Annotated in this window: 46 protein-coding genes (2 of these 46 running past the window's edge); 22 read left to right on the forward strand and 24 right to left on the reverse strand. The window is 66.6% G+C overall.

All coding sequences use genetic code 11. The annotated features are described in order from the left end of the window. The 3 genes from phnE (K6142_RS13715) to K6142_RS13725 form a co-directional block, all read left to right on the forward strand. A protein-coding gene (gene phnE / locus K6142_RS13715) for a phosphonate ABC transporter, permease protein PhnE (protein WP_190244171.1) crosses the window boundary here: on the forward strand, positions 1-12 show its 3' end. The gene continues 777 nt to the left of window position 1, outside the view; only the last 12 of its 789 coding nucleotides appear in the window; the start codon falls outside the window, past its left edge; the stop codon is at positions 10-12. Then, the gene (phnE, locus tag K6142_RS13720; protein ID WP_012611744.1) at positions 9-803 is read left to right on the forward strand and encodes a phosphonate ABC transporter, permease protein PhnE; all 795 of its coding nucleotides are present in this window, start codon (positions 9-11) and stop codon (positions 801-803) included. The genes phnE (K6142_RS13715) and phnE (K6142_RS13720) overlap by 4 nt, the downstream gene beginning before the upstream one ends. Before the next feature lie 243 nt (positions 804-1,046). After that, on the forward strand, positions 1,047-1,571 hold the full coding sequence (locus K6142_RS13725; protein ID WP_190244172.1) for a type 1 glutamine amidotransferase domain-containing protein: 525 nt from the start codon (positions 1,047-1,049) through the stop codon (positions 1,569-1,571). 144 nt (positions 1,572-1,715) lie between these two features. Here the strand turns inward: K6142_RS13725 and K6142_RS13730 are convergent, their stop codons facing one another. Together K6142_RS13730 and K6142_RS13735 are read right to left on the reverse strand one after the other, a co-directional pair. Then, the gene (locus tag K6142_RS13730) at positions 1,716-2,876 is read right to left on the reverse strand and encodes a DUF362 domain-containing protein (protein ID WP_317846385.1); all 1,161 of its coding nucleotides are present in this window, start codon (positions 2,874-2,876) and stop codon (positions 1,716-1,718) included. Between the two features lie 530 nt (positions 2,877-3,406). Then, on the reverse strand, positions 3,407-4,558 hold the full coding sequence (locus K6142_RS13735) for an MFS transporter (RefSeq protein ID WP_190244174.1): 1,152 nt from the start codon (positions 4,556-4,558) through the stop codon (positions 3,407-3,409). Positions 4,559-4,802: 244 nt separating this feature from the next. Between K6142_RS13735 and K6142_RS13740 the strand changes: the two genes are divergently transcribed. Beyond that, positions 4,803-4,991: a hypothetical protein gene (locus K6142_RS13740; protein WP_012611740.1), complete on the forward strand. Its 189-nt coding sequence runs from the start codon at positions 4,803-4,805 to the stop codon at positions 4,989-4,991. Between the two features lie 301 nt (positions 4,992-5,292). Here the strand turns inward: K6142_RS13740 and K6142_RS13745 are convergent, their stop codons facing one another. Next, the gene (locus tag K6142_RS13745; protein ID WP_190244175.1) at positions 5,293-7,728 is read right to left on the reverse strand and encodes a Lon protease family protein; all 2,436 of its coding nucleotides are present in this window, start codon (positions 7,726-7,728) and stop codon (positions 5,293-5,295) included. Between the two features lie 394 nt (positions 7,729-8,122). On the opposite strand from K6142_RS13745, the gene K6142_RS13750 reads away from it, so the two are divergent. The 5 genes from K6142_RS13750 to K6142_RS13770 all read left to right on the forward strand — a co-directional run bounded on the left by K6142_RS13750 (position 8,123) and on the right by K6142_RS13770 (position 14,603). Continuing rightward, the gene (locus tag K6142_RS13750; RefSeq protein WP_190244176.1) at positions 8,123-9,241 is read left to right on the forward strand and encodes a TIGR04283 family arsenosugar biosynthesis glycosyltransferase; all 1,119 of its coding nucleotides are present in this window, start codon (positions 8,123-8,125) and stop codon (positions 9,239-9,241) included. Next, positions 9,238-10,002 (forward strand): TIGR04282 family arsenosugar biosynthesis glycosyltransferase, encoded by a 765-nt coding sequence (locus K6142_RS13755; RefSeq protein WP_190244177.1) that lies wholly within the window; start codon positions 9,238-9,240, stop codon positions 10,000-10,002. The genes K6142_RS13750 and K6142_RS13755 overlap by 4 nt, the downstream gene beginning before the upstream one ends. Further along, a complete protein-coding gene (locus K6142_RS13760; RefSeq protein WP_190244178.1) occupies positions 9,999-11,147 on the forward strand; it encodes a lipid A deacylase LpxR family protein in 1,149 nt (382 codons plus the stop codon). Before K6142_RS13755 ends, K6142_RS13760 begins: the two co-directional genes overlap by 4 nt. A gap of 477 nt (positions 11,148-11,624) precedes the next feature. Next, complete coding sequence (locus K6142_RS13765; protein ID WP_190244179.1) at positions 11,625-12,704, forward strand: helix-turn-helix domain-containing protein; 1,080 nt, start codon at positions 11,625-11,627, stop codon at positions 12,702-12,704. Positions 12,705-12,824: 120 nt separating this feature from the next. Continuing rightward, a complete protein-coding gene (locus K6142_RS13770; protein WP_190244180.1) occupies positions 12,825-14,603 on the forward strand; it encodes a methyl-accepting chemotaxis protein in 1,779 nt (592 codons plus the stop codon). A gap of 129 nt (positions 14,604-14,732) precedes the next feature. Here the strand turns inward: K6142_RS13770 and hemC are convergent, their stop codons facing one another. The 3 genes from hemC to K6142_RS13785 form a co-directional block, all read right to left on the reverse strand. Then, on the reverse strand, positions 14,733-15,686 hold the full coding sequence (gene hemC, locus K6142_RS13775) for a hydroxymethylbilane synthase (RefSeq protein WP_190244181.1): 954 nt from the start codon (positions 15,684-15,686) through the stop codon (positions 14,733-14,735). Positions 15,687-15,729: 43 nt separating this feature from the next. Further along, positions 15,730-15,966 (reverse strand): FmdB family zinc ribbon protein, encoded by a 237-nt coding sequence (locus K6142_RS13780; protein WP_190244182.1) that lies wholly within the window; start codon positions 15,964-15,966, stop codon positions 15,730-15,732. Positions 15,967-16,104: 138 nt separating this feature from the next. Continuing rightward, positions 16,105-16,731, reverse strand: a complete 627-nt coding sequence (locus K6142_RS13785) for a D-sedoheptulose 7-phosphate isomerase (protein ID WP_190244183.1) — start codon at positions 16,729-16,731, stop codon at positions 16,105-16,107. Between the two features lie 291 nt (positions 16,732-17,022). On the opposite strand from K6142_RS13785, the gene K6142_RS13790 reads away from it, so the two are divergent. From K6142_RS13790 to gatB, 4 genes are all read left to right on the forward strand, one after another. Then, positions 17,023-17,874: an NAD(+)/NADH kinase gene (locus K6142_RS13790; protein ID WP_012611730.1), complete on the forward strand. Its 852-nt coding sequence runs from the start codon at positions 17,023-17,025 to the stop codon at positions 17,872-17,874. Positions 17,875-18,024: 150 nt separating this feature from the next. Next, positions 18,025-19,770: an ARMT1-like domain-containing protein gene (locus K6142_RS13795; protein ID WP_190244184.1), complete on the forward strand. Its 1,746-nt coding sequence runs from the start codon at positions 18,025-18,027 to the stop codon at positions 19,768-19,770. A 20-nt stretch (positions 19,771-19,790) separates the two neighbouring features. Continuing rightward, a complete protein-coding gene (locus K6142_RS13800) occupies positions 19,791-20,459 on the forward strand; it encodes a DUF4254 domain-containing protein (protein WP_190244185.1) in 669 nt (222 codons plus the stop codon). Between the two features lie 250 nt (positions 20,460-20,709). Further along, positions 20,710-22,140, forward strand: coding sequence for an Asp-tRNA(Asn)/Glu-tRNA(Gln) amidotransferase subunit GatB (gatB, locus tag K6142_RS13805; protein WP_190244186.1), 1,431 nt, complete (start codon positions 20,710-20,712; stop codon positions 22,138-22,140). 270 nt (positions 22,141-22,410) lie between these two features. Here the strand turns inward: gatB and ybeY are convergent, their stop codons facing one another. From ybeY to K6142_RS13820, 3 genes are read right to left on the reverse strand one after another with little or no spacing between them, the layout of a single operon-like run. Beyond that, a complete protein-coding gene (gene ybeY, locus K6142_RS13810; RefSeq protein WP_190244187.1) occupies positions 22,411-22,926 on the reverse strand; it encodes an rRNA maturation RNase YbeY in 516 nt (171 codons plus the stop codon). 6 nt (positions 22,927-22,932) lie between these two features. After that, entirely contained in the window at positions 22,933-25,587 is a 2,655-nt protein-coding gene (locus tag K6142_RS13815) for an HD family phosphohydrolase (RefSeq protein WP_223290270.1), read from the reverse strand. Next, the gene (locus tag K6142_RS13820) at positions 25,556-26,551 is read right to left on the reverse strand and encodes a PhoH family protein (RefSeq protein ID WP_012611724.1); all 996 of its coding nucleotides are present in this window, start codon (positions 26,549-26,551) and stop codon (positions 25,556-25,558) included. The genes K6142_RS13815 and K6142_RS13820 overlap by 32 nt, the downstream gene beginning before the upstream one ends. 528 nt (positions 26,552-27,079) lie before the next feature. Here K6142_RS13820 and K6142_RS13825 point away from each other — a divergent pair. The 3 genes from K6142_RS13825 to K6142_RS13835 all read left to right on the forward strand — a co-directional run bounded on the left by K6142_RS13825 (position 27,080) and on the right by K6142_RS13835 (position 30,447). After that, the gene (locus K6142_RS13825) at positions 27,080-27,706 is read left to right on the forward strand and encodes a hypothetical protein (RefSeq protein WP_190244188.1); all 627 of its coding nucleotides are present in this window, start codon (positions 27,080-27,082) and stop codon (positions 27,704-27,706) included. A gap of 299 nt (positions 27,707-28,005) precedes the next feature. Further along, positions 28,006-29,142, forward strand: coding sequence for a glycosyltransferase (locus tag K6142_RS13830; protein ID WP_155860597.1), 1,137 nt, complete (start codon positions 28,006-28,008; stop codon positions 29,140-29,142). A gap of 279 nt (positions 29,143-29,421) precedes the next feature. Continuing rightward, positions 29,422-30,447, forward strand: a complete 1,026-nt coding sequence (locus K6142_RS13835) for a threonine aldolase family protein (RefSeq protein WP_190244189.1) — start codon at positions 29,422-29,424, stop codon at positions 30,445-30,447. A gap of 227 nt (positions 30,448-30,674) precedes the next feature. On the opposite strand, the gene K6142_RS13840 is transcribed toward K6142_RS13835, so the two are convergent. Both K6142_RS13840 and K6142_RS13845 read right to left on the reverse strand, forming a co-directional pair. Beyond that, positions 30,675-32,573: an autotransporter outer membrane beta-barrel domain-containing protein gene (locus K6142_RS13840; protein WP_190244190.1), complete on the reverse strand. Its 1,899-nt coding sequence runs from the start codon at positions 32,571-32,573 to the stop codon at positions 30,675-30,677. Positions 32,574-33,024: 451 nt separating this feature from the next. Continuing rightward, positions 33,025-34,158: a polysaccharide deacetylase family protein gene (locus K6142_RS13845; protein WP_190244191.1), complete on the reverse strand. Its 1,134-nt coding sequence runs from the start codon at positions 34,156-34,158 to the stop codon at positions 33,025-33,027. Positions 34,159-34,514: 356 nt separating this feature from the next. Here K6142_RS13845 and K6142_RS13850 point away from each other — a divergent pair, with 356 nt between their 5' ends. The 6 genes from K6142_RS13850 to K6142_RS13875 all read left to right on the forward strand — a co-directional run bounded on the left by K6142_RS13850 (position 34,515) and on the right by K6142_RS13875 (position 42,323). Continuing rightward, the gene (locus tag K6142_RS13850) at positions 34,515-35,471 is read left to right on the forward strand and encodes a DnaJ C-terminal domain-containing protein (protein ID WP_190244192.1); all 957 of its coding nucleotides are present in this window, start codon (positions 34,515-34,517) and stop codon (positions 35,469-35,471) included. Positions 35,472-35,537: 66 nt separating this feature from the next. Beyond that, on the forward strand, positions 35,538-35,888 hold the full coding sequence (locus K6142_RS13855) for a chaperone modulator CbpM (RefSeq protein WP_190244193.1): 351 nt from the start codon (positions 35,538-35,540) through the stop codon (positions 35,886-35,888). 197 nt (positions 35,889-36,085) lie between these two features. Further along, on the forward strand, positions 36,086-38,674 hold the full coding sequence (clpB, locus tag K6142_RS13860; protein ID WP_190244194.1) for an ATP-dependent chaperone ClpB: 2,589 nt from the start codon (positions 36,086-36,088) through the stop codon (positions 38,672-38,674). 510 nt (positions 38,675-39,184) lie between these two features. After that, positions 39,185-39,721: a peptidylprolyl isomerase gene (locus K6142_RS13865; protein WP_223290271.1), complete on the forward strand. Its 537-nt coding sequence runs from the start codon at positions 39,185-39,187 to the stop codon at positions 39,719-39,721. 263 nt (positions 39,722-39,984) lie between these two features. Continuing rightward, a complete protein-coding gene (locus K6142_RS13870; RefSeq protein WP_223290272.1) occupies positions 39,985-41,592 on the forward strand; it encodes an aspartate ammonia-lyase in 1,608 nt (535 codons plus the stop codon). Continuing rightward, a complete protein-coding gene (locus K6142_RS13875; protein ID WP_190244195.1) occupies positions 41,589-42,323 on the forward strand; it encodes a cyclase family protein in 735 nt (244 codons plus the stop codon). The genes K6142_RS13870 and K6142_RS13875 overlap by 4 nt, the downstream gene beginning before the upstream one ends. Positions 42,324-42,539: 216 nt before the next feature. Here the strand turns inward: K6142_RS13875 and K6142_RS13880 are convergent, their stop codons facing one another. The 13 genes from K6142_RS13880 to mnmG all read right to left on the reverse strand — a co-directional run. Then, positions 42,540-44,849 (reverse strand): methyl-accepting chemotaxis protein, encoded by a 2,310-nt coding sequence (locus K6142_RS13880; RefSeq protein WP_190244196.1) that lies wholly within the window; start codon positions 44,847-44,849, stop codon positions 42,540-42,542. A 491-nt stretch (positions 44,850-45,340) separates the two neighbouring features. Beyond that, positions 45,341-46,219, reverse strand: a complete 879-nt coding sequence (gene dapA / locus K6142_RS13885; protein WP_012611711.1) for a 4-hydroxy-tetrahydrodipicolinate synthase — start codon at positions 46,217-46,219, stop codon at positions 45,341-45,343. 132 nt (positions 46,220-46,351) lie between these two features. Beyond that, complete coding sequence (dapF, locus tag K6142_RS13890; protein WP_190244197.1) at positions 46,352-47,200, reverse strand: diaminopimelate epimerase; 849 nt, start codon at positions 47,198-47,200, stop codon at positions 46,352-46,354. Positions 47,201-47,252: 52 nt separating this feature from the next. Further along, a complete protein-coding gene (locus K6142_RS13895) occupies positions 47,253-47,987 on the reverse strand; it encodes a hypothetical protein (protein WP_223380903.1) in 735 nt (244 codons plus the stop codon). Between the two features lie 39 nt (positions 47,988-48,026). Then, positions 48,027-48,509, reverse strand: coding sequence for a hypothetical protein (locus K6142_RS13900; RefSeq protein WP_223380904.1), 483 nt, complete (start codon positions 48,507-48,509; stop codon positions 48,027-48,029). A gap of 156 nt (positions 48,510-48,665) precedes the next feature. Further along, positions 48,666-49,019, reverse strand: a complete 354-nt coding sequence (locus K6142_RS13905) for an HU family DNA-binding protein (RefSeq protein ID WP_223290412.1) — start codon at positions 49,017-49,019, stop codon at positions 48,666-48,668. 137 nt (positions 49,020-49,156) lie between these two features. Continuing rightward, complete coding sequence (locus tag K6142_RS13910; RefSeq protein ID WP_012611706.1) at positions 49,157-49,975, reverse strand: MinD/ParA family protein; 819 nt, start codon at positions 49,973-49,975, stop codon at positions 49,157-49,159. A gap of 24 nt (positions 49,976-49,999) precedes the next feature. Further along, positions 50,000-50,953 carry a GGDEF domain-containing protein gene (locus K6142_RS13915; protein WP_223290411.1) on the reverse strand — a complete coding sequence of 318 codons (954 nt, stop codon included), beginning with the start codon at positions 50,951-50,953 and terminating at the stop codon, positions 50,000-50,002. Further along, a protein-coding gene (gene prfB / locus K6142_RS13920) for a peptide chain release factor 2 (protein ID WP_190245453.1) occupies positions 50,934-52,065 on the reverse strand; the annotation gives its coding sequence in 2 pieces (ribosomal slippage) (positions 50,934-51,989 and positions 51,991-52,065; 1,131 coding nt in all). Before prfB ends, K6142_RS13915 begins: the two co-directional genes overlap by 20 nt. 43 nt (positions 52,066-52,108) lie before the next feature. Continuing rightward, positions 52,109-53,677, reverse strand: a complete 1,569-nt coding sequence (lnt, locus tag K6142_RS13925) for an apolipoprotein N-acyltransferase (protein ID WP_190245452.1) — start codon at positions 53,675-53,677, stop codon at positions 52,109-52,111. A gap of 248 nt (positions 53,678-53,925) precedes the next feature. After that, positions 53,926-54,747 (reverse strand): hemolysin family protein, encoded by an 822-nt coding sequence (locus K6142_RS13930; RefSeq protein WP_190245451.1) that lies wholly within the window; start codon positions 54,745-54,747, stop codon positions 53,926-53,928. Positions 54,748-54,953: 206 nt separating this feature from the next. Beyond that, positions 54,954-56,381: a hypothetical protein gene (locus K6142_RS13935; RefSeq protein ID WP_190245450.1), complete on the reverse strand. Its 1,428-nt coding sequence runs from the start codon at positions 56,379-56,381 to the stop codon at positions 54,954-54,956. Between the two features lie 399 nt (positions 56,382-56,780). Beyond that, a protein-coding gene (mnmG, locus tag K6142_RS13940) for a tRNA uridine-5-carboxymethylaminomethyl(34) synthesis enzyme MnmG (protein ID WP_190245455.1) crosses the window boundary here: on the reverse strand, positions 56,781-57,671 show its final stretch. 1,011 nt of this gene lie beyond the right edge of the window; 891 of the gene's 1,902 nt are visible here — the last part of the coding sequence; its start codon lies beyond the right edge, outside the window; the stop codon is at positions 56,781-56,783.

Here is a 57,671-nt window from a genome sequence, read left to right on the forward strand (position 1 = left end):
GTGTTCCAATGAGCGCCGACCGCATCTGGCAACGCTTCACCCCGGCGGAGCGCATGGCGCGCTTCGTGGTGTTTCTGGTGGCGGCCATCCTGCTGGCATGGTCGTTCCGCACGGTGGAGATCATTCCCGAATTCCTCATGGACGCCCCGGAACAGGTGGCCGACCTGTTCGCCCGCATGTGGCCGGTGGACTATGCCTACTACGAGCGCGGCGTGCACGCCGTGCTCATCGAAACGCTGCACATCGCCACGCTGGGCACCATCATGACCCTGGGCATCGCCATACCCGTGGGCATCATGGCGGCCAGCAACGTGTGCCGCGTGCCCGCGCTGAACTGGCTGGCCACGTTCATCCTGGTCTCGTCGCGTTCGGTCAACACGCTGGTCTGGGCGCTGCTGTTCGTGGCGGTGTTCGGTCCCGGCACGCTGGCGGGCACGGTGACCATCGCCGTGCGCTCCATCGGCTTCGTGGGCAAGCTGTTCGGCGAGGCGCTGGAAGAATCCGCCCCCGGCCCCATCGAGGCGCTGCGCGCCGCCGGTGCGCCGTGGATCAGCGTGTTCCTGAAGGGCTACTGGCCGCAGGTTTCCCCGGCGTTCTGGGGCATCGCCCTGTTCCGCTGGGACATCAACGTGCGCGAATCCTCGGTCATCGGGCTGGTGGGCGCGGGCGGCATCGGCATGGCTCTCGACGAGGCGCTCAACCTGTTCCATTGGGACCGCGTGGCGCTTATACTGGTATGCATCTTCGCGGTGGTGGTCATCGCGGAGGTGTTCGTCACCCATATTCGCAAGCGCATCATCTAGGGACTGTCACCAAATTGTCCTTTTGCCCGTTGGCTTCGTCAAACTTCGCTTGGCATGTCGGTCGAATACGATAAGAGTATACTCCCTCATGCCAAGCTCGTTTTCCTTGCCAACGAACAAAAAACCTAATTTGGAGACAGCACCTTAAGAGGCGTAGCGAGATGTTCACGGGGCGGCGAAAGCCGCCCCTTTTCGCTTGACGGTCGTATCGACGGCCCCGCCGGAGCGGGGCGGGAGGAACCCATGCAACGTCTGAAGGGAAAGCGCGTCCTCATGTTCGTGGACGACGTGTATGAAGACCTGGAGCTGTGGTACCCCAAGCTGCGCCTGATCGAAGAGGGCGCCGAGGTGGTGGTGGCCGGGCCGGAGAAGGGCCGCACCTACACGGGCAAGAACGGGTACCCCTGCAAGGCCGACGCGGCCATCGCCGACATGGAGGACATCAGCTTCGACCTGCTGGTCATCAGCGGCGGCTTTGCCCCGGACAAGCTGCGCCGCGACCCCAAGGTGCTGGAACTGACCCGCCGCATGCACGAGGCGGGCAAGGTGGTGGCCCACATCTGCCATGCCGGGTGGATTCCCATTTCGGCGGGCATCATGCGCGGCTTCCGCTGCACCTCCACCCCCGGCATCAAGGACGACCTCATCAACGCCGGGGCCATCTGGGAAGACGCCGAGGTGGTGGTGGACCGCAATCAGGTCAGCAGCCGCAAGCCCGACGACCTGCCCGCGTTCTGCAAGGCCATCATCGCGTTGGCGGCAGGGTAGTCCTGCCGGATGGCCCGACCCGGACCGTCCGGTAGGAAAAACGGCTCCGGCCATGCCGGTGTCGATGTGATGCAAAAGGGGGAGGGACCTGCTGGTCCCTCCCCTCTGTCTTTCGTGCAGGCAGCATGCTGCCCGTGCGCCGGGTTACTTGACGGTCACCAGTTCGTAGGTTCCGCTGCCAAGCCCCAGCGCCTCGGCATGTTCGATCTGGCTCCGCCAGTTGGTGCCGGGGTGGACAACATGGAAATGGTCGTGCCGTCCGGTGTGTCCTGCATGTCCGGCATGTCCGGCATGCCCGGCACAGCCGCAGGCGGATTCGCCCTTGCCTTCCGGCTGGTTGCCAATCCTGTCGCCCAGCACGGTACCGGGAATGACCGGGGCGGCATTGACGGCGTCGATGCAGGCCTTGTCCAGCGCCACGGGGTCGAAGCTGGCGAAGATGCCGATGTCCGGAATGATGGCGGCGTCGTTTTCGCCGTGGCAGTCACAGTTGGGCGAGACGTGGTTGACCACGCTGATGTGGAAGTTGGGGCGCCCGTCCAACACGGCCTTGGCGTATTCCACCATCCGGATGTTCACGTCGTCGCTGCTGCCTGACCACGGCGTGTCGATTGCGTCGAAGTTGCAGGTGGCGATGCACCGCCCGCAGCCCACGCACAGCTCGTGGTTGATGGACGCCTTCTTTTCTTCGTTGAAGGTGATGGCGTCCTGATTGCAGTACCTGGCGCAGGTGCGGCAGCCCACACACTTGTCGTGGGCAACGCGCGGCTTGCCGTTGTTGTGCATGATCATCTTGCCAGCCCGGCTGCCGCTGCCCATGCCGATGTTCTTGATGGCCCCGCCGAAGCCTGTCAGCTCGTGCCCCTTGAAGTGGTTCAGCGAGATGAAGACGTCGGCGTCCATGATGGCCCGGCCGATCTTGGCGGTTTTCAGGTGCACGCCGCCTTCGATGGGCACCTCCACCTCGTCCGCGCCTTTCAGGCCATCCGCGATGACCACGTGGCAGCCGGTGGAGAACGGGGTGAACCCGTTTTCGTAGGCGGCGTCCATGTGCAGCAGGGCGTTGTTGCGGCGGCCCACGTAGAGCGTGTTGGCATCGGTCAGAAAGGGCATGCCGCCCAGCTTCTTCACCCGGTCCGCGACGGTCTTGGCGAAATTGGGGCGCAGGAAGGCGAGGTTGCCCGGCTCGCCGAAATGGATCTTGATGGCCACGAAGGCGTTCTGGAAGTTGATGCGCTCCATGCCCGCCGCCAGCATGAGCTTGTCCAGTTTGTCGAGCAGGCTGGTGCCGATCCTGCACCGCATGTCGGTGAAATAGACCCTGGACGGCTCCGCGCCTGCGCCCGCCTGCTTCGTGCCCTTTGGCCCGGTACCCTTTTGCGGGGTTTCCTTCGTGCCTGCCTTGGCGGCTTTGCTCCCGCGCGCGGGACGCTCATTCTTTGCGGAAGCCGGGGATGCGTGCACTTTCCCGGATTTTGTCGTTTCGCTCATCGTCATGTGCCTCCGTGATTGGCAAGGTATGCCGCAACGGTCATCCGCTGCCGACGGGTCATGCTTGCCGCGCGAGTGTTTCCTGTCCGGCAGGCCCCGGACCTGCCGGGGCAATGGTCTTACACCCATGTTTCTTACCGCAGGCTGGCAGGCTGCGGAAGGCATGATTCCACCTTTCTTTTGCACATTCCTCTCATGCGCGCCTGCATGCGCGGGATGGACCGGCCTGCTGCGCGGCACGGCACACCTGCGGAAAGCAGCTGTCTGCGGCATGCACAAGGGCCTTGCGGATACTGTCCGCAAGGCCCTTGTGCATGTCGCGACTCTGGCTGGCCGGTTGCGGGCTAGTGCAGCCGCCACGCCGCCAGCGCGAGCATCAGGCAACTGACGGCGGCCCCGCCCGCGAACACGGCGGGCAGGTCACCACCGGCGTAGAGCAGGCCGAACAGCAGCGGGGCCAGGGTCTGGCCCAGGCGCAGCAGGGTGCCGTTGACGGCCATGATGGCGGCGCGCTGCTGGGTGGGGGCCAGCGAGGTCATCATGGTGGACAGGTTGGGCAGGTTCAGCCCCTGGGCCATGCCGAAGCACAGCACCGGCCCCAGCAGCCACCACAGACCGGGCATCAGCGGCAGAAGCAGCATGGCGGCGGCGTAGAAGACATGGCTGAGCATGATCAGCCGCCGGGCGGGAAAGCGTTCCGACAGGCGCCCCAGTTGCGAGGCGATCATGGCCGTGCCCAGCGAGGACACGGCAAAGATGGCGCCGATGCGCGAAGGCGCGGCGTGGAAGCGGGTGTCCGCCAGCACCGGAAAGAAGGTGACCATGGGGCCGTACAATTGCACGAAGGTAAGCAGGGAAAGCCCGAACAGCACCAGTGCGCGCGGCGACAGCGCAATGCGCAGGGTGGAGCGGAAATATTCACCCAGGGTCTGCGTGGCGCGCGAGGCGGGCAGGCGCAGGCGCGCCGCGGCCAGCATCAGCGGCAGCACGGCCAGGGGCAGCAGGAAGGGGACGTTCCAGCCAAGCTCCGCCAGCAGTCCGCCCACGGCGGGAAAGATGGCCGTGCCCAGGCTGAGCACGCCAGCGTTGTACCCCATGGCCCGTACCCGGTCGCTGTCTTCGTACAGGTCGCCGATGAGGGTGGTGTACAGGACGCCCAGCGGGGCCGCGCCAAACCCCTGCACGAAGCGGCAGGCCAGCAGGGTGGAAAGGTCACGCGCGAAGAAGCAGGCCGAGCCCCCGAGGGCGAACAGGGCCATGGCGGGCAGCAGCACGCGCTTGCGGCCCAGCCGGTCGGCCAGCACCCCCGCGATGGGGGCCAGCACGATGCCGGGCAGGGTGAAGGCGGTCAGCACCAGCCCCACAGAGGCCAGGGGTATGTCCAGTTCGCGCGCCATCAGCGGCAGGGCGGGCATGATGCTGGAAACGCCCATGATCACCGTAAGGGTGATGCCGAAGATGGTGTGCAGGTTTCTGTCGCGCAGCAGCGGATGCATGGGGCTTCCGTGGGAAGGTCGAATGTTCGGCGGGTTCTACGCCCCCCGGCATGGCAAGGTCAAGGTAAGGAAACGCGGCAAACGATGCGCGGTTGGGGTGCATCTTGCCGCCATTGTTGCATCGGTGGCGGTTACCGGGTAGGAAGTGAGGGGGAGTCGGCATGTTGCCCACCACGCTCTGGCGTGGGGCGTGTGCTGGCCAGCGGGGGGCCAACCGCGTCCAGCATACGCAAGGGAGAAGTTGATGCCGCCGGACGACCAGGAAGGCTTGAGAGTACGCTGCCCGTACTGTCACAAGGTTTTCATGATGCGCAAGAAGCTGCCCTCGTCGGAAGCGGCCCGCATTCGGGTGAAGTGCCCGAACTGCGGCGAGGACATTCTGCTGCCCGGCGAGGTGCTGGTACGGGCCTGCAAGGGCGGCGAGAAGAAGTAACCGGCGGGTGGGGGCCGAACCGGTCCCATCCGGTGACCAGCCGGGGCGTACCAGCGTCGCATGCGGTTTGGTCCCTTCAGGCTGCATGACGCGCCCCGAAGCGGCACCTGACGCACACTTGGCGCGTCCCCGAAGTGTCGCCCGACACGTCCCACCACACGCCCCATGCATGTCCCCCGGCACGCCCGGCCAGCCTGCACGTGGCCTGACATTTCCTTTCTAGCTGTCCCGGCAGCCCAGCACGAAGCCCCGGCATCTGGTGATGCCGGGGCTTCGTTCATGGTCGGTTACAGCGCGCGGCCTAGCGCTTGCGCTTCTGCTTGAAGGCATCCTTGGCAAGGCGTCCCAGTTCGGCCAGGCGGCGGTCCACCTTGTCGTACAGGGTGCCGGGGCTGAAGGTGGAATCGGCGCGCATGCGTCCGGCGGGCATGCCGGTAAGCAGTTCCATGGCCTCGGTGATGTGCGCCACCGGCCAGATGGAAAAACGCCCCTCGTTCACGGCGGCCACCACTTCCTGCTTCAGCATCAGGTGGGCGATGTTGTCCTTGGGCAGGATAACGCCCTGTTCGCCGGTCAGCCCGTGGCGGCTGCACACCTCGAAGAAGCCTTCCACCTTGCGGGTCACACCGCCCACGGCCATGATCTGGCCGGACTGGCTGACCGCGCCGGTGAAGGCCAGCGAAAGCCGGATGGGCACGTCCGCGATGGCCGAAAGCAGGGCCGCCAGTTCCGCGCCGGAGGCGGAATCGCCCTCGATGCCCGCATAGCTCTGCTCGAAGCACAGGCTGCCGGTCATCACCAGCGGCTTGGTGCGGGCAAACTGGCTGACAAGGTAGCTTTTCAGGATCATCATGGCCTTGGTGTGGATGGGCCCGCCAAGCTCGGCTTCCCGCTCAAGGTCGATGATGCCCCCGTGCCCCACGCCCACGGTGCAGGAAATCTGGTGCGGCAGGCCGAACTCGAAGTCGCCGTACCAGGTCACCGAAAGGCCGTTCACCCGGCCCACTTCGCTGCCGCTGGTGCGCACCTTGATCAGTTCGCGGTCGTATTCGTCCATGTAGTGCTGCTCGACCAGGTTGGCGCGGTAGGTGCGCGCCACCATGGCGTCGTGCAGGGTGGTGCGGTCCACCAGCGCGCTGCCCTTCATGGAGGCCAGGGCCGAAGCCTCGATCATCAGTTCGCGCAGCACCGGGAACTTCAGCGAAAGCTTGCGCTGGTCCTCTATGATGCGCGAGCCGTAGTCCACCAGCCCCGCCATGGCGTCGCGGTCGAAGGGCAGCAGCTTTGACTCGTCGATGATCCGCGCGATGCGAGCAAGATACACCTTCACCCCGTCGGCGTTGCGTTCGGTGGCCTCGGTCAGGTGCGCCTTGATCTTGAACAGCTTGGGGAAGCGGTCGTCGTTGACCAGCAGCGTCTCGTACATTTCCTCGGTGCCCACCAGCACCACCTTCAGGTTCAGGCGCAGCGGTTCCGGTTCTATGCCCTTGGTCTTGGTGGATTCCTGTCCGTCGCCCGCGTCCTCTATGCGGGCCAGGCCCGAACGCAGGGCGCGCAGCAAGCCTTCCCAGGCGCTGGGGTAGGACAGGATGTCCTCCATGTGCAGCACCAGGAAGCCGCCGTTGGCCTTTTGGAGCGAGCCCGCCTTGACCAGGGTGAAGTCCGTCACCAGCGCGCCCATTTCCGATTCGCGCTCGATGCACCCCAGCAGGTTGGACGGGGTGGGGTGGTCGTCCACCACGATGGGCGCGCCGTGGGTTTCGCTGTTGTCCACGAACACGTTGATGTCGTAGCGGAAGGACGTGTCTTCGGGCGGTGGCCCCAGGTCGGGCTGCTGCTGCGGCATGTGGGTGGGCATGTCGCGCTGCACGAAGCCTTCGATGTTGTCCAGGATGTCTTCGCGCATGTCTGCGAAGTAGCGCTTCAGTTCGTCGCACGGACAGGTCTTGGCGAACTTGTCGGCCAGCGGCGTCAGGAACTGGTCCAGCACCTCGCGCACCACTTCCTTTTCCAGGGTGCGCTCGTCCTCCACGAAGTCCTGTTCGGCGCGGGTCAGCTTGCGCATCAGGCCGGTCATGGCTTGCAGCAGGCGGTCGCCCTTCAGCTTCAGGCTCTTGCGCAGCGTGGCGTCGAGCTTTTCGTACTCGTCCTCGCTGAGGCGCTTGCCCTCCACGATGGGGTACAGGGTCAGGCTGCCGGAATCGTCCATGTCCAGGTTGAAGCCTTCGCCCCCGGCCACGGTGTCCATTTCCTTGAACAGCTTGCTGCGCTGGGTCTGGAACTTGTCCAGCAGAAGGGTGCGCTTGCGCACGAAGGCGTCGTGCTCGAAGCGGCTGGGCGCTTCCTTGCGGGCCTTGGACAGGGCCTGGGTGAGGGAGGTGCGCAGCTTGCGTCCCTGTCCGGCGGGCAGCGCGATGAGGCGCGGCCTGTCCGGGTCCTCGAAATTGTAGACGTGGATGAGGTCCGGCGGGGTGTCCATCTTGCGGGCGCGCGGCGCAAGGTATTCGCGCAGCATGTAGGTGCGGCCAAGATTGGCCTCGCCCGAAAGGTAGACATTGTAGCCGCCGTCACGGATGTGCAGGGCCAGTTCAAGCGCCTGCAACACGCGGGGCTGGGGGGTGCGGCGCATGCCGTTGCGCGGCGGGCGCGGAATGGCGTCGCTGGTCTCCCACCGGATGCGGGTGGGGTCGAGCGTGGCGCGAAGACGGGCGGCGGGCAGCGGGGAAACCTTGGTCATGATGCTCCTGCGCGGCGAACGGAGTGGAAGGGCCGGGCCAGCGGCCCGACGGGTTGCACGGCCCCGGCGGAAAAACCGGTGCCGAACCGGCGCGAGGGGCCGGGTTTCTTAGCCTAGCGTGTTGCCCCGCGCTTGTCACGTCCCGCAGGCCGGTACGACCGGGCAGATGATGACGGCGGGTGCGCGGGAACGAACGCCAGCTGCCCACCGGGTGGCCGTCACGGGGGGCGGCAGCATGCGTGAGCGGCATGCAGCGGCGATGCGGACCGGGGCAGGGCGTGGTGGCGGCAAGTCGCGGGGACGGTGACATGGGGATGTGCGGAGGCGTGCCTGCCTGCCGTCCGGAGCCGCGCGGGGTTTGTCAGCCGGGGCGGGAACGGCTATCATCCGCGCCATGAGCGCAGCCCAACCCACGCCGCAGCATGCCGGGGCCGAGCCGAACCGCGCAACGCCGCACCCGGCAGGGCACGGCGGGCCGGGGGATGGCGGGCCGGAGCAGGGGGGGCATGGCGCGGAGCGGAACGAGCCGGTGCCCGTGTTGCTGTCCGTGGTGGTGCCGGTGCTGCACGAGGGGCACCGCATCGCGGAGTTGGCCGGGCACGTGCGCGCGCTGGCGGAGGAACTGCCGCCGGGCGCCGTGGAACTGGTGGTGGCCGACGGCGCCCCGGAAGGAGACACGCTGGCGGCCCTGAAGCTGGCGCTTGGCGAAGACGCATGGCGGGCCGTGACCGGTTTGGGCGAAACCAGCCTGGGGGCAACCGGCTTGGCCCCGGTAGGCCCGCTCGCCACCGGTGGGAGCGCCGCCGAAGAATTTTCCGGCACGGGGTTGCCCGTGCGCGCCGTGGCCGCACCGCGTGGCCGCGCCCGGCAGATGAATGCCGGGGCCGCCGTGGCCCGTGGGGAGGTGCTGTTGTTCCTGCACGCGGATACGCGCCTGCCGGGCGGGGCCTTTCCTGCCGTATTGCGGGCGTTGGGTGTTGGGGAGAGTGCGGAATTTGCCGGAACTGCCGGAATTGCTGGAAGCGGGACAGCCGGAGAGGGCGCGGGACGGCATGCCGACGATGGCGTATCTCGCTCCGCCGTCGGCATTCCCGCCGCCGGGGCGTTCACCCTGGCCATCGACGCGCCGGGGGCGTGGTTCCGGGTGGTGGAAACGCTGGCCAACCTGCGCAACCGGCTCACCCGCACCCCGTATGGTGACCAGGCCCAGTTCTTTCGGGCCGGTTTGTTCCGGGCCATGGGCGGCTATACCGACATGCCGCTGATGGAAGACGTGGAGATCATGCGCCGCCTGCGCCGCCAGCATCGCCTGCATGGCCCACGTGGCCCATGTGGCACTGCCCAGCCGCTGGCCCTGCTGGACCTGCGGGCCGTCACCTCGGCCCGGCGCTGGCGCGACGAGGGGGCCGTGCGCTGCACCCTGCGCAATGTCTGTCTGCGGCTGCTGTACGCGCTGGGGGTTCCGGCGCAGATACTGGCGCGTTGGTACCGCGCCCGCAAAGGAGCATCATGAGCGACACCTGCGTACTCTTTTTCGTCAAGTATCCCGAACCGGGCGCGGTGAAGACGCGTCTTGCCTCCGTCATGGGCGCGGAAGCCGCCGCCGCCATGTACCGCCATTTCGTGCAGGACATGCTGGCCGAACTGGTTCAGGTAAAGGCCGACCTGCGCATCTGTTGCGACACGGGCACCGTGCCTCGCGGCAGGGATGGCGCGCCGGGGGCACAGGACGCTCTGGCTGCGTGCAAGGCGTGGCTGGGGCCCCAGCATGTCTACCAGCCCCAGCAGGGTGACGACCTGGGCGCGCGCATGCGCACGGCCCTTGCCGATGCCTACGCCGCCGGATACGAGCGCGTGGTGGTGCTGGGCAGCGACATTCCGGACTTCCCGCACGAACTGGCGCAAAAGGCCCTGGACGACCTGGATCTGCACGATGCCGTCATCGGCCCGGCCTTTGACGGCGGGTATTATCTGATAGGCTTCCGGCGCGACCGCTTTCTGCCCGGCGTGTTCGACGGCATGGAGTGGAGCGGCGCGTCGGTGTACGCCGCCACCATGGAGCGGCTTGAGGCCGCCCGGCTGGACGTGGTGCGCCTGCCGGAATGGAACGACGTGGATACCATGTGGGATCTCAACGTCTTGTACCGCACCAACCGCAACAGCTCGTTCCGCAGGTCGTCTTCCTACGCCGCCATGCGCGAGCACGATGCGCTGATCCGCCAGTACGACATGGAACTGCCCGTATGGTCACGGGAAACGGAATCCGGAAAATGAACCCCGCTTCACTTCTCAGGCGCTCGGCATTGTGCGGCGGCCTGTTGGCCCTGCTGTTGTGCGCCCCCCTGTGCGTTTCCACCTGCGCGTTGGCCGCCGAGGCTGCGCCGTTTCCCGACCCGACTCCCGCCGCGCCTGGCGAGGAGCCGGAAGCCGGCACCGCAGATGAGCCGGAAAAACCCCAAAAGGCCAAGGCGTTCAGCACGTTGGTCATCTACTTCGAGAACGACCTGTTCGGCGGCACGGACCAGTACTACACCAATGCGGTGCAGGCGCGGTTTGTCTCGCCCGACCTCAAGACCCTGTCCGACGACGAAATGCTGCCCGACGTGCTGGACGAACTCATAGAACGGTTGCCCTTCGCGGGTGACCCCGACGCCCAGTACAACGTCAGCGTGGCCTTCGGGCAGGCCATCTACACCCCGTCCGATACCCAGGTCAGGGAGTACATCCCCCACGACAGGCCCTATGCGGGCTTTCTGTACGGGGCCATAGGCCTGCACGCCAAAAAGGGCGACCGCATGGACACCCTGCAATTCACCGGCGGCATCGTGGGGCCATCGGCACGGGGAGAAACGGCCCAGAACGAAGTGCACGAACTGCGCGACATTCCCACGGCCAAGGGCTGGGCCAACCAGTTGCACGACGAGCCGGGCCTGATGCTGACCTGGCAGCGCAACTGGCGGCTGAATCCTTCGTCCATCGGGCGCGGATTCGGCTGGGACGTGCTGCCCCGCGTGGGCGTCACGGGGGGCAACGTGCTGACCCAGGCCAACATGGGGGGCGAGGTGCGTCTGGGCTGGAACCTGCCGGGGGACTTCGAGACCTCGCTGATCCGCCCCGGCGGCGGCATCGAGGCGCCCACCGACGATGCGGACCCCCGCGTGCGCGACAGCTGGGGCTGGTACCTGTTCGCCGGGGCCGACGGGCGGGCCGTGGGGCGCAACATCTTTCTGGACGGCAATACCTTCCGCGACAGCCACGACGTGGAAAAGAAGTACTTCGTGGCCGACCTGTCCGGGGGGCTGGCGGTGATCGTCGAGGGGGTGCGCATCACCTATACCCACGTCTACCGCACCGAGGAATTCGTTGGACAGGACCGTGGGCAGCACTTCGGTTCACTGACCGTCGGGGTTTCCTTCTAGGCACGGGCCGAGACGTTGAAAAGGCCACGGCGTGGCATGAAAAAGCAAGGATGGGGGCGTTCCGCAGGGAACGCCCCCATTTTTTGCGCCATCCCGTTGTTGCGCACGCGATAAAGACATGGGGTGGAATGTATTCAACATTGCATGCATATGGCACGCTGCAAAGAAGATTATCTACTGTTGTTTCATGTATTATGTATTTCAATATGTATGTTTTTACATTGAATTTGTGATTGAATATGTCGATGCTTATGCATTTTGCTAAAATATTTATTGCGAATTGTTGTAGTATGCATTGAATTTATTTTAATTGATGTTAAATGTGCAGATGGTCTGACGCTTTTTGAGGGTTGCGGCAACGCTCTGCATTTTTTTGGATGTGCGTTTCATGTTTTTTGAATGACCAAACGATAAAAAAACCTCCTCTCCACTCGTCATGTGGCAGGGTGTGTTGCGGGCTTCCGTTTTTGTCACACCATGATTTATAACAGTGATTGCCCGCCTTGGACTGGCTACAATATTATAGACAAAAAAGTAGGCGAGATGGGCAGGTTATTAGGAAAACTCCTCAGAGAGGCACGCCTGGAGCGATCCGTTGGCGGCAAGCCGCTGTCCATCCGCCAATTGGCCGACCGGCTGGGGGTGCACCATTCCTACCTCAGTCGCATTGAACGGGGCGACGGAGTCTGCCTGAAGCCGGAACGGCTGATGCTGCTTGCCGATCTGCTGGGGCTGGACAGGTACTTCATGCTCGCGGTGGCGGGCATCGTGCCTGAAAGGCTGCGCGAAGCCATCTACGACCACCGCGATGCGTTCACCATGTTCATTCGTTGTGTCCTGCGCGACGAGCCGCGTGTGGCAGGCGAGGCGAACGTGACGAACGGGGCGGGGGGATCGTTCGCCAGTGCCGGAGCCGGGTATCCGTACTGGAGCATTCCCTATGCCGATGGTGCGGAACTGCTGCGTGGCCTGGTGGGAGCCATGTCGGGCGAAGGGTGGATCGTCTCGCGGATGGCCCAGGACCGCATGGCTGTTCAGTTGTCCAGATGCGATCTGCCGTTTTGCGACATTGATCTGCGACGCGGTGTCGTCACCACCGCCGGGGTGCGCAGCCTGCGGGTCTACCTGGGGCGATGCGGCACGGATGGCGGCGTTGCCCGTGTCTATCGGTCGCGTCGCGTGGTGACCGATAGCCTTGGCTCCATGGTTTCCATGCTGGGCCGCATGCGCCATGCCATGGGGGCCTGGGTGCGGGTGGTGGACGGCTTCGACATGGTGGTTTTTGACAGCCACGAGCAGGAGCCGTTGCGCAAGGACTTTCGGCATGGCGCCGGGCACGGCATGCGACGCCAGGGGCGGGATGGCTGCATGGTTGGCGAGCCTGATCGCCCCGGGCAGTGCATCCTTTTCGAGTGTCTGGCAAGACGGTGCGCCGGCACGCACGAAAGCCGCCTGCGTTACGAGCATGCCCTCGGCAAACTGGCCATGTCGGCCCATGCGTTCTTTCCATGGGATGAGATGGAAGCGTTTCTGTACATCATCGTGCTGACGCATTGATGTTCATACCTGTCCTTGTGCGCTTCCGATCCTGCCGGAGCCGGAAGCGAACCATGAGCGGATTTGGAGCGGAGGCGGGTTTTCCCGTACATTCAGCACAATCAGCAAGTCGGGGGTTTCATGAACAATTTCAATGTTGGTGCCAGGCTGATAGCCGGATTCATTGTTGTTTCGCTGCTGACGTTGATCACCGCAGGTTCCGGGTATCTGGCCATCGAGAATGCCGCCGAAAGCCTGCGCGAGGTCAACGAGGAAATGCTGCCCGCCGTGGCGCATACCGGCAGCATCGAACTGGCCATGCGCAGCATCGTGGTGGCCCAGCGCACCCTGATGATGGAACAGCTGTCCAAGGCCGACCGTGACCGCCAGCGAGAGGACATCCGTCTCGCCCGAGAGGTCATCGCCAGGTCGCGGGGCGAGATGGACAGGCTGCACCATTCGCGCGCCGTGCAGGAAAAGTGGTCTGCCTTCGTCGCCACGCTGGATTCCGTGCGCATCACCAATGATGAAATAATGGCGGCCATCCAGGAGTGGGAACGTGACATCGCCGATCAGGGGCGCATGGACCGGGCGGCTGAACTGGTCACCGGCAAGGGGGTGCAGGCCAACATTCGACTGGCCGAGGCTGGCGCTGCGGTGCAGGAGGCCGTGCGGGTAGAGGCGCGTGCCGCGCGGGCAGAGAGCGCGGCCGAAGCACGCACCGCGAACAAGACCGCCATTGCTCTGGGGGTGGGGGCTCCGTTGTTGTCGCTGCTGTTCGGTTTTCTCATTTCGCGGTCCATCACCCGTCCGTTGGGCGGGGCCGTGTCGTTTGCGCAACTGGTGGCGGGCGGCAACTTGGGCGCGCAACTGGCGGTGCGCGGACGCGACGAGATAGGCAGGCTGGCCGACGCCCTGCGGGTGATGGTGGACACCCTGAAGGCCAAGATCGCCGAGGCCGAAGACAAGAGCGAGCAGGCAGCCCGCAAGGAACAGGAGGCCCTGGTCGCCATGCGCGAGGCGGAGGAAGCCCGCAAGCAGGCGGAAAGCGCCAAGCGCGAGGGGATGTTGCAGGCTGCGGCGCAGGTGGAGGGCGCGGTGGAGGTGGTGTCGTCGGCGTCCGAAGAGCTTTCCGCCCAGATCGAGCAGGCCGACCGGGGTGCCGAGGAGCAGGCCAAGCGCGTATCCGAGACGGCCACGGCCATGGAGGAAATGAACGCCAGCGTGCTGGAGGTTGCCCGCAACGCAGGCGACACGGCGGAGGTTTCCGACACGGCCCGCGCCAAGGCCGCCCATGGCGCGGCGCTGGTGGAGCGGGTGGTGGGCACCATTGATGCCGTGCGGCGGCAGTCGCTGGACCTCAAGGCCGACATGGAAGACCTGGGCCGCCAGGCGGAATCCATCGGTGCGATCATGAACGTGATCAGCGACATTGCCGACCAGACCAACCTGCTGGCGCTGAATGCGGCCATCGAGGCGGCGCGGGCTGGTGACGCCGGGCGCGGATTCGCCGTGGTGGCCGACGAGGTGCGCAAGCTGGCCGAAAAGACCATGCATGCCACCGTGCAGGTGGGCGAGGCCATCCGCGGCGTGCAGCAGGGCACCCGCAAGAACATGGAGAACGTGGACCGCTCGGTGCAGGGCATCGAGGAATCCACCCAACTGGTGCGCCAGTCGGGCGAGGCGCTGGGCGAGATCGTGCGGCTGGTGGAAACGGCCAGTGACCAGGTGCGCTCCATCGCCACGGCCTCGGAACAGCAGTCGTCGGCCAGCGAGGAGATCAACCACGCCGTGGAGCAGGTAAGCACCATTTCCGGCGAGACGGCGCAAGCCATGCGCGAATCGGCTCGGGCCGTGTCCGCCCTGGCGGAGCAGGCCCAGGTGCTGAAGCGCCTGGTGGACGAGATGAAGGCGGCATGACCCCCGCACCATGAAACAGGGATGCCAATGAAAACGGGCCGCCCTTCCGTGCAGGAGGGGCGGCCCGTTGTGCTTGCAATCGAAAACCGGATCGTACCGGCGGCAAGGGCGGGGCAGGGCTGAACCGGCCTAGTTCACCGCCTCGCCGCTGCCGTACACCTCGGCCAGGATTTCCCCGGCGCCGTCGGCCACCAGTTGCGCGGCAAGGTCCAGGCCGATCTGGCGGGCCTGCGCGCCGTCGGGGGCGCTGACGCCGTTCATGGTGCGGCGGATCACCCGCGCGCCGGTCAGGTCGGCCACAAGGCCTTCCAGGGCAAAGGTGTCGGCGCCGGTCATCACGGCGTGCCCGGCAATGGGCACCTGGCAGCCGCCCTGCAACCCGGCCAGGAAGCCGCGTTCGGCCTCCACGCGGATGCGGGTGGGGGTATGTTCCATGAAGGCCAGCAGTTCGTGCAGGTCTGCCCGGTCGCCCCGGAACTCGATGCCCAGCGCGCCCTGCCCCACGGCGGGCAGGAAGGCGGGCGGACCCAGCACTTCGCTTTTGGGCGCGGAAAGGCCAAGGCGCTTCATGCCGGCGGTGGCCATGATGATGGCGTCGAACTGGCCCTCGGAAAGCTTGCGCAACCGGGTGTCCACGTTGCCGCGCAGGGAGACCACGTTCAGGTCCGGGCGCAGGGCCAGCAACTGCGACTGGCGGCGCAGGCTGCTGGTGCCCACGGTGGCCCCGTGGGGCAGGGCGGCCAGCGAGTCGTGGTGCACGGACAGGAAGGTGTCGGACGGCTCCTCGCGTTCGGGAATGATGCCCAGCACCAGTCCCTCCGGCAGTTCCATGGGCACGTCCTTCATGCTGTGCACGGCCAGGTCGGCCCGGCCATCCAGCAGCGCCTCTTCGATTTCCTTCACGAACAGGCCCTTGCCGCCCACCTTGGCCAGCGGCACGTCGAGGATGATGTCCCCACGGGTCTTCAGGACCAGCAGTTCCACCGAAACGCCGGTGTGTCGGCCTTCGATGCAGGATTTGACGTGTTCGGCCTGCCACAGGGCCAGCTTGCTGCCACGGGTGGCGATGACGAGTTTCTTCATGTGGTTGCGCGCGGTGAGAGGATGATGTCGTGGGCGTGTGCCACTAGTTGCATGTGGAGCAGTTGCCGCCCGAACACCCGGAACAGCCGCCACGGCTGGACTTGGGGAAGGTCACGGTCTGCCCCACGCGCGAAGGCGCGGGCATCTTGAAGCAGGCGCAGGACAGCTGCTTTTCGGTACGGGCGGAACCGCAGGCCGGGCAGGGGGGCAGGTCGTCACCAAAGACGAGTTCCTCGAACTTCTTGCCGCAGGCGGTGCATTCGTATTCATAGATGGGCATGATGCGTGTCTCCTCCAAAGGCGGTGCGAAATGCTTCCCGGTCGTGGCCCATGCGTGCCGCATGGCGTGGTGCCAGGCGTGCCGGGCGTGCGGCGCGGGATGGAAATTCGTTCGGCGTGCGCGGACCGCAAAGGGCGCCTATTCCGGCGCCTTGCCTTCCAGGTACGGTTGCAGGGCCAGCACGTTCTCGAACAGGAAATGGTCGGTCAACTGGCACAGCAGGTGGCCCACGGTGATGTGGATTTCCTGCACCAGCGGGGTGCGCCGGTCGGAAACGTCCAGCAGGTAGTCGCACAGCGCGGCCATTTCGCCGCCGCCGCGCCCGGTCATGCCCACGGTGGTCACGCCCTTTTCGCGCGCGGCCTTGAAGGCCAGCACCACGTTGGGGCTGTTGCCGGAGGTGGAAATGCCCACCAGCATGTCGCCGGGCTGTCCCAGTGCCTGCACCTGCTTCTGGAAGACCTGCTCGAAGCCGTAGTCGTTGCCTATGGCGGTAAGTATCGAGCTGTCGGTGGTCAAGGCCAGCGCGGGCAGGGGGGGGCGCTCCATCATGAAGCGGTTGACGAATTCGGCGGCCAGGTGCTGGGCGTCGGCGGCACTGCCGCCGTTGCCGCAGAACATGATCTTGCGGCCACGGGCAAGGGTGAGGGCCATCTGGAGGGCCAGTTCCACCACGCGGTCGGCGTTCTGCTGGAAATAGCGTTCACGAAGCCTGGCACCTTCGGTGGCGTGTTCGAGCACGATCTGGCGGGCGTTGTCGGTCATGGAGCGGTGAATACCTCTGCGGCGGCCATGCGGCCAACCCGTGGATGTTGCGGAACCACTCGGCAGTATACCAAATGGCCGGGCGTGACAACCGTGGGGCGCGAGCGGGGCGGCGACTGTGCGGGCGCCCAGCACGTGTGGGGCGCGAAGTCCTGGCCCGTCCTGCCGGTGCGCCACCATCCGTCCCGTGCCCGTTTTCGCGTCCGTCCCGCACCCGTCCCGCGCGCATCCCGCGAGCCATTCGCGCGGTTATTTCTTGAAGGCGCGGTCTCTTTCCTCTAGGAACACTCCATGCACACCGCGCTTCGTTCCATTCTCATCGTCACCAAGTCGGGCCACCGCGAGGCGGAGGCCCTTGGCGAACGCATGCGCGCCTGGCTGGCCGCGCGTGGCCTTTCGGCGCGCGTGGTGGAGAACACGGGCGATGCCGTGTCGCTGGCCGTGGCCGGGCAGGAATGCAGCCTGGCCCTGGTGCTGGGCGGCGATGGCACCATCCTTGGCGTGGCCCGGCGGCTGCTGGGCTCCGGGGTGCCCCTGCTGGGCGTGAACCTGGGCAAGGTGGGCTTTCTGGCAGAGGTGGCCGCCACCCGCTGGGAATCCAGTCTGGAACGGCTGCTGTCCGGCGGCGTCACCGTGCAGGAGCGACTGGCCCTGTCCTTTCGCGTGGAGCGCGATGGGGCCACGGTGCATTCCGGCGGCGCGGTGAACGACGTGGTCATCAATCGCGGCATCCTGGCGCGGGTCATCAACCTGGACCTGCGCGTGGGGTCCGAGCGGCTGGGCGAACTGCGCGCCGACGGGCTGATCGTTTCCACCCCCACCGGGGCCACGGGCTATTCCGTGTCCGCGCGCGGGCCGCTGGTGCATCCGCAACTGCACGTGTACACGGTGACGCCCATCTGCCCGTTTCTGAACAACCTGCTGCCGCTGGTGCTGCCAGGCGAGGCGCGCCTTTCGGTGACGGTGCGCGACCGCACCAACGAAGTCTACCTGACCCAGGACGGGCAGGAAGGCTACGCCCTGCAAGCGGGCGACGTGGTGCACGTGGAGCGCGCGCCCGGCGGCATGCTGTTCGCCACCATCGAGGAACTTTCGTACTACCGCAAGCTGAAGGCCAAGGGGTTCATCAAGGATCAGGCCTAGCGCCGGTCTTCGGGGCCTGTCCCCGCCCCGTTGGCTGACCTGCCGCGCAGTGCGGCCGCCTTGCGTGCCCGTCCGCTCCGTCTCCGCGACGGCCCTTTGCCGGGGGGCCGCCCCGCCGTGCCACCCGGCCCCGCCGATACTGAGGTTGCCATGCGAAAGCTGCCCGAGTTCGACGCCGTCAGGGACATCCGCCTGCGCAAGGACCCCTATTTCGACGCGTGGATCTACAATTTCATGACCGAGAACAATCTCGAACACCTCATGAACCCCACGCTCATCGCCACCCCGGAGCAGTTGCGCTTCATGGTGTCCCTGGCCGACGACCAGGTCTACGTCCCCTGTTCGGACGACACCTTCCGCCTGCTCACCGCGCAGGACAAGCCCCGCGCGCTGCAGGATCAGTACAACCGCGCGTGGCGCATCATCATGCGCCTGGTGCGCAGCGCCACCCACATCGAAAAGCAGGTCAAGCGGCGCATCATGCAGTACTGCCGCCACCGCTTCCGCCTGCACATCAGCCAGCACACCGCCATCCCCTCGCGGGTGGTCAAGCGTTTGACCAGCATCGTGCTTACCCAGTCCGGACAGGAGGACCCGTGGGAAGGCCGCAAGCAGTCCGCCAACCGCAAGGCCCGCGCCCTGTTGCAGGACCCCGCGTTGCAGCGCCTGCTGCGCCGCCCCCCGGCCACCCTGGACCCGCACCGCGACATCGTGGACATGCGCTGGGAACTGGACCTTACGGAACTGGTCCGGCTGCTGCACGTGGCCATGCGTGGCCGCCGCTGGCTGGAATGTCCGCCCTCGCCGCTGGAAGTGGAACAGGCGCTGGAGTCGGTGGGCGCGCCTTCCGCCCAGTTGCGCCTGCTGTTCGGCCCGGAAACCGAGCCGCGCAAGAAGATCCTGTACCTGTGCGACGGCGACGGCGGGGTCATGTTCGACCTGGCCGTCATTCGCGTGCTGCTGCGCATGGGGCACCAGGTGGTGCTGGCCCTGAAGGAAGGGTTCTTCTTCTACGCGCCCATGATCTGGGACGCGGAGTCCGACCCGGTGCTGAAGGAAGAGATGGAATCCGCCTTCATCCTGCATGACGACCGGGTGACCAAGAACGACCTGTTGCGCCACCTGCGCGAGCACCGCTTCGTGGTCATTTCCGACGGCACGCGCGAACGGCTGAACCTGTACCGCGCCAGCGTCACCTTTGCCCGCGCCTGGAAGGAATGCGACGTGGTTATGGCCAAGGGCTGGCGCGCCGACCATACCTTTTTGCGCACCAGCCACCAGTTCACCCGCGACGTCGTGTGCTTCTGGTGCGACGACGACGGGCAGTGCCACATCACCTGCAAGCCCCGCGCGACCGGGGTGCGCAAGTTCACCGAAAAGGACCTGACCGGCAAGGCCGACGAGATCATCGAGGCCATGCGCGAGGCGCGCCAGCAGGGCAAGGCGGTGATGTTCTACAGCTGTATCATCGGCTCCATTCCCGGCCAGACCAAGACCGCCATCAACGTCGTGGACACCTTTGTCCGCCACCTGCGCGAGAAGCTGGACACCACCTTCATCATCAACCCCGCCGAGCACTTCGAGGAAGGCATGGACGGCGACGACCTGATGTTCATGTGGGAACGGGTCCAGCGCAGCGGCCTCATCGACGTCTGGCGTTTCCAGACCGTTGAGGATATAGAGACGAGCTTCGCGTTGCAGGAACGCAAGGTGCCCTCGGTGTGGGCGGGCAAGGATTCCACCTACTCCACCGGCTGCACCAAGGAAATGCAGATCGCCCTCGACATGCAGAAGAAGCACCGCGAACTCCAGATCATCGGCCCGTCGCCGGACAACTTCTTCCGCCGCCGCGAATACGGCGTGGGCAAGTACTTCGACGTGGGCATCAGCGGATAACCCAGCCTCAAGGATACACGATGCAGACCCTTCATGCCGTGGCAGCGCTGCTCACGGAATGCTTCGACGCCCAGCACAAGGCCACCGCCGACTGGCACGTGGCCGAGCCCCCGGCGCACGAGCCTGCGCCCGTTGAGACGAACGCGGCGGAGACCGTGGCCGACGCGGCCCTGCTGCACCGGCTGGTGCTGGCCCAGCACCTGATGAACTTCCGCCTGTGGCACGTGGAAGACACCGCCCGCCGCACCGACGTGGGCGCCGATGTCATTGCGGACTGCAAGCGCGCCATCGACGGCCTGAACCAGCGCCGCAACGACTACATGGAAAAGGTGGACGCCTGCCTGGTGGCGCTGCTGCGCCCGCAACTGCCCGCGCCCGCCCCCGGCCAGCGCCCGCGCCACAACACCGAGTCGCTGGGCATGGCCGTGGATCGGCTGTCCATCCTCAGCCTGAAGGTCTTCCACATGGAAGAGCAGGCCGAACGCGCCGACGCCGCGCCCGACCATCGCGAACGCTGCGCCGCCAAGCTGGCCGTGCTGCGTGAGCAGCGCGCCGACCTGGCCCGGGCCGTGCTGGACCTGACCGGGGAGTTCCTGGAAGGCCGCAAGCAGCCCAAGGCCTACTACCAGTTCAAGATGTACAACGATCCCAGTCTCAACCCCGAGTTGTACAACAACGCGAAGGGGTAGAAGAGGAAGAATTATGAAGAGAATGACCGGGGGAAGGAACCTTTTGGAAAAGGTTCCTTCCCCCGGACCCCCATCCTCCCAAACTTTTTATTTGGGTAAGTTCCCGAGCCAGCCTGGGTGCAAGGGGAATGGGCCAAAAAGGGGGTGCAGGGGGCGTAGCCCCTTGCCCGCCGGAGGCGTAAAAAACGCACCAATCCAGTACCCATCGGGTGCGGACGCCGTAGCAGACAAGTAGTTCAGGAGATTCGTCATGGCCTTGTATGAAGCCGTCATCGGGCTGGAAGTGCACGCCCAGTTGCGCACGCGGTCCAAGCTGTTCTGTTCCTGCTCCACCGCGTTCGGGTCGGCCCCCAACACCAACGTGTGCGAGGTGTGCTCCGGCATGCCCGGCGTGCTGCCGGTGCCCAACGCCCGCGCCGTGGAATACGCCGCGCGCATGGGCATGGCCGTGAACTGCACGGTGAACCCCGTCTCGGTGTTCGCGCGCAAGAACTATTTCTACCCGGACCTGCCCAAGGGGTACCAGATTTCGCAGTTCGAAACGCCCATCTGCGAGCATGGCCACCTGAATATCTCCGTGAACGGCCAGACGCGCCGCATCGGCATCACGCGCATCCACATGGAGGACGACGCGGGCAAGAACATCCACTCGGCGGGCGACAACGCCAGCTACGTGGACCTGAACCGCTCTGGCGTGCCGCTCATCGAGATCGTCAGCGAGCCGGACATGCGCAGCGCCGAGGAGGCCGTGGCCTACCTGAAGGCCCTGCATGCCATCGTGGTGTACCTGGGCATCTGCGACGGCAACATGGAGGAAGGCAGCTTCCGCTGTGACGCCAACGTTTCCATCCGGCCCAGAGGGCAGCAGGAATTCGGCACCCGCGCGGAACTGAAGAACCTGAACTCGTTCCGCAACGTGCAGCGGGCCATCGAGTACGAAATCGCCCGCCAGCAGGACGTGCTGGAGGACGGCGACGCCGTGGTGCAGGAAACCCGCCTGTACGACGCGGTGAAGAACGTCACCGTGTCCATGCGCGGCAAGGAAGAAGCCCACGACTACCGCTATTTCCCCGACCCGGACCTGATGCCCGTGCGCATCGCGGAAGACGATCTGGCCCGCTGGCGCGCCGACCTGCCGGAACTGCCGCTGGCGCGCAGGGCGCGGCTCATGGAACAGCACGGCCTGTCCGATCAGGACGCCGACGTGCTGACCGCAGACAAGGCGCTGGCCGACTTTTTCGAGGCGGCCACGGCGGCCTGCGGCCAGCCCAAAAAGGTGGCCAACCTGATGCAGGGCGCTCTGTTGCGCGAACTGAACCAGCGCGCCGTGGCCGTGGACGCCATCGCCATGCGCCCCGAGGCTCTGGGCGAACTGGTGCGCATCGTCGAGGCCGGGCTGATCAGCGCCAAGATCGCCAACGACATCTTCGGCGAACTGGTGGAAACCGGCGCCATGCCCGAAGCCTTCGTGAAGGAGCGCGGGCTGGTGCAGATTTCCGACACCTCTGCCATCGAAACCGCCGTGGACGAGGCCATCGCCGAAAACCCGGCGGAAGTGGAAGCCTACAAGGGCGGCAAGACCAAGCTTATCAGCTTCTTCATGGGGCAGATCATGCGCAAGACCAAGGGCAAGGCCAACCCGGCCCTGGTTACGGAACTGCTGCAGAAGAAGCTGGGATAGCGCGCGTCCCCTACCGGGCATGGCCCGGCAAGGCGGACGGAGCGCAGACGCCGAACGCAATGCGGGGGCGGAAGAACCGGACAAGGTTTTTCCGCCCCCGCTTCATTTGTCGAGGCAGGCGGCCAGGCCGAGGACGAGCAAGCGGACGAGGACGTGGATGGGCAAGCGGACGGGCAAGCGGACGGGCAAGCAGGCAGGCAAGCGGACGGGCAAGCGGGCGGGCAGACAGGTGACTGCGGGGGGCAGGGGGTGAAAGGGCGGGAGAAGCCGCTAGGCCTGTGCGGTCAGAACCGCCAGCGCGGTCTCCAGCGCGGCCTCCAGCGCGGCGTCGGTGAACTCGTCCATTTCCGGGCCGTGGTCGTACCCGGCAAGGTGGCCTAGCCCGTGCGCCAGCAGGCGCAGGGCATGTTCCACCGGTTCCTGCCCGTACAGCTGGCATTCGCGCCGCCAGGTATCCAGCGACAGCACCAGCCAGCCGAGGTGGCAGGGGGCATCTTCGTCCGGCCCGTCATGCGGCCCGCCATGCGAACGGTCAGGTGAACTGGCATGCGCGCCGTCGTGCGGTCCGCCGTCATGGGCGGGAAAGGACAGGATGTTGGTGGGGCCGGTGCAGCCAAGGTGCGCGGCGTTCAGGCGGGCGATTTCCTCGTCGCCCACCAGATCCAGTTCCACGGTGCATCCGGCAAGGCCGGTGGCCTCCTGCATGGCCGCGAACACGGCGCGCAATTCGCCGGGGGCCAGGGGCAGCATCCAGCCCATGCCGGGGGCGCGGCGCAATACCAGCATGGCGGCCTAGACGGGCTTGGAGGGCTTGGCCCCCGCCTCGGCGGCGGCGGATTCCGGCGTGTCCCCGGGCGTGTCCGGGGGAGTGTCCGGGGGAGTGTTCGCGCGAGCGTTCGCAGAGGTGCCCGCCGGAGCGTTCACGGGGGCATCCGTTTTCACCGGGCCGTCGCCGTTGCCGCCGTCCAGCGTGCCGTAGCAGCAGGGCATGGGCGGTTGCGGTTCGTCGCAGACCGGGCAGGGCGCAGTGGTGGCGGTGTCGGGGCAGGGGGGCGGGCAGACGGGACAGACAGGATTGGGCGCATCCCCGTTCCCGCCGTTCTTCTCCACGGTCTTGCCGCTCTTGTCGCTGGCCTTGTCCCCGTTTTTGTCCGGGCACTTTTCCGCGCCTTTCTCGCCGCATTTGGGTGCGTCCCGGTCCGGACTGCGATCAGGCTGGCCGGGTTTGGCCGCATCCGGGTAGCCGATGCGCTGGTGGAACAGCCCGGTGAGGATGCGGTGGAAGTTTTCGCCCAGCTTGTGCAGGTCCTTGAAGGTCAGTTCCGACTCGTCAAGCTGCCCCTCGGCAAAGATGCCCTTGACGATGGTGTCGATGTGCCCCTTGATGCGCGCCGGAGTGGGGTCCACCAGGGTGCGGCTGGATGCCTCCACGGCATCGGCCAGCATGACGATGGCCGCCTCGCGCGTCTGGGGGCGCGGGCCGGGGTACTGGTAGTCCTGCTCGCGCGGGTTTTCGCCCTGGTTCACGGCCTTCTGGTAGAAGTAGCGGATTACCCGCGCGCCGTGGTGCTGGCCGATGATGTCCACGATTTCCTGCCCCAGCCGGTGCTGCTGGGCCAGTTCCACGCCCTTCTTGACGTGCGAGGTGAGAATAAGCGCGCTCATGGACGGGGCCAGCTTGTCGTGCTTGTTGCGCCCGCCGAACTGGTTTTCGATGAAGTATTCCGGGCGGCTCAGCTTGCCGATGTCGTGGTACAGCGCGGCCACCTTGCACAGCAGGCTGTTGGCGCCGATGGCCTTGGCCCCGGCCTCCACCATGTTCGAGACGATGAGCGAATGGTGGTAGGTGCCGGGCACGGCCACCATCAGGTCCTGCAACAGCGGCTGTTCCAGGTTCATCAGCTCCATCAGCCGGAAGCGCGTGGTGTAGCCTAGGCACAGCTCGATGATGGGAGACAGGGCGAACAGCAGCAGCAGCGAGAGCATGGCGTTGACCGCAACTGCCAGCACCCCCCACGCCATGGCCGCCGGGTCCACGTGCCCGCCAAGGGCGGTTGCGCCCAGCCAGATCAGCAGTTGGCCCGCGCACAGCGGCAGGGTGCTCCACACCACGTCCTGGCGGGTCTGGGCGCGGGTCACCAGCCAGGTGTTCCACATGGCGCCCAGGAAATAGAACATGAACAGGGGCAGCCCCCCGCCCGCCAGCACGGTGCAGAAGAAGGCCAGCAGCAGCCCGGTGACGCAGTAGCGTCGGGCGGAAAAGATCAGCGCGGCAAGGCCTGCGGCTCCGGCCACGGGAAAGGCGAAGGCCAGCACCTCCGGCGTCAGCGACGCCCCCTGTTCCAGCACCCGCTGGCCCAGCAGGGTCAACCCTTTGGACATCAGGGCGAACACCAGCAGCAGCAGCGCCACGAAGAACAGGTCCTTCTGGCGCACGGCGGAACCCATGCGCCCGCTGGGCGAAAACAGCATGCCCGCGCCCAGCAGCAGCGAGGTCAGCAACACCCCGGCCACCGTGGCCAGGTGCACCTTTTCGCCCTTGCGCGCCCACAGGGCCTGCAACTTCATCTGGTGCTCGCGGCTTACCCGCTCGCCCTGGCGCACCACCACCTCGCCCTTCTGGATGCGGTAGAACACCGGTTCCACGGCGGCGGTCATTTCCGCCACGCGGGCATCGGTGGCCTCGCGGTTCAGGGTCAGGGTGGGCGAGAGCAGCGGGGACAGCAGCAGCACGGCGGTGCGGCGCACGGCCAGCGAGGCCTTGGTCTCGTTCTTCAGGTTCTGGCTCAGTTCGGAAACCACGGACCGCAGGTCGTGCAGGTTCTGCAGGTCGCTGCGCAGGGTTTCGCTGCCGGTGGCCAGGTCGCGCAGCAGCACGCCGCCCTTGAACTGGAGCACAATGCGCGTATCGGCGGAAACGCCTTCCGCCAGGCGCGATTCCAGCCACGGCAGGGCGCGGGTGGTCACGAGGGTTTGCAATTCCTCGCTGGCCAGCACGTTGATGGTGCGCTCGGTGATTTCCGTGCCCAGGGCCTCGGCCAACTGCCAGCGCAGCTGTTCCTGTTCCGCCGGGTCGGCGTGGTTCACGGCCAGGAAGATTTCGTGCACCCGCTGGCGCAGGGCGGTGACCGGCTCGCGGCTCAGGTCGAACACGGCGGGCTGCAACTGGGCCACCTGGTCGCGCCGGGCGCGGGTGCCCTGCACGTCCTCCACCAGCAGGTCGCGGTCGGCGGTCACCTCTTGCGAGGCGATTTCACCGGCCACGTACAGCCGCACGGAGGGCGAAAGATTGGCGCCCGCCAGCACGGACAGGGCAACCATGGCCAGGCAGAAGAAAAGCAGCCCGGGGCCGGCCTGGTGGCGGGCCAGCCAGCGGAAGGGCGCGGCCACCGATTCGACGCTGATGGCCTTGCGTCTAGCGGGAATCTGCTGTTTCGTGGCGTTCATAGGCCTGCACTATCCTGCCCACCAGGGGGTGGCGGATCACGTCGTCTTCGTGAAAGCGGATGGAGCGGATTCCCTTGACGCCTTCAAGCACGCGCAGGGCGTGCACCAGGCCGGAACGCGACAGCGCGTCGGCCTTGCCCGATGCGGGCAGGTCTATCTGGGTGATGTCGCCGGTGATGACCGCGCGAGAGCCGAAGCCCAGGCGGGTGAGGAACATCTTCATCTGTTCCTGGGTGGTGTTCTGCGCCTCGTCCAGGATGATGAACGCGTCGTTCAGGGTGCGCCCGCGCATGAAGGCCAGCGGCGCGATTTCGATGATGCCCGTCTCCAGCATGTCGGACACCTTCTGGAAGTCCTGCATGTCGTGCAGGGCATCGTACAGCGGGCGCAGGTAGGGGTTCACCTTCTCCACCAGGTCGCCGGGCAGGAAGCCCAGCTTTTCTCCCGCCTCCACGGCGGGCCGGGTAAGGATGATGCGCTTCACCTTCTTGGCCAGCAGCATGGAAAGGGCCACGGCCACGGCAAGGTAGGTTTTGCCGGTGCCCGCCGGGCCCACGGCGAAGACCATGTCGTTCTCGCGCAGGGCGGCCACGTAGTCGCGCTGGCTGAGGGTCTTGGGGGTGATGGTCTTGCGGGGGGAAACCACGAACACCGCATCGCGGAAGATGCGCCGCAGGTCGGCGGAAGGGTCGCGGTCGAGCATGCCGTAGGCATAGGCCATGTCGCGCGGGTACACGGGGTGGCCCGACTTCAGCAGGCCGTACAGCTGCGCCAGCAGGTTCAGCACCGTTTCGCGCACGCGGGGGTCTTCCGCGTCAACGGTGACGGTGGTTCCGCGCGTGTCCAGGCGTGCGCCCGACTTTTCCGCGATCAGGGAAAGATTGGCGTTCTGCGCGCCGAACAGCTGGTTGGCCAGTGCGGCGTCGTCGAATTCCAGCGTGGCGGCGGTGGTGGCTTGCGACATGTGGCTCGTGGGTTGTGGTGGGCGGAGCGCGTTGCGGCGGCGCGGCAAACGCGATGCGGGCGGTTCGGCTGCCGGGGCGTCCGGGTGGACTGGCGGCGGTCTGGTGCTGGCCGTTGGCAAACGCCCGGCAAGCAGACTGGCGCGCGGCAGGGAACCGGCCATGGCTCCGACCGGGCAACGCCCGGCTGCGGAAGCGCGGCGGCAAACCCCGGTGCGGGATGGCCTGGCGAGAGAGTGAGGGACGCGCCGCGAGGATGTCCGTTACCGCCCCGATAGCCCGTTTCCGCCGTGGCGTCCAATGGTTTCGGACCATACAGGCATGGCGGTATGCGGTTGCGCATGCGTGCGTGATGGCGGAGGAGAAGCGCCGCTTGTGCGAAGGCAAGGGGCCAGACAGGGCAGGCAGGGCAGACAGGGGCGCCGGGCAGCAGGGCGGGCGCGACACGCCGGGCGAGTGCGCGCTGGCATGGGCGATGCATTAAGCAATGTAAAGGCGGAACCCGGCAAAATCGTCCGCCCGGAGGCAGCATGGCCATTTCATCCGTTTACGGCAGCTACGGCACCTACGGCATCGATCTTTCCTCGTACACCGACGGCAGTTCCACCTCGTCGTCCGGTACGTCGTCGTCCTCTTCGTCTTCCTCGTCTTCCGCGTCCGGCAACACGGTGACCGGGCTTTCGCTGGACTATCTGTCCCAGCTTTCCAGCGTGCTCAAGGAAATTTCGCCCAACGCCACCGGCAAGCTGACCTTCAGCGCGGTGGAAGAGTACCGCAAGCAGTTGGAAGAGGAATTTTCCGCCAAGGTGCGCGAAGACCTGACCAAGCTGGGCGTGGACAAGGACGTGGAGTTCCGGGTGGTCACCAACGAGAAGACCGGCGGCGTCTCGGTGATTACCACCAGCGAGGACAAGGCCAAGATCGAGCAGTATTTCAAGGATAATCCGGACATGGTCAAGAAGTTCCAGAAGATCCAGACCCTGTCCAACCTCGAGAAGGCCCGCAAGGCGGAAGGGTATTCACCCCAGGACATCAAGACCCGTCTGCAGATGGAAGCCATGAGCGCCTGGTGGAGCGAGGACGGCGCCTCGTCCCAGATCATGGATTTCACCGCCGATCAGGCCTCCTTCCTTACCGGGTTGCGCGCCCGCGTGTAGCCATGACGGCGCGCCGTCGCGGCCTGTAGTGCCCATGGGAGGATTCGGAGGTGTTTGGGGTATCCGGGGTGCCCCGCGCATTCCTGCCTGCCTTGCCTCCATCCACATGTTCCGGTCTTCCGGCACGCCCCGCAACCGCCCAGCCGGGGCGCGGTGCGCCGGGGGTTGTCATTGCCGGGCGATTGCGGCATGACGTGCCCGTGAACGAGCCAGACCCCGCCACCACTTTCGCCGCCCGTCACGCCGTGCCGGGCGATGCATCGCCGTCGATGTCTTTACCGACACCGGACGGCGCGCCGTTGCGCACCATCCAGGTGGTTAACGTGCGCTGGTTCAACGCCACGGCGTGGTACGGCATGATGCTGGCCCGCCTGCTGCGCGAGGCCGGGCACGAAACCCTGGTGCTGGGCCTTGCGGGCACCGAATCGTTCGAGCGCGCCCGCGCCTGGGGGCTGGACCCCATCCCCCTGCCGCTGAACGCCGCCAATCCCTTCACCCTTGCCGGGCTGTACGGCACGCTGCACCGCATGGTGCGCGATTTTCGCCCCCACGTGGTCAACTGCCACCGGGGCGAATCGTTCGTGCTGTGGGGCCTGCTGAAGGCGCTGCACGCGCGCGGGCCGCACCGCTTCGGGCTGGTGCGCACGCGCGGCGACCAGCGCCTGCCCAAGGGCAACCGGCCCAACCTGTTCCTGCACACCCGCGTGGCCGATGCGGTCATTGCCACCAATTCGGTGATGGCTGAACATTTCACCACTCGGATGGGCGTGCCCGCCGACCGGGTCCACACCATTATCGGCGGGGTGGACGAGTCCGTGTTCCGCTTCGACGCGGCGGGCCGCGCCCGTGTGCGTGCCGAATACGGCTGGGCGGACGATGATTTCGTGGTGGGGCTGCTGGGCCGGTTCGACGCGGTGAAGGGCCAGCGCGAACTCATCGAAACCGTGGCGGGCCTGCGCGCGGGCCGCTGGGACGGCACGCCGCGTCCGCGCCTGCGGCTGATGCTGGCCGGGTTCGATTCGGCCACGCCCGAGTCCACGGTGCGCGGCTGGCTGCGCGAGGCGGGCATTGAGGGCATTTCGGTGATCACCGGCAAGCGACCGGACGTGGCCGCGTGCATTTCGGCCATGGACCTTGGCGTGGTGGCCTCGCTGTGGTCAGAGACCATCGCCCGCGCCGCGCTGGAGATCATGGCCTGTGACAGGCCGCTGGTATCCACCACCGTGGGCGTCATGCCCGACCTTTTGCCCCATGGCGCGCTGGTTGCGCCGGGCGACGTTGCCGCCATGGCCGGGGCCATCGCCCATGCCATGGACAGCCCGCCGTGGCTTGAAATACTGCGCGCTGCCTGCGGCCTGCGCATCGAAAGCCTGCACCGGGCGGATTTTCTGCACCGCACCCTTGATGTCTACAGGGACGTTTGCCGCACCGCATGACAGGGCCGCTGCCGTCCGAATGTGCTGTCTTTCGGGGCGCCCTCTTTGCCCCGGACACGGCCAGACACTACCGGACACGACCAGGCACTACCGGATGCTGCCGGACGGGTCCGACGTCATCGGCGGCACGGGCAGGGCCTGAGCCCCCGCATGTTTTGACAGCCCGCGCATTTCCTTCTTTCCGACGGCGCGTGCGCACCGCCGCATGACACGCAACGCACGGCGGACGGACCGCACCCGCAGGCCCGCCACGCACTATCCACAGCAGGAGACACACCAGTGAGCCTCAAGAGTTTCGCCAGCGACAACACCTCGGGCGTGCACCCGCGCATTCTCGCCGCCATGGAACGCGCCAACGCCGGGCATGCCCGCCCCTACGGGCAGGACCCGTACACCGAGCAGGCGAAAGAGGTGTTCGCCCGGCACTTCGGGCCGGACATCGACATGTATTTCGTGTTTCTGGGCACGGCGGCCAACGTGCTTGGGCTGCGCGCCGTGACCCGGCCCTGGCATTCCGTGGTCTGTGCGGACGTGGCCCACATCAACGTGGACGAATGCGGCGCGCCGGAATCGGTGACCGGGTCCAAGTTGCAGGTCATCCCCTCGCACGACGGGCGCATCCGGGTCATGGACGTGGTGCCGCTGCTGCACATGATCGGCAACTTCCACCACAGCCAGCCGCGGGTCATTTCCATCACCCAGTCCACGGAACTGGGCACGGTGTATTCCCCGGCGCAAATCCGCGCCCTGGCCGACTTTGCCCATGCCAACGGCATGCTGCTGCACATGGACGGCGCCCGGCTGGCCAACGCTGCGGCGGCGCTGGACGTGAGCCTTGCGGCGCTGACCCGCGATGCGGGCGTGGACGTGCTGTCCTTTGGCGGCACCAAGAACGGCATGATGTTCGGCGAGGCGGTGATCTTCTTCAACCCGGAACTGTCGCGCGAGTTCAACTTCATCCGCAAGCAGGGCATGCAGCTCATTTCCAAGATGCGCTTCATCGCCGCCCAGTTCATGGAAATGCTGCACGACGGCCTGTGGCTGGAAAACGCCCGCAACGCCAACGCCATGGCCCGACTGATGGCCGACAGCCTGCGCGGCCTGCCGCACGTCACCATCACCCGGCCCGTGGAGGCCAACGCTGTGTTCGCCCGGCTTTCGCCCGAGCACATCGCCCGCTTGCAGCAGGATTTCTATTTCTACGAATGGGACCCGGTGCTGCACGAGGTGCGCTGGATGACCAGCTTCGACACCACCGAAGAAGACGTGCGGGAATTCACCGACGCCGTGAAGGCGCTGGGGTAGGGACGGCTGCTTTTCGGCAGGATTGCGGCGGCAGGATGATGAAAGAGTGGGCGTATGCAACGGCATACGCCCACTCATGCATTTGTACGGAAAGCTTGTTCGATACATCGTAGTCGTAACAATCATTGCCCGCATGCAGCAGCCTGGGGCGAAATTCCGGCCACGCTTTGTTGCCGCGGCAAGCGGGCAGCCGCCATGCCGCAGCCAGGCCGGATATCAGGGGGACATCAGAACTCGTACATCAGCGACAGGTTGCCGCCCACGCCTTCGCGTACGCCGGTGTAGCCCTGTGCGCCAAGGTCGAGCGAAAAGCCGCTGTCCGGCAGGGGCTTCCATATGATGCCCATCTCGCCCACGCCCGTGCCGCCCTTCAGGGTTGGCGCGGGTGCGTCAACTCCGGCCACCACGCTGTGCGCCGTGCCGTCGAATTCATATTCCCATGCCGCGCCGGTGTACGGCGTGATGCATTTGTTCAGCGCGTAGCCAAAGCGCGCCCCAAGGCGGGTGCGGTACGAATCCACGTCGTCGAACGTTACCGGGTCGCCCAGTATGCGCACGTCCGCCCCCGTGGTGTGCGTCCAGAAGTACTTGCCGTACAGGTCAAGCCAGGCCTGTTCGCTGATGTTCCAGATATACCCCACGCCCGCGTGCGCACCGTAGTAGGCGACGTTGATGTCGTACTCGGCTTCTCCCAGCGTGGGGTTCAGGTCGTCGCTCCTGTAGTCGGAACTGAGCCTGCCCGCGCGCACCGTTGCCTCGGCGTACAGCCCGCGCGCCATGCCTTCGGTGGCTTCCACCCGGCCCAGCAGGCCGCCGCCAGCGGACCGGCTGTCGCCCCGGGCCGTGATGCTTTCGCCCGCAGCCGTTTCGTTGTGGCTGTCGTAGGAGCCGACGCTTGTTTCGAAGAAGGCCCCCACAAGCAGGTCCGCGCCGCTTACCGGCAGGCGTTTGGCCAGACCGGTCATGAGCGAGAAGCTCTGCATGTCCACGTGAGAGCCGGTTGCATAGCGGGATGTGCCGCCGGACGTGGCGCCAAAGCCAGCCCAGCCTGCCTGCGCCATGTTGTCCGCGCCAAGGACGGCTGCCGCGCGCGCGTTGCCCATGCCCGGCCCGGCCGCAAGGTCCGCGCCCTGTGTCACAAGGGCGACGTTGGCCGCCTTGCCCTCGGACGGGGATTTGCGCGCGCTTTCGTCCGTCTGCTCAATGCTGGTAACCCGGGCCACCAGGCTGTTGCCGATTTTTTCCAGGCCGAAGGTGTAGAGGCTGGAAATGCCCGCCATGCCCGTTGTGGTGTTGGTCATGCCCGTGTCGGCGTAGAGGGCACCGGTGCTTTTGATGAGGGTAACGGTGTCGTTGACGGCCAGCGGGGTTCCGCCGCCCTCAATGCCCACGCCCACGGTGGTAGGGGCGGTGGAAGGGCCGCTGGAGGGTGTCTCGATAACAACTCCGTTATTCACGGTGAGCACCGTATCGCCCGCCCGGACCGTATCAGGCAGGTAGAAGCGGAAGTGCTGGAACCCTTCGATGCCCGCTGCCTGAAGGTTCAGGGTATGGATTTCCAGTGTGTTGCCGGTGCGGTAGTCACCGGCGGGGCCAAACACGCGACCGCCAACAAGACCAGCGCTCAGTGTGGGGTTGCCGAAAATGCGCAGGGTGTTGCCGGTGGCGGTGCCACCCCGGGAATACCCCCCGAATACCATGTAGCTTATGGTGCCGCCAGTGATGGTTACGATGTTGTTGCTGGCGTTGCCTGAACCGTCGCTGAAGCCGCCGTATATCCCTTCGCCGATATGTGTGCCGCCGGTGATTGTTACCCGGTTGCCATTGGCGTTGCCGCCATCGCTGTAGCCGCCGATTATGGGGCCGGTAATGCCTGTGTCGATGGTGAGGTTCCCGCCCGTGGCGTCAGTGGCGCCGGGCTGAAAGCTGCCAACGTAGCCGGAATGCGCGAATTCGAAGCCCGGTAAGGTTTCGGTGGTGCCGCCAGAGTTGGCGGCCCACAGGGGCGCGCCCGGCGCGAGCAGCGCGAGAAAGAGTAGCGCCGCCGCAGCGCGCGCGGAATGGCTGCGCGTGCGCCGCGAAGGTTCGGTTGCCTGTGAAAGCCACAGGCGCAAGAGCAAGACCATGAGACCCTCCTGATGTCGTGACGTGGTGTTTCCCCTGACGGTTTGCGGGTGCAAATATGCCCGGTGCAGCACACGCTGGCATCGGGCATTTATTGCGGCATCAGCCGTTTGGGGAATTGTCTGCACGAGATCAATGATAACAGGATGTTCTGGCCTTGTAAATCTATTTCGCCCCGTATGGGCAGCATATGAAGGCCCCTGGCAAGGAGGCGGTGTGGTATTTTGGGCAAAAATGCCCAAAGCTGCATGCAGGGGCTTTTCCACAGTACTGCATCAGATGGTTCCGCGTCCGGTTATGCGCAGGTTTCTGCAATATGTCCTGCAATCTGTTTCGCGCCATGGCCTGCAACAGGTTCGGCCATTGGTTCGCCGTGAGGCAGGCGGCAACGCTGTGGTGCCACTGGAAAGCAGGGGGTTGGGGCGCGATGCTACGCTTCTGCCCGTGCTTTGCTTACAGCCGTACTTTGGCATACAGCCGGGCAAGCCACGGGAGCGAATACAACATCAGGCGCAGCATGAGCCACGAGGCGGGCTTGTCCTTGGCCTTGAAACGGTGGACGTGGGCGGCGCAGCCCGGCGGGTTCGGCCCCATGGTGGTGGCGAAGAACACGGAAAAGCCCTGGGCCCGCGCGATGTCGCGGGCCTCGTCGCAATAGGCGCCCCATGGCCAGCACAGCGAGCGCACGGGGTGCCCCAGTTCGTCGGCCAGGGTGGAGGCGCAGGCGGCCAGTTCGCGGGTCATGCGGGCGGTTCTGTCGGCATCGGATTCCGGCTTGCCAAGGCCGGACGGCGTGGCGGCAAAGGCGGCCACCAGATTTTCCAGTTCACGCACCTTGCCGGAATCCTGGAAAAAGGCGTAGGCCGCGGCCTTGTCCTGGGGGACCATGGCGCGAATGGCCTCCACCAGTTGCGGGTCGGGCACGAAGGCGCGGTGCAGCAGGGCGGGGCGTTGGGCAAAGGCGGGCAGCCCCCACGGCACGGCAAAGTCCACCCGGTCGAAGGTGCGTGAACGATGGGCGGGGGCGTGAAAGCCCGTGTATTCCGGCTTGGCGAACACGGCGTGGTGCCAGTGGGAGTGGGCGGCCACGGCCATGGTGCCGTCGGCCTCCATCAACCGCGCCTCGTCCCAGTTGCAGAACAGGTCCTTGCGCTCGTCAAAACCCAGTACGTGCGGCACGAAGGGGGCGTCCACGCGGGGCAGGCCGTCTTCGCGGATGCGGCCCGCGCGCACGTCGTCCAGGGTGGGGCGGGGCGCGCCCTGCTCCAGCTTGCCCGCCACGGCAAAGATGACGCCCTTGTGTCCGTACTTCTTCAGGATGGGCCAGGCGTAGACGTAGTTGTCCAGAAACCCGTCGTCGAAGGTGATCAGCGCGCTGCGCGGCGGCAACGAGGTTTCGCCCAGCAGGTACGCCTCGGCCTCGGCCAGGCTGATGCCGGTCCATCCGGCGCGGCGCATGGCCCGGCAGTGGGCCTCGAAGGTGTCGGGGTGGACGGCGATGGAATTCTTCTTGCGGCTGACGTAGTGGTACATCAGCACGGGCAGGCTTTTCAGGCCAGCGGATGCGGCGGGACGGGATGCGGACATGCGGTGACGGTGGCGGTGCCGGTTTGGGGGTATGAAAGGGCGGGGCGTGAAGCACGGTCCCTTTCGGCGTCTGTAGCGCAGCGGGCTGCGCCCGTCGAGGGGGACGAGGGACACGGGGGGGCGCGGGACGTGACGACGGCCATCGCTGGCAAGGCGCCCTCAGGTATCCGGCAAGACGTCCGCAAAGGCATCCGGAGAGACGTCCGCAAAGGCATCCGGCAAGGCAGGGCGGCAAACAACGGGCACATTGTCCGTCGGCCTTTTGACGCAAGGCGCTTGACACCGGAGCGCGTCGGATTATCCTACAATGGCAGCAGGTTTGCAGCCTCATTGACGCTAAAGGAGAGCTATACGAGATGGCAGTCGAATACAAGGACTATTACAAATTGCTGGGCGTGGAGCGATCCTCGTCGCGCGACGACATCTCGAAGGCGTACAAGAAGCTTGCCCGCAAGTATCACCCGGACCTGAACCCCGGCGACAAGAACGCGGAAGAGCGCTTCAAGGAAATCAACGAAGCCTACGAGGTGCTCAAGGACGACGAGAAGCGTCGGCTCTACGATCAGCTCGGTCCCAACTGGCAGCACGGACAGCAGTTTCAGGGTGCGCCCGGCTTCGAGAACGTGCGCTTCGACTTTGGTGGCGGGCGCGGCTTTGAAGGGGCCGGGTTCAGCGACTTCTTCGAGACGCTGTTCGGCGGCGGCGGGGCGCGGGCGCGCGGGCCGGGAGGTCAGGGCGGCTTCGGCCCGGACCCGTTCGGCAACTTTTCCGCCCGGCAGCGGCGGGGCCGCGACGTGGAGGCCGAATTCTCGCTGACGCTCGAAGAAGCCTACCGGGGCGGTCGCAAGGCCGTGACCCTGCGCGAAGCGGGCGGGGGCACCAAGACGCTGGAGGTGAACATTCCCTCCGGCGTACGTGAAGGCGGACGCATCCGCCTTGCCGGGCAGGGCGACCCCGGCATGGGCGGCGGCCCGGCGGGCGACCTGTACCTGAAGGTGCGCATGGCCCCGCATCCGCAGTTTACCCTGGACGGCGACAACGTGATCTACGACCTGCAACTGGCCCCGTGGGAAGCGGCCCTTGGCGCCACGGTGCGCGTGCCCACGCTGGACGGCGAGGTGGATGTCACCGTGGCCCCCGGCGCGTGCAGCGGGCGCAAGCTGCGCCTGCGCGGCAAGGGGCTGGGCACGGGCGCGGCGCGCGGCGACCAGTACGTGCGCATCGGCATCCGCACGCCGGGAGAAGCCACCCCGCGCGAACGGGAACTGTGGGAAGAACTGGCCCGGACCTCGGCGTTCCGGGCGCGCGACTAGCAGACAGGACGACCGGAACCGGCGCGGAACCCCGCCGACATGACTTGCATCCGGAGGTGACACCACATGTACCCCGATGACGGCAACGAGCACGGATATGACCGGGGGCACGGCCTTGCGCAGGGTGGCGAACTGCCCATCCGTTCGGAATTCATCGCCTGGGCGGAATTCCTTCAGGTGTCGGGCGTGCACCCCAGCCGCCTTGGCGAACTGATAGAACTGGGCTGGCTGGAGCCGCGCCGCACGGCGGGCGAAGGCTACCTGTTCCGCCGTGTGGACGTGTACCGCACCCGCAAGCTGGAACGCATCTGCGCCGACTTCGAACTGAACAGTCTTGGCGGTTCCATCGTGGTGGACCTGCTGGACCGTATCGACCGGCTGGAGCGGCGCGTGCGCGAGCTTGAGGCCCAGCGGTAGCGTCATGGCCTCGTAGCGTTCGGGTCACGCCATGACCAGATGATTGCGCGGCCCGGCAGCGGTGCATCCGCACCGGGCAGCGCGAAATTTTCCGCCACGGGCGCGCCGCCCCCGGCATTCAGGCCGGGGAAGCTGGCAGCCGCCCTCGGCACATCGAAGCTCGCGCCCGGTCCGCCGGGCAAGGGGGAACGAACGATATGGACATCAACAAGTTTACCGAAAAATCGCAGCAGGCCATTGCAGAGGCACAGTCCACCGCCGTGCGCCTCGGGCACCAGCAGGTGGACGTGGAGCACGCCGCGCTGGCCCTGGTCCGTCAGGAGCAGGGGCTGGTGCCGCGCCTGCTGGAACGGGCGGGCTACAAGCCAGACGCCTTCGCCGCCGCCCTCGAAGCGGCGTTGCAGAAGCGCCCGGCGGTCAGCGGCCCCGGCGCGGCCCAGGGGCAGATATACGTCACCCAGCGCCTGAACCAGGCCCTGGTGCGCGCGCAGGACTTCGCCAAGCGGCTCAAGGACGAGTACGTCAGCGTTGAACACCTCATCTGCGCCTTTCTGGAAGAACCGCCCTCCACCGACATGGGCCGCGTGGCCCGCGAATTCGGTCTGACCCAGGACAAGCTGCTGGCCGTGCTGGAAGACGTGCGCGGCGCGCAGCGCGTCACCTCGCAGAATCCGGAGGACACCTACGAGGCGCTCCAGAAGTACGGGCGCGACCTGGTGGAAGAAGCCCGAAAGGGCAAGCTGGACCCGGTCATCGGGCGCGACGCGGAAATCCGCCGTGTGGTGCGCATCCTGTCGCGGCGCACCAAGAACAACCCCGTGCTCATCGGCGAGGCGGGCGTGGGCAAGACGGCCATCGTCGAAGGCCTCGCCCACCGCATCCTGAAGGGCGACGTGCCCGAGGGCCTGAAGAACCGCAGCCTGTTCGCGCTGGACATGGGCGCGCTCATCGCCGGGGCCAAGTACCGGGGCGAGTTCGAGGAACGGTTGAAGGCGGTGCTGAAGGAAGTGGAAAAGGCCGAGGGCCGCATCGTCATGTTCATTGACGAACTGCACACCATCGTGGGCGCGGGCAAGACCGACGGGGCCATGGATGCGGGCAACCTGCTCAAACCCATGCTGGCGCGGGGCGAGTTGCACTGCATCGGCGCCACCACCCTGGACGAGTACCGCAAGTACATCGAGAAGGATCCGGCGCTGGAACGCCGCTTCCAGCCGGTGGTGGTGGACGAGCCCACGGTGGAGGACACCATTTCCATCCTGCGCGGCCTGCGCGAACGGTTCGAGGTGCACCACGGCGTGCGCATCAGCGATTCGGCCATCGTCGAGGCGGTGACCCTGTCGCACCGCTACATCACCGACCGCCAGTTGCCGGACAAGGCCATCGACCTCATCGACGAGGCGGCGGCGCTGATCCGCACCGAAATCGATTCGCTGCCCGCCGAACTGGACGAGGTGAACCGCAAGGTCATGCAGCTTGAGATCGAGCGCGAGGCCCTGCGCCGCGAGACGGACGCCGCCTCGCGCGAGCGGCTGGAAAAGCTGGAGAACGAACTGGCCGACCTGCGGGCCAGCCAGGCCACCCTGCTGGCCCAGTGGGAACGCGAAAAGGGCTCCATCGACGCCGTGCGCACCATCAAGGAAGAGATCGAACGCACCCGCCTGGCCATCGACGAGGCGGAACGCAACTACGACCTCAACCGCGCGGCGGAACTGAAGTATTCCAGGCTGCTGGAGCTTGAGCGCAAGCTGGCTGCCGCCGAACGCGGCGACGACGAGAATCGCCTGCTCAAGGAAGAGGTGCGCCCCGACGACGTGGCCGAAATCGTGGCCCGCTGGACGGGCATCCCCGTCACCCGGCTGCTGGAATCGGAGCGCGAGAAGCTGCTGCGCCTGGGCGACGTGCTGCACGAGCGCGTGGTGGGCCAGGACGAGGCCGTGCAGGCAGTGGCCGAAGCCGTGCTGCGCGCCCGGGCCGGGTTGTCCGACCCCGGGCGGCCCATCGGGTCGTTCATCTTTCTTGGCCCCACGGGCGTGGGCAAGACCGAGCTGTGCAAGACGCTGGCGGAATCGCTGTTCGACAGCGAGGACAACATCGTGCGCATCGACATGAGCGAATACATGGAGAAGCACGCGGTGGCCCGGCTCATCGGGGCGCCCCCCGGCTACGTGGGCTATGACGAGGGCGGCCAGCTGACCGAGGCCGTGCGCCGCAAGCCGTATAGCGTGGTGCTGTTCGACGAGATAGAAAAGGCCCACGCCGACGTGTTCAACGTGCTGCTGCAAATCCTGGACGACGGACGGCTTACCGACAGCCATGGCCGCACCGTGGATTTCAAGAACACCATCATCATCATGACATCCAACATCGGGTCGTCGCACCTGCTGGACGGCATCACCGAGGGTGGGGAATTCCGCCCTGGCGTGCGCGACAAGGTGATGGACGAGATGCGCCGCCACTTCCGGCCCGAGTTCCTGAACCGGGTGGACGAGATCGTCATGTTCCGCCCGCTGCTGCCCGAGCAGATCGGGCGTATCGTGGAACTCTTGCTGGGCAAGCTGCGGGGGCGTCTTGCCGAACGCAAGATCACCGTGGACCTTTCCGACGCGGCGCGCGACTTCATCGCCGAATCCGCCTACGACCCGGTGTACGGCGCACGGCCCCTGCGGCGCTACCTGCAAACCAACGTGGAAACGCCGCTGGCCCGCCGCCTGATCTCGGGCGACCTGAAGGACGGGCAGCACGTGACCATCGGGGTGCGGCTGGACAAGCTGACGTTTGAGTAACTTGCCGCAATCTTGAACGTATATTGAGAGAAATGCGTCGGGGAGGGGACCCTTTGCGCGCTGCGGTCGCCATCCGTAAGGTTCGCAAGCTCACCTAACGGCTGCCGCAAAGGGTCTCCCTCCCCGAACCCCGCGTTGCTGTCGCCATCCGTAAGCACTCGCGCGGGGCGCTCGTGCAACGGCTGCCGTTCCCCCCAAACTTTTTAATAAGGGCGACCTTGGTCCGCGTGGCTTAAAGGTACTCGGTAATATTTTGTGGGAAGTTCAAGAAAGCGTTTGAAGAGTACCTTGAAAACCGCCGCAACCGCGTGCCCCTTTCTTGCCAGAGCCTGATACCGCCCCCTCCGCCATTGGTATGCCATGCCGATTGCCCTGCGGTGGCGCTTCTGGTAATGGCACCGGCACGGGCGGTTCGCCCATCCAACTTTCACAATCCCGGAGCAGAACATGCGTTGGTTGCTGCTGGCCGCGCTTACGGCCCTTTTCGCGTTTGCAGGTCACGGAACCGCCATGGCGGCTTCGGCACAGAGGGGACACACGGTGATCAAGCTGGAAACGAGCATGGGCGACATCGTCATCGAACTGGATGACGAAAAGGCCCCCAAGTCCGCCGCCAACTTCCGCGAATACGTCGCGGCGGGCCATTACGACGGCACCATCTTCCACCGCGTCATCGACGGCTTCATGATCCAAGGCGGCGGCTACGACGAGAAGATGCACGAAAAGCCCACCCGCGAGCCCGTCGAGAACGAGGCCAACAACGGCCTGCGCAACGAAAAGTACACCCTGGCCATGGCCCGCACCATGGCTCCGCATTCCGCCACCGCCCAGTTCTTCATCAACGTGAAGGACAACGCCTTCCTCGACCACCGCGCGCCCACCATGCAGGGCTGGGGCTACGCCGTGTTCGGCAAGGTGATCGAAGGCACCGACGTGGTGGACAAGATCAAGGCCGTGCGCACCGCCACCGTGGGTTCGTTCGAAAACGTGCCCACCACCCCCGTGGTCATCAAGAAGGCCACCGTGCTGCCCCCGGCGGCGAAGTAGCCTGCGCTCACGGCATTACGGCATTGCATCACAGGCGCCCCGCACCCCATCCGGGTGGCGGGGCGCTTTTGCGTGGCGGCGCTGCCCATAGGCGGGCGGCGGCAAGGGTGGTATGCTGCAACCGTGCGTGCCCGCCATGCCCGCCATACTGGACATGACGGACATGACGGGCAGTGCCCCATCAGCACGAACGGCACGGGCCGCCACGGCACAATTCCGGTATCCCGGCTCCTGACACCCCGGAAGCAAGGACGACATCCCTCATGGAATACCGCATCGAGCGCGACAGCCTTGGCGAACGCAAGGTGCCCGCCCACGCCTATTACGGCGTGCAGACCCTGCGGGCGCTGGAGAATTTCGACGTTACCGGGCTGACCATTGGCCGCCATCCGCGCTTCGTGCAGGCGCTGGCATCGGTGAAGAAGGCCGCCGCCCTGGCCAACATGGAACTGGGCCTGCTGGACGGCGACGTGGGGCAGGCCATCGTGCAGGCCTGCCGCGAAGTGCGCGAAGGCCGCTTTGACGAGCAGTTCGTTGTGGACATCATCCAGGGCGGGGCGGGCACCTCGGTGAACATGAACGCCAACGAGGTCATCGCCAACCGCGCGCTGGAACTGATGGGCAGGGCGCGCGGCGAATACGGCGTGGTCAGCCCGCTGAACCACGTCAATCTCTCGCAGTCCACCAACGACGTGTACCCCACGGCATTCCGCATTGCCCTTGTATGGTATGCGCGTGACCTTGGCGCCTCGCTGCGCGAACTGCGCGACGCCTTCCACGCCAAGGGCGAGGCCTTTGCCGACGTCATCAAGATGGCCCGCACCCAGTTGCAGGATGCCGTGCCCATCACTCTGGGCGCGGAATTCGCGGCTTACGGGGTGACCGTGGGCGAGGACATCGACCGCCTAGTCGAGGTGGCTCGCCTGCTGTGCGAGGTGAACATCGGCGCAACCGCAGTGGGCACGGGCATCAACACCGTGCCCGGCTACGCGCCGCTGGTCTGCGACCGGCTGGCGGACATCACCGGGCTGCCGCTCTCGCTTTCGCCCAACCTTGTGGAAGCCACCAGCGACGCCGGGGCCTACGTCACCCTTTCCGGGCTGCTGAAACGGGTGGCGGTGAAGCTTTCCAAGATCTGCAACGACCTGCGCCTGCTCTCGTCCGGGCCGTTCACGGGCCTTGGCGAAATATCCCTGCCCGCCGTGCAGCCGGGGTCCAGCATCATGCCCGGGAAGGTCAACCCGGTGATCCCGGAACTGGTCAACCAGGTCTGCCAGCAGGTCATCGGCAACGACCTTACGGTGACCCTGGCGGCAGAGGCGGGACAGCTGGAACTGAACGTGTTCGGCCCCATCATGGCCTGCAACCTGTTCCAGTCGCTGGAAATCCTGACGCGGGCGGCGCGCATCCTGCGGGTGCGCTGCGTGGAGGGCATCACCGCCAACCGCGAACGCTGCCTGGAACTGCTGCACGGCTCGCTGGGCATGGTCACCGCGCTGGCGCCGGTCATCGGCTACGAGGCGGCGGCAACGGTGGTCAAGGACGCCCGCGCCACCGGGCGCACCCCGCGCGACCTGCTGGTGGAGCGGGGGCTGATGCGGCCGGAAGACTACGACGACCTGATGGACCCGGCCAAGATGCTTGGCCCGCGCGACGTGCGCGGGCATCGCAACGGCGGCCTGCGGCAGGATGCGGCAGGGCGGGAGGCTGTGGGCAAGGGAACGGCGAAGCAGGGCGCCCGGCCGGATGGGGCGTATGGGCCAGCGGGGCGGGATGGACCGGATGGGCCGGACGGGCCGGATGCGTCCGATGAGCCCGGTGAGCCCGGTGAGCCCGGTGAGCCCGGTGAGCCCGGTGAGGAGGACGCATGACCCGTGGCCTGACCTTCACCCGTCTGGCGGACCTTGCGCATCCCATCGGCAGCGGCATGCCGCGCTGGCCCGGTGACCCGCCGGTAACCTTTCTGGATGTGGCCAGCCGCGAAGAAGACGGCTACGACCTGCGCGTCTTCGCCATGGGCGAGCACAGCGGCACCCACGTCAATGCGCCGCTGTCCTTCCTGCCCGGCGGGGCGGACGTGCGCACGGCGGCGCCGTGGCCGCTGCTGCTGCCCCTTGCCATGCTGGATCTGCGCGGCAGGGCGGCGGCAGACCCCGGCACGCGCTGCACCCCGGACGACGTGCTGGACTGGGAAGCGGCCCATGGCCGCGTGCCGCGCGGCGGCCTGTTCGTGTGCAACACCGGCTGGCATCGCCTGTGGTCCGATCCCGACCGGTTCATGGGGGTGCAGTGGGGCGCGCTGCGCGCCGGTCCGGGGGATGCGCCGCCCATGCAGTTCCCTTCGTTCACGCCTGCTGCCGTGCACCTGCTGGTGCACGAACGGGGCGCGGGGGGCATCGGCATCGACACGCACGGGGTGGACGCCCCGGACGACGCGGAGTTCTTGTGCAACCGCATGGCCCTGGCCGCCGGGGCCGTGGTGGTGGAATGCCTGGCCGCCCTGGACGGGTTGCCCGCCACCGGGGCGCACGTGCTGCTTGCGCCGCTGGGGCTGTGCGGCGGCACCGGAGCGCCGGTGGCCGTAACGGCGTTCGTGCCGTAGGAACTACCTCCAAATTGTCTTTTTTGCCCGTTGGCGTCGTCAAACATCGCCTGCCATGTCGGTCGAATACGATAAGAGTATACTCCCTCATGGCAGGCTTGTTTTCCTCGCCAACGAACGAAATCCTGCTTTGGAGGCAGTTCCTAGCTCACCCGGCTTGTCTTGCAATTTACGGCATGGTGAACGGAGAAGAACACCTGACTCCGCCCACACCCCCTAGCTGTGCATGTCGCCAATAATCCGCTTCAGGTCCGAAGCCAGCCGCGAGACGTCTTCCACCGCCTGCGCCGAATGGCGCATGGCTTCCGCCGTTTCGGCGGCGATGCGGGTAATCTCGTCGGTTGAGCGGTTGATTTCCTCGCTTGCGGCGGACTGCTGTTCCGACGCCGTGGCGATGGACCGCACCTGGTCCGCCGTGCTCTCCACAAGGCCCACTATTTCGCGCAGCACGTCGCCGGAGCGGCGGGCCATGCCCGTGCCTTCCTCTATGGCGGCGGTGGCCTTTTCGGTATTGGCGATATTCTTGCGCGCGCTTTCCTGAATGCCCCGGATGGCGCTGCCCACCTCGTTGGTGGCGGTCATGGTCTTTTCGGCCAGCTTGCGCACCTCGTCGGCCACCACGGCAAAGCCGCGCCCGGCGTCACCGGCCCGTGCCGCCTCGATGGCGGCGTTCAGCGCCAGCAGGTTGGTCTGGTCCGCGATGTCGGCGATGACGTTCATGATCTGGCCTATGCCCTGGGCCTGGGTGCCCAGTTCGGCCATGTCGGACTTGAGGTGCGATGCCAGCTCATGGGCATGCTGGATGGTGCGCACGGAGCCGTCCACCACCTCGGCCCCTTCTTGGGCGCGGACCTTGGCCTTTTCGGCCATTTCGGCGGCGCCGCCCGCATTGCGGGCCACTTCGAGCACGCTGGCGTTCATCTGTTCCATGGCGGTGGCCGCCTCGGCGGTGCGCTCGCGCTGGATGTCCGAGCCGCGCGCGGACTGTTCGATCTGCGCCGAAAGCTGCTCCGACGCGGTGGCCAGTTGCGAGGCCACGTCATCCGCCTCTGCCGAGGCGCGGGCGATGCGTTCGTTCTGTTCCGCGATGATGGCGGCCTGGCGCTTCATCTCGGTGGTGTCGATGTACAGGCAGAAGCCGCCGATGACGTTGCCGTCCAGATCCTGGAGGTAGGTGACGTTGGCCAGCACGTCCACCTTGCCGCCCTTGTGGCCGGCGATGACCACCTCCAGGTTCTTGATGCTGGTCTTCTCGTTCATGGCCCGGCCCACGGCGGTCTTGCGGCCCGGCTCGTTGTAGAACACCTCGGCCAGGGTGCGGCCATACTGCGCCTTGGGGTCGGTGTCGATTTCCAGCATGTCCATGCAGGCCTTGTTGGTGAACACCGTGCGTTCCTCGCGGTCAACGATCAGCACGGGCACCACCATGGCCTCCAGCACGCTCTGCGAGAACCCCAGCTTTTCCTTCAGCTCGGCCACCATGATCCGGATGGAGGAGGCCAGTTCGTCCAGTTCGAAATGGTAGGCGCCGTCCATGACGGCGCGCAGGTCGCCCTGCGCCACCTGCCCGGCGAATTGCCGGATGCGGTTCATGGGTCCGAGAATGAGGCGCCGGGTAAGCAGCACGATGGAGCCGGTCAAGGCCACGATGGCCACCAGCCCCATTATTGCCAGCAGCATGCGCTGCTGGCGCGCCACGGTGGCCAGATCGTCTTCGTAGGCAGAAGAACATATTTTCCAGCCCGTTATGGGCATGGTGCAGCTGACGAGGATTTTCGTCTTGCCGTCCCAGAGGTATTCGAACTGTGTCGTCTGCTGCGCCAGGACAGCGCGGGCGAAGTCGTACTGCGCCGCGTCGGTGAGCAGCAGGGCCTTGTTGGGATGCGAGAGGAAGCGCCCCTTGGCGTCAAGCACGAAGGGGTACCCCTGCTGGCCGAACTTCACGCTTCCCACGAAGCGGTCGCTGAAGCTGGTCCAGTCGAGGGTGATGGCGATGCCCCCGCCCGATTGCCCCATGACGTTCAGCACCGGGGCGGCGATGGTGAACAGCACATCCCCCTTGGGGCCCTTGAGCGGCGTGCTGTCGATGAATTCCTTGCCCGCGGCGACTGCGGCGAGCACGTCGGGCATCTCCAGTGGCTTGCCGGAAATCTCCTGTCCGTCGTCGGTATACCCGTAGAGCACCTTGCCCGCGGCATCGAACGCAAAGATGGCGGCGTAATGCGGATTGCCCTTCAGGGTCTGCTGCAACTGGTCCTTCATGACCAGGCTGGCGCTGCCGTACAGCACCCCGCTGGCCAGCGCCTTTTGCTGGGTCAGCCCGCGCACGGCGGTGAGGTTGCCGGTCACGAAGTCTTCCGCCACCTTTTCGATCTGCTGTCCCACCTGGACCATGTTGGCGGTTTCGCTGCGCAGCATGCCGTCGTAGGAGGTCTTGGACGCAATGAACACGAACGCGCACATGAAGAAGATGACCAGCCCGCCGGTAAGGACGGTGATCTGCGTGGAGATGCTCTTGAAGCGCATGCGGTACTCCCGGGAACAGTGTATCTCTTGTGGGGCTTATCGACACAATCCGGCGGTTGTTTAGGCTCGACGGGCATGCGGGATACGTCGATGAGGCGGCGGGGGGCAAGGTCCGCGTATTCTCTCGTATCGGCCCATGTAACAAGCTAGCCGGAAGCGCGACCACTGCCAAGGGGTTTTGCACCGGTCGCGGGGTGCACACCGGGCGCATGGCGCAGGCGCGGCCCGGTCATGCGTCTGCTGCGGAAGATGTTTCGTGAACGGCGGCGGTTCGTTGCAGTCCGCTCGGCCCCATTGCGGCGGGTTGCGGTGTGTCTCGTGCCCAACGGAGGGCGCAGCCCTTTTCCGACACGGGCGGGGTGCGGACGGAAGCGGGTGGGACTGTACGCCAAGACCGGGAAAAACGAACGGAGGACGCCGTGCGGCGTCCCCCGTGGTATGGTCTGATGCTTCGCGTGCGGGCCGCGCGGTAGCGGCCCCGTGTCCGGTGGCTAGACGATGCCCGCCGCAGACAGGATGTCGCGCAGGCGCGACTGGTTGGCGGGCTGCAACGGCACCATGGGCAGGCGCAGTTCCAGTTCGATCCTGCCCATCATGGACAGGGCCGTCTTGACCGGGATGGGGTTGGTTTCCAGGAACATGGCGCGGTTGATGGACGCGATCTCGTAATGCACCCGGCGCGCGGTGGCCAGGTCGCCCTCGAAGAAGGCGCGGCACAGCTCGGACATCTTGGCGGGCACCACGTTGGAGCTCACCGAGATGACCCCGCAGCCGCCCACGGCCAGCAGGGGCAGCACGGTGAAGTCGTCGCCCGACAGCACCTGGAAGTCGGCGCCGCAGTATTCGATGATCTCCGAGACCTGGATCAGGTTGCCGGTGGCTTCCTTGACCCCGATCACCTCGGGGATGTCGCGCTTCATGCGGGCCAGGGTTTCCGGACACAGGTTGGTGCCGGTGCGGCTGGGCACGTTGTACACGATGAAGGGCATGGGCACTTCGGCGGCAATGGCCTTGAAGTGCTGGTACAACCCTTCCTGGGTGGGCTTGTTGTAGTACGGGGTGATCAGCAGCGCGCCGTCGGCCCCGGCCTGCTTGGCGTAGCGGGTAAGCTCCACCGCCTCGCGGGTGTTGTTGGAACCGGCGCCCGCCAGCACGGGCACGCGGCCCTTGACCTGCTCGACGCAGATGCGGATGACGTCCTTGTGTTCCTGGTGGGTGAGCGTTGCCGATTCGCCGGTGGTGCCGCAGGGGACAAGGCCGTTGATGCCCTGTTCGATCTGCCATTCGACCAGCGCGCGGTAGCGTTCCTCGTCCACCTCGCCGTTGCGGAACGGCGTGACGAGAGCGGTGAAAGCGCCTTGAAACTGCATGTTGCCTCCTTTGGGCCGGGTACCTGCTGCCCCGGCCTTCGACACGCCGTGCCCGTGGGGCCGCCGCTCCTGCCTGTGCCGCACGGCCTGAATCGCGCGGCAACGGCAAGGGAGCCCGGCGGGCCGGGTGCGTTACGCCAGGGCCAGCCCCAGCCCTTCCAGGAACATCTCGCCAGAGAAGACGCGCACGGCCTTGCCGGAAAGGAACACCGAGCCGCCTTCAATGGATATGCCAAGGATTTCGCCGCCGGAGCTCCTGACATTCACCGTGGATTCCGCAAGCCCCAGCGCATGCGCGATGAACGCGCCCGCAGCCGCCCCCGTGCCGCAGGCGTAGGTTTCGTCCTCCACGCCGCGTTCGAAGGTGCGCAGGTGGATGTTCCTGCGGTCGATGACCTGCGCGAAGTTGGCGTTGGTGCCCGCAGGCGCGAAGTGCGCGTGGCGGCGCAACGCCGCGCCCAGTGTGCGCACGTCCACGACCGAGGCGTCGCGTTTGAACACCACGGCATGGGGTACCCCGGTGTTCACGAAGTGCACCATGTCGCGGCCTTCGCCAAGGTCCAGTTCGATGCCCAGGGTCAGGTCGCGCGGCGGGGTCAGTTCCACCTTGGCCATTCCGGCGGCCACGTCGGCCTCGGCGCGGATGAGCCCGGCATCGGTGCCGAAGACGTGCTTCGGCCCGGCAAAGCCCAGTTCCACAGCCAGCAGCGCGGCGCAGCGCGAAGCGTTGCCGCACATTTCGGCGCGCGAGCCGTCGGCATTGTAGAAGTGCCAGATATAGTCGCCTTCGCGGTCTTTCGGCGTTTCATCCAGAAAGACGAGGCCGTCGGCGCCCACGCCGAAAGCGCGGCGGCACACGGAGCGGGCCCAGTCGGGCATGGCCGCGACGGGCAGGCCCAGTGCCCGGTTGTCGATGAATACGAAGTCGTTACCGCACCCATGCAGCTTGTGGATGGGTACGGTGCGTGCCTTGCCGCTCATGCTGCGTGCTCCTTGTGTTGGCCGGGACCGGGGCGGGCGCGCGTTGCGCTGCCTACCACACGGCGGGAACCGTGCCGACGACCGCCTCGACGGCAGGATCCGGCTCCACGGCGTCCTTCAGGGGGACCTGCCGGACGGAAATATCTATGCCCACGATCCAGTGCCGGGGCTGCGAAAGGCCCTGAACCCGCTGGGGCCAGGCCAGTACGTCCACCACGTTGACGCTTCTTCCCTGCATGTCTGGCCGGGACCATAGCAGCGAAGGTGCCGCGCCGTCCACGACCCCGTCGAAACCGGTGCCGATGCCCCCGCCGAGCAGGATGTGGAAGGCCTGACCAAGCTCCGCCAGATAGCGCCGCTCGCCCAGGCCGCCCCATCCGGCCACGCCGATGACCAGGTCGGCCCGGCCGCGCGCGGCCAGCCCGGCCTGCGCCGCCTGCGCGGCCATGGCGGGGCTGGGGTCTTCCCACGGCTTGGGCAGCGCGGGCAGGAAGACCACGGCCACGGTGCGCTCGGCGCCGTTGTCGCCCGCCACGCGATGCAGGCGGGTGACGGGTTCGCCGCCCACCTCGCGGAAGCCCTTGGGGGCACCGCCCGCATGGTCGCGGAACCAGGCGGCGGCAGCGGCGGACAGGTAGCCGTCGTCCACGCGCAGCAGGTCGTAGGCCTTGCGCGTCATGGATGCCAGGCGGCCCGCCGCGTCTTCTCCGGCGTCCGGGGCGAATTCGTCGGGACCGGCCAGCACCAGGGTCGGGATGCCGTCCTGACCGCGCCATTGCTTGTACATGCTCGCCCGCCGGGCAAGCCCACCAGAGGTGCCGCCCCCTCAGGAGGGGCAGGGGTGCAGTGTCCCCTTGGTGCTGGCGTTGTAGAGGATGCGCAGTACCGGCCTGCCGGATGCATCGCCGAAGGCTCCCTGTGCCGCCGTGGCGTACGGCCCGTCCTGTCCGCTCGGACCATCCTGGCCTTGTGGCTGCACCAGTGCGAAATCGGCCAGGCCGCGCGGGGCGGCAACAGGAGCGGTTTCGGTTGCGGGCGGTGCCGCTGGCGCGGGCATGTGCACGCGCGGCTCGCCGGCGGAGGCAAAGGGCAGGCCCGTGGGCAGGCCGTCGCGCGCCATGGCGGGCGATGCCGGTGCGGTGCCGCCGGTCTGGCCGTCTGTCGGGCTGCCTGTCAGGCTGCCTGTTGCGACCGGGGCATCCTGCGCGGGGGCCATGGCCGTGGCGGCAGCGGGGCCGGACGGCCCGGCAGCGCCGGATTGCCCGGTCTGGCCCGACGGGGCGCACGCCACCAGCAGCGCGCACAGCATCACATGCAGCAGGCAACAACACAGCCACGCCGCAGTCCCGTGCGGGCGCGGCTGGGTGAAACGGAAAGGATGGGGCGGATGCGGGCGAAGCGTCGGGGCGGCGGCACGGAGAGCCCGTGCCGCCGTGCCGTCAGGCGATGACTGCGAGGACATCGCCTAATCGTTGAGGAATTCTTTCAGTTCCTTCCCGGCGCGGAAGAAGGGCAGGCGTTTGGGCTGAACGACGACCATGTCGCCGGTCTTGGGGTTGCGACCGGAGTAGCCGCCGTAGTCCTTGACCTTGAAGCTGCCGAAACCGCGGATTTCCACGCGGTCGCCATCGGCCAGCGCTTCCTTCATGTTGTCCACGAAGGTGTTCACGACCATGGCGGCTTCCTCGATGGGGATGTTCGTCTCTTCGGACAGCGTCTTGATGAGTTCGCTCTTGTTCATGGAATCCTCCGTGGTGCGGCGGTGCTGCGGTGGGGGCGGCTCGTTGCGCCCCGGGTGACGTAGCCTGTAGCGTGCGATGCGTGGCGTGGTGCCTGCCGCCGGATGCGCTGAAGCCTTGCCAGGAGATCCCTTCCACTGGGGGTAGGGTGGGGTTCCGTGGCAATTCCAAAGACGATGAACGCACTATGGCCGAAGATGGTCAAGGTTTCAAGGGGTTAATATGCCTCTTCCGAAAGTGCGCGCAACGGATGCCTGTCGGCCAGCTCCGGCAACAGAGCGGAACGCATGCGTTGCAGCTTGACGGCGATGGAGAAAAGGTCTTGTGCCGCAGGCGATTGCGGGGCAACGCGCATCAGCGGCTTCTGCTTGCGCACCGCGTCGGGCAGGGCCTTGTCCAGGCGCACGCCGCCCAGAAACTGCGGCTCGATGTCCAGGAACTTGCGGCAGGCGGCGGCCAGACGTTCGAAGGTCTGCGTCTCTTCCTTGCGCGATTCCGCCTGGTTCACGATGACGAAGAAGTCGCGCACCCCGTGCTGGGTGGAAAGCACCTTCATCAGCGCATAGCTGTCGGTGAGCGAGGTGGGTTCCGGCGTCACGATGACGATGCGCAACTGGGTCATGGCGGCGAAGGCCAGCACCGTGGGGTTGATGCCCGCGCCAAGGTCCAGGAACAGGAAGTCGTAGTGCGAGAACAGCGGTTCCAGCTTGCGCACCAGCAGGGCGCGCATGTCGCCGTCCATCTCCACCAGTTCGGGCACGCCCGATGCGGCGGGCAGGAAGTCGAAGCCGCCCTGCTCGATGGGCACGGCGATGTCGCGCGGGGCGGCGTCGCTGTCCAGAAGGTCCTGCATGTTCCTGTCCGGGGCAATGCCCAGCAGCACGTCCAGGTTGGCCAGCCCGAGGTCGCAGTCCATGAGCAGCAGGGGGTGCCCGCCGCGGTACAGGCAGTAGCCGAGGTTGAGGGCGATGTTGGTCTTGCCCACGCCCCCCTTGCCGCTGAGTATGGAAACGCTGAGTGTGGTGTTCTGCGTCATGTTTTGTCCGTGCATCAGGACCGGCTAGTCGTCATTTCCCGAAAAAAGAAACTGCTTCTCGTCCGACTGCACCATGGTCGAGCGGTCGTAGTCGGGCACGCCCGACAGCCGGTGCACCCGCACGCGGGCCTTGCCCGAGGCCTTGGCCTCGTACAGGGCCTTGTCCGCCCGGTCCAGCAGTTCTTCGGCCCGGCACACCGTGGCGCCCTTGCACCCGGCGATGCCCGCCGAAAAGCTGATCCGGAAGGTTGCGCCCCGGCACTCGAAGGTTTCGTCGCGCATGTCTTGCAACAGCCGCTCCAGCAGGGCCTGGGCGCGCATGGGCGTGGCCCCCGGCAGCAGCAGCACGAATTCCTCGCCGCCGATGCGGGCTGCCACGTCGTAGGCCCGGGTGGCGTCGCGCAGCAGGTCGGCCATGCGCCGCAGCACAAGGTCGCCGCAGGCGTGGCCCCAGGTGTCGTTGACCCGCTTGAAGTCGTCCAGGTCCAGCATGGCCAGGCAAAGTTCCGCGCCGCCCCGGTGCACCCGTTGCAGTTCCAACTCGACCTGGCGCAGGAAGGCCCGGCGGTTCATCAGGCCGGTGAGGGGGTCGTGGTCGCGCTGGTGGGCCAGCTCTTCCACGGCCTTTTGCAGTTCGCGCAGGTTGAAGTTGGTGCTCTTGTCCAGGTCGATGGCGAACCACTGGCGCAGCCCGTGTTCTTCGGCCAGTGCCAGCCAGCGGTGCCGGGTCATTCCCGGAAACAGCCGGGCCACGGCCAGCAGGGGGCCGTCGATGGGCTCGTCGTCAGGCATGTCCGGAGTGTCGGGCGCGTTGCGCGCGGCTTCTTCGGCCAGCGCGCGGCGCAGGGCGTCCAGTTCGTCCAGCAACTGGGCGGAATCGCCGGTGTCTCCCGCTTGGGGAGCCTGGGGGGCGTGCTCGGGCTGGGGGAATTGGTCAGCCTTGGCGGAATGGTCGGCGTCAGTTGGTTTTCTGGCCATGGAGGTACAGCAGATAGTCCCGCAGGAGCTGATCGATGCGGCCGTCCAGCACGGCCTCGACGTCGCCAATTTCCGTATTGGTGCGGTGGTCCTTCACAAGGCGGTACGGTTGCAGCGTGTAGGTGCGGATCTGGCTGCCGAAGCCGATGGCGTCCTTGCCCGCGTACTGGGCCTTTTTCTCTTCTTCCAGCTTGCGCAGTTCCAGTTCGTACAGGCGGGCGCGCAGGATCTGCATGGCCGTGTCGCGGTTGCTGTGCTGCGACTTTTCGTTCTGGCACTGGGCGGAAATGCCCGTGGGCAGGTGGGTGATGCGCACGGCGGAACTGGTGGTGTTCACGCTCTGGCCGCCGGGGCCGCTGGAGCGGAAGATGTCGATGCGCAGGTCCGTGTCCTTGATGTCCACGGTGATTTCCTGGCCCACGTCGGGGATCACGTCCACAGAGGCGAAGGAGGTGTGCCGACGACCCGACGAATCGAACGGCGAGATGCGGATGAGACGGTGGATGCCTTTTTCGCCCTTCAGCAGGCCGTAGGCGTTGGGCCCGGCCATGCGCAGGGTGACGCTTTTCACGCCCGCCTCGTCGCCCGCCAGGTAATCCAGGTATTCGGCCTTCATGTCGTGGGTGTCGGCCCAGCGCAGGTACATGCGCACCAGCATCTCGGCCCAGTCCTGGGCTTCGGTGCCGCCCGCGCCGGGGTGGATTTCCACGATGGCGGGCATGCGGTCTTCCTTGCCGGAGAGGAGCATGTTCATCTCCGTCTCCTGCAGCAGGTTTTGCAGCACCGTCACCTGTTCGGCCAGCGACTCCAGGGCCTCTTGCCCCGGTTCGCCCGCGGCTTCCTCTTCCTCGGCCAAGGTCAGCCATTCGGTGACGTCGCGGCGGCAGGTTTCCAGCCGCTCAAGGCGCGTTATCTCGCCTTCGAGCTGGCTTTTTTCCTGCAAGACCGGGGTGAGTTTTTCGGGGTTGTTCCAGGCGTCGGGGCTGGAAAGCTGGCGCTCGATTTCGTCGAGGCGGTTGCGGTTGCCCGCAAGGTCAAAGACGCCCCCAGAGGGAGGCGTACTGGTCGATGAGGGCGGCGCTGCGCGCGCGCAATTCGGCAAGCTGAAGCATGTGGATGGTGTGTCTGTTTGCGGGGTTGTGCGTGGGAAGTGCTTTAGGGACGGCGGCGTGCGGGCCACACCAGCGCAAGGACGGCCAGCCCAAGGGCCACGGGCCACACCAGATGCTGCACCCGGTGGAACACGGTGGTTTCCGTGCGGGCCGTGGCCATGCCGCTGATCACCTCTGCCCGGAACAGGCCGCCGCGTTCGGCGATGCGCCCGTGCGGATCGATGATGGCGGAAATGCCGGTGTTGGTGCCGCGCAGCACGTAGCGGCCCTGTTCCACGGCCCGCAGCACCGAAAGTTGCAGGTGCTGTTCCGGGGCCGATGTGGTGCCGAACCATGCGTCGTTGCTGATGTTCACCAGAACGCTGGCGCCGTCGGCCACGCGCTGTTGGGCCAGTTCCGGGAAAATAGTTTCATAGCAAATGAGTATGCCCAGCGCAAGGTTGCCGAGGCGCAGCGGCGCCACGGCAGCACCGGGGGTGAAATCGCCCACGCCCTGCATCAGGGTTTCCAGGAAGGGCATGTCCAGTCCGGGGGGGGCGTATTCGCCGAAGGGAACAAGGTGCTCCTTGTCGTAGTGCCCGGCATCGCCGCCGTTTGCGTCCACCAGCATGGCCCGGTTGTACAGCAGGTAGCCCCGCTTCACCGGCGCGTTGACGTAGCCCGGCGTGCCCACCAGCACCGGGGTGCGGCTGGCGGCGGCAAAGCTGCGGATGGCCGGGCCGAATTCCTTGTGTTCCTGAAAGTAGAAGGGCATGGCCGTTTCGGGCCACACGATCAGGTCCGGGTGTCCGGCGGTGACGGCGTCCTTGCTCAGGGCAAGATAGCGGTCCACCGTGGAGCGCTGGAAGGCGGCCTCCCACTTCTGGTCCTGGTCGATGTTGCCCTGCACCAGCGCCACCCGGAACGATTCGCCGTCCTTGGGCAGGCCGCGCGACAGGATGTAGGCGCCATGCCCCACCAGGCCGAAGGTAACCAGCGAGGCCCCCAGCGCGCAGGCCAGGGTCTGGGCCAGCGATGACGGGGAGACGGACCGACGCACGCGGGAGCAGCGGGGGCCGCATTCCGGGGCGATGGCCCCCATGGTCCAGCACACCACGGCCACCAGCAGGCCGGACAGGCCGTAGGCCCCCACCAGCGCAACCCCCTGGATGGCCACCGGCCACGGGACGAAGGCGGCGGACAGGGCAAGCCAGGGGAACCCGGTCAGGAACACGCCGCGCAACACTTCCAGCAACAGCCAGGCGCAGCCCAGGAACAGCCCGCGCCGGAACGGCCCCAGCCGGTCGCGCGTCAGGTGCACCAGCAGGCAGAACAGCCCGCCGTACAGCCCCACATAGGCGCCGATGGCCACGGCGCAGGGCACGGCCAGCACCCACGGCAACTGGCCGTATTCGTGCACGGGCAGGGCCAGCCAGTACAGGCAGGCCGAGGCGCCGACGATGCCGGTAAGCCAGCCCAGGCGAAAGGCGGGCCAGCGGCCCGGTGCGCCAAGGCCCAGCAGCAGGAGGGCGAGGGGGTAGGCAAGGGCGAGCAGCGGCAGTTGGATCAGCGGATTGGGAAAGCCGAGCCACAGCCCGGCGGCGCCGAGAAGGATGCAGAGTGTGTTGCGCATGCGAGGAGGTGAAACCCCCGGTGGGGGAAAAGTCAAGTGTGGCGCGGTTGCGGATGCATTGCGGGCAATGGCCCGAAGCGGACCCTTACCGGAGCGAAGAGACGAAGACCGACAAGGCGGTTGCCCGCAGACGCCAGCTCGAACACCCCGCATGCCGGGGCATGCGGGACAGCGGCGAAGGGAGCCGGGAGCTTGCGGTATGACTGCATCGGGGAGGAGTGCAGTGCGCGCTTCCCCCGATGCCCGGATCAGGCTGCTTCCAGCGGCCCCACACGCACGGTGCGGATCTGCTTGGCGTCGGCCTCGGCAACCTCGAAGCGGCGCCCGGCCAGTTCGAACGTCTCGCCCGCCTGGGGCACGTGGCCCGCCAGCATGCTGAGATAGCCGCCGATGGTGTCCACCTCGTCCGAATCCAGGCTGATGCCCAGTTCTTCCAGGTCTTCCAGCAGGGCGCGCCCGGAAAGCAGGTAGTTTTCGCCGTCAAGGACCACGATGTCCTCGTCGCGCGGGGCGTCGTGCTCGTCCTCGATGTCGCCCACGATGAGTTCCAGCACGTCCTCGATGGTTACGAGGCCGGAAGTGCCGCCGTACTCGTCGAGCACGATGGCCATGTGGTTCTTGCGACCGCGAAATTCCTGGAGCAGTTCGTAGACGTTCTTGGTTTCCGGCACGAAGTACGGCTCGCGCATCAGTTCGGCCACCGGGGTTGCGCACCCGGTGGGGTCGACGAAGCAGCGCAGCAGATCCTTGGCGTAGACCACGCCCACGATGTTGTCGCGGTTGTCGCGGTAGATGGGGATGCGGGAATGCCCGGAGGCGACGATGCGCTCGATGACCTCTCCGAGGGAGTTGTCCACCTCCACGCAGTCGATGTCGGTGCGGGGGGTCATGATGTCCTGAACCTGCGTGTCGTCAAGGCTCAGGATGTTCAGCAGCATCGAGCCTTCTTCGGCGTCCAGTTCGCCGTCTTCGCGGGCTTCGATGATGGCCTGCTCCACCGTGTCGCCGGTGCGGTTCTGGAACAGCCGCGTGATGCGCGACCAGATGGGACTGCCCGATTCTCCGTCCAAGGGGGGCTCCTGTGTTGTGGTGACGTCGCCGTGGGGCGGGGCGGTATTCGCCACCGGCGGCTGGCGGGGGTGCCGTCGCGCGCGGGTACGTGGGCCGTCCGGTGTCTGCATGACCTCGCATCGCGGGACGGTCGGGGACCGAGCCGGGCGAGGCAGTGCGAGTCAGGCCGGGGTTGCCAGCGGGTACGGGCGCTTGCGGTTCGCGCTCACACTACATCGCTCCCGCTTTCCCTGTAAAGCTCAAGGTGGCGGCGGATCACCCAGTTGCCCAGCGGTTCCACCTCGCCCTCGTCGGACAGGGGTTTCCAGTCGGCCATGTGGGGGGCGTTGTCGCGGGCCTGGCCCCAAGCCAGCACCTGGAGGCCCAGTTCCACGTCGCGCGTTTCGAAGGCCACGAAGCGGTTCTGGATGCGGCATTGCAGCCAGAAACCCAGGCTGCGGTCGTGCTGGGGGTCGTACAGTTCCAGCAAGGCGGCCAGACGCCCGCCGATGTCCAGGTTCATGCCACGCGCCGTGGCGGAGCGGGCCGTGGCGCGGGGCACCAGCAGGCGCAGCCCGCCTCCGGAAAGGTTCAGCAGGACCACAGGCAGGGCGCGGCTGATGTCCGGAAAGAGCGAGGCCGCAATGTCGTCATGAGGGGCCGGTTCGGAGCACGACGCGAGGGGGGGCGTGTCGTTGCCGCCAACCCTGGAGGCCGGGGCGGCAGCTTCGGCAGTGGCGCCGTCTCGGGCAGGATCATGGGCGCCGTCTCGGGCAGGATCATGGGCGCCGTCATGGGCAGGATCATGGGCGGTGGGCGCATCCACCGGACTCGGTGTGGCGTGTGCGGTAAAGCTGTTCAGGCTGGTGGCATCAGGCAGGGCCAGCAGGGGCGTGCCCAGGCGGCGTCCGTCGGCGGGGGGCGGGGTGTCGGCCCCCATGGGCCACGCTGCCAGTCCCAGCACCAGCTGGCGCGGCACGTCCAGCCGCAGGAAGGCGCGCTTCTGCCGCCGCTCCAGCTTTTGCGGCAGGGTCAGGTCCACCAGCCACACCACGTCGGCCATGGAGTCGGGGCCGCGCGGGGCGTAGCGGTCGGCGGAGGGCGCGTGGTGCGCGCCGGTGATCACCGAGGCGAACTGGTAGTACACCTGCGTGCGCTTTTGCTGGGTGCGAAAGTAGCAGTCCACTTCGCGTCCCTTCCACGATTCCGGCACGGTGCGCAGCAGCGAGCATTCCAGGGTCAGGGTGGAACGGGTGACGGCCACGGCGGTGCAGTAGGTGGAACGGCGCCCGGCGGGGCCGTGGAACTGCATTTCGAAGCGGCCCCGTTGCAGGATGGCGGCGTCGAGCAATTCCCGGATCACGTGCGGGTCGTTGACCCAGCCTTCGGGGGTGTAGCGTTCGCGGCGCTGGCGCAGCCCGCCCACCAGCAGCACGGCGGCCAGCAGGGCGGAAACGGCGGCCACGATGAGCACGAATTCGCGCACCAGCGTGAAGTCGGCCTGGTAGTCGCCGAAATGGCGGGATATTTCGGCCAGAAAGCTGGCCGCCCCCGGAGGCGGCAGGGGAAGGGAAAGGCTGTCCGCGTCGGGCCGGACAAAGAAGGCAAGACCGGAGAGGCAGAGGTTCCACGGGAACGGAGCGGCACTGCTCATGATGGTGCCCCGGACTGTTGAGGTACGCCGATGAACGCGCGGCAGGCTGAGTGCGAAGCCGGACGGACGCAATCCCGACGGTAGCCGCAAATGGCGCCTGTCGCAACAGGTTGGACGTTAGAGCTTGAAGGTAGCCGTGGGGTGGGCGGGAGAGGAGACGACCCGGATGACGGGCAGCGCGGGGGAACTGGGAGGTCGGAGGGGCTGGGGGAGTCGGGTTGGCTGCCTGAGCGGGCCGGTCCGACTGCATTGACGGCACACGTTGTCCGGCAGGCTGTTTTGTGCGGCCAGCCCGTTTTGTCCGACCAGACGAGCTTTGCGACCGGACCGGCCACACGGCCGGACCGTCTACACGACCGGTCTGGCTACACGACCGGTCTGGCTATCCGACCGGACCGGCTACCCGACCGGACTGGCCTGGCTTCGTTCCAGCTTGCGCAGGTGGATTTCGATGCAGGTCAGCGCCGCCGGGGTCACTCCGGAAATGCGCGCGGCCTGCCCCATGGTGCGCGGCTGGACGCGGGTCAGCTTTTCGACGATCTCGCGGGTAAGCCCGGCCACCGCCGTGTAGTCCAGGCCTTCGGGCAGGGGCTGGGATTCCTGCCGGGCGGCGCGTTCCACCAGTTCCTCCTGCCGGGCCAGGTACCCGGAATAGCGGATGATGGTTTCCGCCTCTTCACGCACTTCCGGCGCGTGGTCCGTGGCTTCCGGCCAGAAGGCGCGCATCCGTTCCAGCGACATGGTGGGGCGGCGCAGCAGTTCGGCCAGCGACACGGCGCGGGTGGGCACGGCCTCGCCAAGGTCGGCGAAGACTGCGCGGGTGGCTGCGTCGGGCGTCACCCGGCGCTGCTCCAGCTGGGTCATCAGGTCGGCAAGGGCGTCGTGGCGGGCGCGGAACACGGCCCAGTGGCCGTCGTCCACAAGGCCCAGGTCGCGGCCCAGCGGGGTCAGCCGGGCGTCGGCGTTGTTTTCGCGCAGCAGCAGGCGGTGCTCCGCGCGCGAGGTGAACATGCGGTACGGCTCGCGCGTGCCCTTGGTGACCAGGTCGTCCACCAGCACGGCCATGTAGGCCGCATCGCGCCCCGGCAGGAACGGCGGCAGCCCGCGCAGCGCGCACGATGCGTTCAGCGCGGCCCACAGCCCCTGCGCCGCCGCTTCTTCGTAGCCGGATGTCCCGTTGATCTGCCCGGCCAGGTACAGGCCCGGCAGCGTCTTGGTTTCCAGCGTGGGGTGCAGTTGGATGGGGTCGGCGTAGTCGTATTCGATGGCGTAGCCGGGGCGCACGATCTG

It is taken from the genome of Nitratidesulfovibrio sp. SRB-5, from assembly GCF_019931275.1.
Taxonomy (GTDB): domain Bacteria; phylum Desulfobacterota; class Desulfovibrionia; order Desulfovibrionales; family Desulfovibrionaceae; genus Cupidesulfovibrio.

Bases quoted from the DNA above. Each gene is read 5' to 3' on its own strand.
- K6142_RS13865 (WP_223290271.1), top strand. From the start codon at position 39,185: ATGGCGGCTTCGGCACAGAGGGGACACACGGTGATCAAGCTGGAAACG.
- K6142_RS13815 (WP_223290270.1), bottom strand. From the start codon at position 25,587: ATGAACGCCACGAAACAGCAGATTCCCGCTAGACGCAAGGCCATCAGC.
- K6142_RS13785 (WP_190244183.1), bottom strand. From the start codon at position 16,731: ATGACCGACAACGCCCGCCAGATCGTGCTCGAACACGCCACCGAAGGT.
- K6142_RS13765 (WP_190244179.1), top strand. From the start codon at position 11,625: ATGATTTATAACAGTGATTGCCCGCCTTGGACTGGCTACAATATTATA.
- lnt (WP_190245452.1), bottom strand. From the start codon at position 53,677: ATGCGCAACACACTCTGCATCCTTCTCGGCGCCGCCGGGCTGTGGCTC.
- K6142_RS13740 (WP_012611740.1), top strand. From the start codon at position 4,803: ATGCCGCCGGACGACCAGGAAGGCTTGAGAGTACGCTGCCCGTACTGT.
- K6142_RS13795 (WP_190244184.1), top strand. From the start codon at position 18,025: ATGCGAAAGCTGCCCGAGTTCGACGCCGTCAGGGACATCCGCCTGCGC.
- K6142_RS13935 (WP_190245450.1), bottom strand. From the start codon at position 56,381: ATGAGCAGTGCCGCTCCGTTCCCGTGGAACCTCTGCCTCTCCGGTCTT.
- K6142_RS13755 (WP_190244177.1), top strand. From the start codon at position 9,238: ATGAGCGACACCTGCGTACTCTTTTTCGTCAAGTATCCCGAACCGGGC.
- K6142_RS13760 (WP_190244178.1), top strand. From the start codon at position 9,999: ATGAACCCCGCTTCACTTCTCAGGCGCTCGGCATTGTGCGGCGGCCTG.
- K6142_RS13880 (WP_190244196.1), bottom strand. From the start codon at position 44,849: ATGCGCTTCAAGAGCATCTCCACGCAGATCACCGTCCTTACCGGCGGG.
- gatB (WP_190244186.1), top strand. From the start codon at position 20,710: ATGGCCTTGTATGAAGCCGTCATCGGGCTGGAAGTGCACGCCCAGTTG.
- K6142_RS13910 (WP_012611706.1), bottom strand. From the start codon at position 49,975: ATGACGCAGAACACCACACTCAGCGTTTCCATACTCAGCGGCAAGGGG.
- K6142_RS13780 (WP_190244182.1), bottom strand. From the start codon at position 15,966: ATGCCCATCTATGAATACGAATGCACCGCCTGCGGCAAGAAGTTCGAG.
- K6142_RS13855 (WP_190244193.1), top strand. From the start codon at position 35,538: ATGTACCCCGATGACGGCAACGAGCACGGATATGACCGGGGGCACGGC.
- K6142_RS13840 (WP_190244190.1), bottom strand. From the start codon at position 32,573: ATGGTCTTGCTCTTGCGCCTGTGGCTTTCACAGGCAACCGAACCTTCG.
- K6142_RS13820 (WP_012611724.1), bottom strand. From the start codon at position 26,551: ATGTCGCAAGCCACCACCGCCGCCACGCTGGAATTCGACGACGCCGCA.
- dapA (WP_012611711.1), bottom strand. From the start codon at position 46,219: ATGCAGTTTCAAGGCGCTTTCACCGCTCTCGTCACGCCGTTCCGCAAC.
- clpB (WP_190244194.1), top strand. From the start codon at position 36,086: ATGGACATCAACAAGTTTACCGAAAAATCGCAGCAGGCCATTGCAGAG.
- K6142_RS13730 (WP_317846385.1), bottom strand. From the start codon at position 2,876: ATGCGGTGCAGGATCGGCACCAGCCTGCTCGACAAACTGGACAAGCTC.
- K6142_RS13745 (WP_190244175.1), bottom strand. From the start codon at position 7,728: ATGACCAAGGTTTCCCCGCTGCCCGCCGCCCGTCTTCGCGCCACGCTC.
- K6142_RS13800 (WP_190244185.1), top strand. From the start codon at position 19,791: ATGCAGACCCTTCATGCCGTGGCAGCGCTGCTCACGGAATGCTTCGAC.
- K6142_RS13725 (WP_190244172.1), top strand. From the start codon at position 1,047: ATGCAACGTCTGAAGGGAAAGCGCGTCCTCATGTTCGTGGACGACGTG.
- K6142_RS13915 (WP_223290411.1), bottom strand. From the start codon at position 50,953: ATGGCCAGAAAACCAACTGACGCCGACCATTCCGCCAAGGCTGACCAA.
- ybeY (WP_190244187.1), bottom strand. From the start codon at position 22,926: ATGCTGGTATTGCGCCGCGCCCCCGGCATGGGCTGGATGCTGCCCCTG.
- hemC (WP_190244181.1), bottom strand. From the start codon at position 15,686: ATGAAGAAACTCGTCATCGCCACCCGTGGCAGCAAGCTGGCCCTGTGG.
- dapF (WP_190244197.1), bottom strand. From the start codon at position 47,200: ATGAGCGGCAAGGCACGCACCGTACCCATCCACAAGCTGCATGGGTGC.
- K6142_RS13825 (WP_190244188.1), top strand. From the start codon at position 27,080: ATGGCCATTTCATCCGTTTACGGCAGCTACGGCACCTACGGCATCGAT.
- K6142_RS13850 (WP_190244192.1), top strand. From the start codon at position 34,515: ATGGCAGTCGAATACAAGGACTATTACAAATTGCTGGGCGTGGAGCGA.
- K6142_RS13895 (WP_223380903.1), bottom strand. From the start codon at position 47,987: ATGTACAAGCAATGGCGCGGTCAGGACGGCATCCCGACCCTGGTGCTG.
- K6142_RS13735 (WP_190244174.1), bottom strand. From the start codon at position 4,558: ATGCATCCGCTGCTGCGCGACAGAAACCTGCACACCATCTTCGGCATC.
- K6142_RS13790 (WP_012611730.1), top strand. From the start codon at position 17,023: ATGCACACCGCGCTTCGTTCCATTCTCATCGTCACCAAGTCGGGCCAC.
- K6142_RS13900 (WP_223380904.1), bottom strand. From the start codon at position 48,509: ATGCTGTGCGCGCTGCTGGTGGCGTGCGCCCCGTCGGGCCAGACCGGG.
- phnE (WP_012611744.1), top strand. From the start codon at position 9: ATGAGCGCCGACCGCATCTGGCAACGCTTCACCCCGGCGGAGCGCATG.
- K6142_RS13750 (WP_190244176.1), top strand. From the start codon at position 8,123: ATGAGCGCAGCCCAACCCACGCCGCAGCATGCCGGGGCCGAGCCGAAC.
- K6142_RS13875 (WP_190244195.1), top strand. From the start codon at position 41,589: ATGACCCGTGGCCTGACCTTCACCCGTCTGGCGGACCTTGCGCATCCC.
- K6142_RS13845 (WP_190244191.1), bottom strand. From the start codon at position 34,158: ATGTCCGCATCCCGTCCCGCCGCATCCGCTGGCCTGAAAAGCCTGCCC.
- K6142_RS13870 (WP_223290272.1), top strand. From the start codon at position 39,985: ATGGAATACCGCATCGAGCGCGACAGCCTTGGCGAACGCAAGGTGCCC.
- K6142_RS13770 (WP_190244180.1), top strand. From the start codon at position 12,825: ATGAACAATTTCAATGTTGGTGCCAGGCTGATAGCCGGATTCATTGTT.